The following is a 57,671-nucleotide window of genomic DNA, read 5'->3' on the forward strand; positions in this document are numbered from 1 at the left end:
AAATGATTTGCAAATTAATGGTAAAAAATTCTCAGGTAATGCGATGCGCCTACAACGCGGAAGGATGTTTTCTCATGGAACCTTGATGTACGATGTGAATTTAAACGTAATTGCAAAAGCATTGAATGTACGAAAGATAAAATAGCAGCCAAAGGAATTAAATCGGTTCACAGCCGAGTTACCAACCTTAAGCCGTTTTTTACTCCTAACTATCAGCAATTAACAATTGAAGAATTCCGTGATACATTGGCACAAAAGATTTTGGCGTAACTGATTTAAACCAAGCCAATGAGTATTTTCTGGATGATACTGCCAAACAAGCCGTCGCGGATATAAATCATAAGATTTCAGTGATTGGAATTGGATTTACGGAAACTCACCGCAGGCTTCTATTCAGCACCGACAACATTTTGACCAAGGAACAATCGATTTTCGCTTACAGATTAAGCATGGTTGTATCAGCTACCTGCAAGTTTATGGTGATTTTTTTGGGCAAACTGATGTTAAAAAATTTACTGAGAAATTGATTGGTGTTCGTTATGATCGAGATGCTATTACTGAGGTTTTAGATAAAGTAGACTTACAACCCTTATTTTGGTAAGATTGAGCGACAGTCGATTATTGATTTGCTGGTAAGACAAGAATAGCTCACAAGAAGAAATGTATAATAAAAGCTGAGAAAATTTGAGTACTAATTCGAAATTAGACGAAAATTTTTCCCAGCTTTTTACTGTCTTTTTGTTTTAAATGAGGCTGTGCCAAAAGTTAAATTTTGACCCAGCCTCGCTAATTATTTCGTATAAACGTGTTCCATCTGTAGCATACTATTCTTTAATTTCTTGCGGTAACTTAATTGCAAATTTTTCGGCAATTGCAGTAATCTCTTGGATTGTTTTCGGATCTATGACAACACCATGCTTCGAATTATGGTCATAGTTACGATATTCACGGTCGCCAGAATCATAATATGGGTTCCTGGTATATGATCTAAATTCCGAATACGCTCAAACATTTTTTCAGCATTAGCTTTCAAAGTTGCTAAATCACCAAAAAAGCAGGGTTAATAACCATAAAGAATTGACTAAAGTCGTGCTTGCCAGTGTTGGTATCCGCCGAAATTGATCCTTGAGCTAAGATCCCCGTCAACAATTCAACAACTAACGAATTACCAAAACCTTTGTAGTTTGAATTTTCCTCCCGATTACCACCAAGAGTCAATACCCCACCACCGGATTGATGTTCCGTAAAGGCAACTTCAGATAAAATTTCAGCAGCTTTTTTCGAATCATGAATAATATTTCGCTCACGATCAATGGCCCATTCTCCAAAATTGGCTTTTGGTTCTTAGCCAAAACCATAATTTACCGCTAGAAACACTTGATGTCGCCCCATCAAAAACAAAAGGATGTGGATCAGCTGGGAAAGTAAAAGCAAAAGCATTTGAACCCAAGAAAGCTTCGATTGCATTAGTCGGTACAACGAGCGGTCGTGTATTAGTAGTCGAAATCCCAATCAAGCCTGCTTCGGCCGCTAAGCGAGAATAATACCCAGCTGTGCCAAAATGATTTGAGTTGCGAATAACGGCCATAGCAATATTAGTAGTTTTGGCTTTTTTTATTAGACTCTTAATTGCCAAAGCAGATGCAATCTGTCCCATATTTCCGTTAGCATCAAGTAATAGACTGGTATCCGTTTCTTTTAAAGTTTTGACCTCATTTTGTGGTTTGATAGTGCCATCTTTAACCATTCGGATATACCAATCAAGTCGTTGAATTCCATGAGAAGAAATTCCTCTTAAATCCGCATCCACTAAAGTATCAGCTAATAATGTGCCATCAGTAGCAGAAAAGCCAGCTTTTTGGAAGACTTCTTCTAAAAATTCAGTTTCAGCTGTAGCAGTAATTCGCATAAAAACACTTTCTTCTTTAATTATTTTTAAACAACAAACAAAAAACCCGTTCGACACTATTCTCATAGTGCAAGACGGGTTGACCGTGGTACCACTTGCTCTTCATTTATCATTTGATAAATCTCAATGACATAAATTGTCAAAAAAGATAACGGATTTTACCGATTGAATAGCTTACACCATTCAACATTAATTTGAGCTCATTTTCATCAGTCGTTACCTACACCTTTTCAGCTCCCGGTGCTCTCTCTAAAATAACAAAACTGAATCTCTTCTCAAAAATTATTTACGTTCATTAAAGAACAAAACTTGATAGATGTCAATCATGAAAAAATTAACTTTCAATGATCATTAGCTGGCAAGGTGTGCTTGATCAATCAGATACAAAAATAAATTGAAATTCAAAATGATACAACATATACTAAAACTAATATTTTTTTAAGGAGTGAAACCATGTTTACATACAAAATTGATTCTGAAGTTAGTCTAGCGTTACCCAGACCCAAATCGACGCCGCACCTCTTTTTCAAATTATTAAAGAGAGTCACGAAGAATTACAGGTTTGGTTGCCTTGGGTTCCCTCACTGAAAAGTATTGAAGATGAAGAAACATTTCTTAGTGGTGTCTTAAAAAACTTTGGTAATGAACGCTCATTAAATACAGTTATTCTATACCGAGACACCCCTGTAGGAATGATTAGCTTCAACAAATTTAACACAACAAACCAATGTGCGGATATAGGTTATTGGCTAGGAACTAAACATGTAGGTAATGGAATTGTTCACCGCGCCGTTGCCGGAATGTGTACGATTGGATTTACAGACTATGATATTCATAAAATCGAAATTCATGCAGCAGTGGAAAACGTACGCAGTAATCAAGTTGCAAAAAAAGCTGGTTTCCATCTTGATGGCTTACTTCGAGCAAACGAGTTGCTAGCTGATGGATTCCATGATGAAAATGTTTGGTCATTGCTTAAAGAAGAATGGGAAAAGCACTAGTTTCATGTCTTCAATTCTTTTCATTTTTACGAACTAACTCAACATCCAAAACATAAGTTCATCTAAACATTAAATAATATTTTTAACTATGAGCACCAGAGATCTATCTCTGTTTGACTCTTAGCAGTAACAATATTATTTTTATGTTATTCTGAAATTAGTAATAATTTAAAATTCAAGTGATAATATGAAAGCACTATATTTTAATAATTTGGAGATAACTCTGTTTTGAAGTATGGAAATATTCAGTCACCCAAATAAATGCGGAGCAAATATTAGTTAAAACTCAATTTATTGGATTGAATTTTGCCGATATTTATCGTCGACGTGGCACATATCACATTGAAAAACACCATCCTTACATTAAATGGTTACGAGGCACTTGGCGAAGTTGTTGCAGTTGGTAGCCATATTAATGACTTCAAGTTAGGAGATACTGTCTTCTTTGTTGATGTGCCTTCGCTAATGCAGAATATGTCAGCGTTCCGTCTGAAAATGCAATTATAGTCCCTGAAAACCTAGATCCAAAAATAATTGCTTCTGTTGGCCTACAGGGATTAACTGCTGATTTTCTAGCACATGATCTCGGAAAAAACCTTCCCGGTAACAATGTATTCATTCACGGCATCAGTGGCGGTGTTGGCCAGATATTGTCACAAATGCTAACCAGTGATGGTATAAATGTTTATGGATCACCTCAACACTTGCAAAGCAAACATTGGCTCTTCAACAAGGAGCGGTCAAAATTTTCTTAAGAAATACTCCTTGGAATCAGAATTTGAACGGAAAATTTGATACTATTTATGACGGTGTAGGAAAAACACTTGAACAGAGTCTAGCTCTTGCAACTAACAAAGGAAAAGTCATTTTTTATGGTATGTCTGGAGGAAATCCTCCAAAATTGATCCCATTAAACTATTAAATCAATCAAAAAGCATCCTGACTGGAGACTTGTGGGATTATCTGAGTATGCAATCGAACGAAAGAAGCGCAGTCAAAGATTATTTTCTTATTTTCAAGAAAATAAGATAAAGATTAGTGAACCAACAATTTTTTCATTAGCTGATGGTCAAAAAGCCTATGAGTATTTAGAATCTGGAAAAAGTGCTGGTAAAATTTTATTAAAGCCTTGAAAAAAATTTTAAAATGAATTTCAATATAGCAAATAAGGTGAATTATGCAATTAACAAAAAACGACCTAGCAAAACACTATTTTTATAAGACTGAATTAATCCAATTATGCCGTGAACGTAGATTACCAACATATGGAACAAAGGCTGAATTAAACTATTATTTATCTTGCTACTTAGATGGCATACCTTCAAAAGAAATCCAACCTCTACGCACAAATAATCGAAAAGCTCTAACAAAAACTGATATAAACTTAGAAACGAAATTAATTGGAGAAGGCTTCACGTTTAATGAGCACGCTCGTCTCTTCTTTGCCAACTATTATCATGTTAAAAAATTCAGTTTTAAAAAAGAAATGGCAATTATCAAACGACGAGTTGAAACCCAAAATCAGACAGAATACACTGTCAGAGACCTAATAAAAGAACTTAAGAATTCTAAAAAAATAGTTAACACACCAGAGGAACAAACTTATCAAAGGAACTCTCATCAAAATATTCAGCCGAACAAGTTGCTTTCCAACAGACTGATGTATCTAATGCAATATCTGTTGCTGATTTGAAACTTAAAACAAGTCAGCTATTTGGATGAGTTGATAGTATTATTAATAACGCCGTTATTTTTACCAAAGGTGCTTTGCATGAAGTTACCAAAGATGCTTGGGATCGAATCATGGCAATTGATGTAAAATCAGTTTACTTGATGACAAAAGAATTTGTACCTGACATGATAGAACAAAAAGCAGGTACAATTGTTAATACTGCTTCTATCTCTGGATTAACCGGTGATTATAATATGGCCGCTTATGATGCTGCTAAAAGGAGCATTAGTAAATCTGGTTCGTGCAATGGCCCTTGATTACGGTAAATATGGATTAGGGTTAACAATGTTAATCCCGGTCCAACAATGACCCCCTATGTTTAAAGCCAATCCTCAATCAATAATTGATACCTTCAAACAGGCTAGCCCACTTGGAAAATTAGCGGAAGCAGATGATATTGCTCGTGTTATGTATTTCTTATCCTCTGATGAATCTAATCCAATTACTGGTGAAAATATTCCTGTTTCTGCTGGCTTTGAAGTTTATAGCGGCCAACCCGTTCAAAAATAAGATTTTTAATCCAGAAACTATGTAACCCCTAAAAAAGTGTTTCAGTAAATATTAGAAATTATTTTTAATATTTAAATGCCCTTCAAAAGTTAGATTCAAGGTTGTCCTGTAGAGAGTACTCTTCAAATAATCTCCGGCAAATGGAAAGCAGTAATTCTGTATCATCTCATTAAGAATAAAATCTGCCATTTTGGAGAACTACAACGTACTATGAAAGATTGTTCTCGCAGAATGCTGGCACTTCAGCTAAAAGAGCCAGAAATTGATGGCATAATTGAAAAACTATCTATCCTGTAATGCCTCCAAAAACAGATTACAAATTAACTTCTTTTTGGAAAACACTAATTCCTGTAATTAAATCAATGGAAAAATGGGGGAACTTGTATAATCAAAGTGTAGACCGTAAAAAGTGATGTTACACTCAGAGATTCCCTACTAATAAGGTGAACTTAATACTTTTAGTTCTAAAAACAAAAAAAGACTGTGCCAAAAGTTGAATTTTGACTCAGTCTCACTAATTATTCTGTGTAGGCGTGTTCCTTAAGCAAAAACTTTCCGTCTAACTTCGAATTACTAATAGTAAAGTACCCGCCATGTTCGTAATTTCGAGTTAATACTCAAATTTTCCCGACTTTGTACTGCCTTAAAAAAGTTGGACATGTTTGTTTTAATTGTTAGTTAGATACTGTTTACGATATTCAACTGGAGTTAATCCATGCCGCTTAAGTGAAATTCGCTGGGTATTATACCAAGCAACATAATGTTCCACTAACGTACTTAGTTCATTGAGAGAAGTAACCTTAATGCGCCTTAAACATTCACGTTTAAGCATACTGAAAAAGCTCTCAACTGGGGCATTGTCTAAACAATTTCCCTTACGAGACATGCTTTGAATGAAATGATGATGTCTTAGTTTAGCTTGATAATTGGTCATTTGATATTGCCACCCTTGATCAGAGTGTAGAATTGGTTTAGTGGTTGCGGGAATCTTTTTAATGACTGTCTCAAGGGTTTGATCGATTAAAACACGATTGGGTGTTGAACTAACTTTAGCGGCTAAAACTTCATTACTAGCCTCATCAATAACTGTCGAAATATAACCCCATTTTCCACACGTAAGTTTAAACTGACTGACGTCAGTATGCAAAACAGTATATGGTTTATGGGCCTTGAATTGTTGCTTGAGCAAGTTAGGTACCACCTGTCCAACATGACCATGATATGAGTTGTACCGCCCAGAATGTTTTGAAAAAAGAGTAACTTTCAGACCCATAGAAAACATAATTTTACGAACAGTTTCTAGACAAAGTTTAACATGATGCTGTTTTAAAACAAATCTCATGCGACGATAACCATAAGTTTGATGAGAGCGGGCAAATTCTTGCCGAATAATTTGTTTAACCTGACGATATTTATCAGGCCGGTTTAGACAAGCTAAATGATAGTAATACGTCGAACGCGCAAGTCCCGCAACTTTTAAGAGCGTAATAAAGGGATAATCACGCCGCAATTCGTTAATTGTTTTAACTTTTAGTGCTATTTTTTGTTTCGAATTACGGCATCCAATTTTTTTAGATAAACATTCTCAATTTTAGTATAGGAAAGTTCCTGTTCTAAATGTCTGATTTGTTTTTGTTGTCTCTCTATTAACTGTTGTTCGGTCTTTTTCTTGGATGTTTCTTTCTTTTTCTTAACCATCTTGGGTCGTCCTATCTTAGATGAAATTACGGCTTTAATTCCAAATTGCCGCATTAATTTAAGCCAATTATAAACGACTGTGTGGCTGATATCAAAGTGGATGGCTGTTTTTTGAATACTGGTAGAATGGTTCAAGTAATAGGTAATAACCGCTACCTTGAAATCATTAGAATAGTGCCGGCGTTTAAGCTGTTTAAGTCCGGTAGGACCAAAAGCTTTATAACGCGACACCCAAATTACTAATGGAGTATCACTCGGCATCTTATATTTCAGACACAGTGTGTGGAGTGAATTTTCACCATTTAAATATTCTTTAACTACTTTCAACTTAAAGCTGTAGGTATAATTACGTGTCAAAAAAGCACCTCCAAAACTTGATTTACATGTCCAAGTTTTGTAAGGCACTTCACTTATGTCACACTCACTACTCTTTATTCATAAATATAATCGCGTGTTCGTGGTAAGTTCTTTCCACTTGGTCCCTTAGAAATCAAGTACTGAATACAATCAATATTGCCTGACTCAAAAGAAGCAGCACAAGCTTGCAAGTATAGATCCCACATTCGAATGAACTTCTCATCCATTTTTTCTGAGATTTCATCTAAATGCTGCTTAAAGTTCTCATCCCAAATCTCAAGTGTGTGTTGGTAGTGGCGTCTGAGCGTTTCTATATCAAAAACCTGCATTCCTGCGTCAATAATATGTTTCAAATTCTCATTCAGACCCGGTACATATCCACCAGGGAAAATATATTGGTTAATCCAACCATTATATGCTCCACCTTGTTGTCTGGTTATTCCATGAATTAAAGCAACACCATCATTACTCAAATACTTGGAAATCGTTTTGAAATAAGTTTCAAGGTTTTCCTTACCTACATGTTCAAACATTCCAACACTAGTAATGTAATCAAAGGGTTCATGTTTTAACTCGCGGTAATCTTCAAGATATACTTCTGCTTGACCTTCCAATCCCTCATCTACAATCCGCTGTTTAACAAATTTATACTGTTCTTCACTCAGTGTAATCCCAGCAACTTTCAGACCAAATTCCTTAGCGGCAGTCAGCATTAAGGTTCCCCAACCACAACCGATATCTAGCAATGTCTTTCCCCGCTGTGGATCCAATTTCTTAATAATGTGATGCACTTTATTCATTTGAGCCTGTTCTAAACTATCATCTTTGTGTTCAAAATATGCACAAGAATAGGTCATTGTCGGATCAAGCCATAGCTTATAAAAATCATTTCCCAAATCATAATGACTCTGAACATCATATTTGCTGCTTTTCTCCGAGTGCGATTGCTTCGGTAAAAATTTCTTTAGCTTGCTATTATAAAAGAAACTTTCAGCTGAATCATAAGCTGCTTTGACTAATTTCTGAATAGAACCATCAATCTGAATCCTACCATCCATATATGCTTCCCCTAAAGCAATTGATGCATTACGCATTATTTCTTTAACTGGAACAGCTTCTTTAAAAGTAATATTCACTTCTGGTGTTCCTTCACCATAAACTTCACTTTTTCCATCCCAATAAGTAACACGAACTGGAATATTAAAAGACTTACTCAAAATTTGCTTATAAAAAACCTTATCAATCACGGTAAAATGTCATCTGCCTTCCACTCACTTTTTGTTATTAAATAATACAATTCTAACACTAATTTTATTTTATTTCTAAGTAATGCGTACAAAAAATTTTTTTACCCAATTATAACTTTTTCTGTTGCATATCTATAATTAAAATCTTGTTCTTTCTTAGAAACAAATAGCATTAACATATACAACATTCCGACTCTCCCAACAAACATCAAAACAATAATCACACATTTGCCAACTAAAGTAAGCGAGCTAGTTATTCCCAGAGATAGACCTGTAGTTCCAAAAGCTGATGCGACTTCAAAAATTATTGAAATAAATGTTGCTTTCTCAGTAAAAGATAAAATTAAAGTTGCAGCCGTACACAATATCAGCGATAAATTGACAACCACAACTGCCTTTTGAATATCATCTTGTCCGATCCTTCTTCCGAAAATATTGACATACCTTCTTCCACGGATAAAGGACACCATATATAATATCAAAATTCCGATTGTCGTAGTCCTGACACCTCCACCAACTGAACTTGGACTAGCACCAATAAACATTAATATCGAAAATAATAATAAAGTTGTGGTTCGAAATCCAGTAAGCGAATCTAACTGAAGGCCTGCATTTCGTGTTGTAGCACTATAAAATAACGACGTAATTACTTTCTCACCCCACGGCATATGGATAAAACTATGTCCAACCTCCGACATAAAAATCAATACCGCACCTACTACAAAAAAAATAATCGCAAAGAGAAAAGCTAGTTTGGAAAATAATGAGAACCTATACTTTCCCTTACCATGTGTTCTTATCTTTAGAGCCATCCACTCACGAAACTCTGTTAGGACTGGAAAACCAATTCCGCCTATCAAAATCAATAAAATTACTAGTAACAAAAAAATATAATCATGTCGAAATGGCATTAGTGATTTGCCTGTTATATCAAAACCGGCATTAGTAACGGCTGAAATTGCAATATAAAAACCTTCGAAAAGTGCACTTTTTAAATCATACAAACTGTCTGTTAAATACAAATATCCTGAAAATATTATTCCGGCTATGAACTGTAAGGCCATCATTAATCCAAACACAGAGTATACTAAGCGAACAGTTCCACTCAATCGCGGTTGGTTCATATCGACTTGAATTAATTGCCGATGATGTAATGAAATTCTTTGTCCTGTTATAATCATTCCAACTGTTGCTATCACAGTAACTCCAAAACCGCCTATCTGGAACAAAAACTCCAACAAAAATATTCCATAATTATTATAAACTTCGTGAAGAGAAACAGTGCTAAGACCCGTTACACTAATAGTTGACACAGCCATAAAAAAAGTATCTAGAAATGATACCTTTACTCCTGGGTATCTAAAGAATGGTAGACATAATAGAAAAAAGGTTATCACAATCAATCCAAAATACGATGAAACTAATAATTGAATCGGGGTAAATCTTCCTCTTATTTTGGACAAAAAAGTCGTAATACTAAACATTACCTCATCTTTCCTTTACGAAATTATTTTAGAAGTTTCATCTTTGAATAACTGATTACAACTTTTTGTTTTAAGTCAAGAGCTGTCTCTGATCCTTTATACTCATCATCAAAATCAATTATTGCAGAATTTTTCAACTGCTTCTCAACAATTCCCTTAAAATGCTGTCTGTTAAAGATAAATGAAACATGTGTACGTTTTCGAAAAGCCTCACCTAACTTACTAACTTCTATTATTTGCTTATTTTGATTGTTTCTTTTCTCATCACTCATCGTTATTCCTCCTAAAAAAACCAAGCCTCTTTATAAAAAAGTCAGCTACTCTTAATAATTCGTCGCTGACTAACAACCTTAATTATAACGCTAATTTATAATTCAGACTAATACAGAGTTCGGTATTCTACCGTAATCGTGCATTTTAATGAATACATAGCTTCACAACGAAATTTAAAAAGTTACTTTATCACCTAGCATTTAGAACTTTACATTTCACACAATATTTGCTAGACTTAATTTGTTTTTAAGAGATTAACAAACTGGGGTGCCTAATTGGCTGAGAATTACCCATTGACCTGATCTGGACAATGCCAGCGGAGGGAGCTTTGTATCAATTGATTGTTATATTAATCAAAGCAAACAACCTGCCGGCATACTCATCACTGAGAGTATGGTGGCTTTTTTTCGCAATTCATTTCTTTTTGTTGTCTCCAAAATTTTAAAAGGGGCGATTTATTATGCAAACTGTTAATCATACTAAAAAGGGATGGTCTGTCAAAGATGTCATTTTCTTGGCAATCATCGCCATTTTCTTCGGAATTATCTATCAGGTTTGGAGCTTTGCCTATTACGCAGTAGCTGCAACACCGCTCAAACCATATGCCAATGACCTAACACTTGGAGTATGGATTATGGCCGGCCCACTAGCTGGGGTACTATTAAAAAAGGCAGGAGCATCCGTTATAGGGGAGTTATTAGCTGCTGCTGTTGAAATGTTGTTGTTTTCTAGTTGGGGAGCTTCTACCTTAATCTCTGGTTTTATTCAAGGAATTGGAAACGAGCTGGGATTTGCCGTTACAGGTTACAAAAATTGGGGAAAGCTCGGTCTTTTATTGTCTACGATTGGCTCAACTATTGTTACTTTTATTTGGGACTGGTTCCAAAGCGGCTACAGTGAATACCAAGTAGGATTGTTAATCAGCCTCTTTGTAATTCGCTTTATTTCAATTGGTTTCTTCGCTGGAATATTGGTATACTGGATAAAAAAATTAACAGATAAGTCTGGATTGATTAAATGAACATGTCCTTAAAAATAGAAGATTTAACTTTCACTTACGCAGCTGATTCCTATCCAATATTTGAGAATCTTAATTTTGAGTTGCAGCTGAATTCTTTTAACTTATTGCTTGGCCCTTCAGGAAGTGGAAAGTCTACTATTTTTAAGCTAATGTCTGGTTTATATCCACAATATAGTGGTATTAAACAAAAGGGGCACATCTTACTCAATGAGCAAGAAATTACAGATATTGTTCCTTTTGAGCGAGCACGACATGTTGCCATGCTTTTTCAGAATCCTAGTAGACAATTCACGATGAAAACAGTCTTTGAACAACTAGTATTTGCTTTAGAAAATATTCAATATCCCACTCATTTAATTGAAAAAAGGACACTGAATATCCTCAAAGAATTAAATTTATTTCAGTTCAAGGATCGAATATTACAAACACTTTCTGGCGGTGAACAACAACGCGTGGCCTTAGCAACTATTCTCGCACTTGATAGTCCCATCATTTTTTTGGATGAACCTTTTGCTAATATAGATTCTACTTCACGAGTCGAAATCTTAAATGAATTGAAACGTCTGCAACTCACGCAAAACAAAACAATTTTTATTTCTGATCATGATATTTCAGACTATGATGGTCTTGTTGACCACTTGTATAAAATCAAAGTCTCTGCGAAAAATTTAATTGAGTTACCGTTAACTGAACTTTCGAACCTACCGTCTCAACCTAATGTAGAAAAAAAAGACTTACCCAATAACTCAATTTTTTCATGGCAAAACCTAAGTTTCTCCGTGGGTGAGCGTTTGTTACTATCACCCAATTCACTTAGTATTCCTAAGGGATATATTGGTCTTTTATCTGGTGATAACGGTATAGGTAAGTCGACTCTCTTTGCCGCACTTTCGCACCAAAAAAAATACAGTGGTCATGTACTATACAATAACAAATCTTCTGAAAAAATCAGATTGCGTAATTGGGCAAAAATTGTTGCGCAGATTTTTCAAAATAGCAGTGATCAATTCATCAAACTCCATGTCAATGAGGAACTTGCACTCTCACAAGCAAACTCCCTTCATTCAGAATATTGGACAACTGCACGAGTTCAAGAAGCAGTTGAAAAACTTAATCTCACTCATGTGCTAAGTCATGTTAATTATCAACTCTCTGGAGGGCAACAAAAGAAAGTCCAAGCATTAGTCATGTTAATTATGTCTCAGCCTGTAATGCTTTTTGATGAACCTTTTGCAGGACTCGATCTTAGCTCCCTTGATAATTTGTTAACTCTGATTAAGCAAACGACTAAGGATCTAGAAATTGCAACATTAATCATTTCACATCAGCGTAGAGGTGTTATTGAAAATATTGATTACGAGTTCTTAATGGCTGGGCAGACTATCAGGCGATTGGAGGAAGATTAATTGAGTAGTAAAAGAATCAATCCTACAATCTTAGTAATTATTATGCTTGGTGTTGGTCTTCAAATTACATTTGCACATAGTGTCTCCACGAATATTGGAGTTGTTATTATTACTCTTATGTACCTTTGCTATTGCAAGACATCTGGCAAATTATTATTCCTAGCTAGCCTCTATGCTTTTCCATTAGCACTAGGAAGTTGGTGGTCGTTTATCGCATTTGGAACAGGAGATGTTTGGCATACTGCCTGGATTTATGCCTCTCGTGTTTACGCTTATCTCTATCTAGGAGCAATTGTTACATTGACAATTCCTATCAAGAATATTTTGTTGAGTTTATCACTCCATCTAAAACTATCTACGACCTTTGTTTACGGACTATTAGCTTCCTTCAATCTTTTAGGACGAATAAAACGACAATACAAAATAATTCGTTATTCAGCAATGATGCGTGGTACAACCTATCATTTTTGGAATCCTAGCCTTTATTTGCGAATCATTATTGTAGCCTTAAATTGGTCACAAGATTTGGCTGAAGCGATGACCTCACAAGGATTTAGCGAAGGAGCGCTGCGGACACTTACTTACAAGGACGATTTACCTAAATGGCAATGGGTACTAGCTATTTTTTTAATACTAATTTATTTCTTTATTTCTTTTTTGGTACGTCCTTGGTAAATTGTCTAAAATAATCGTTCTAAAATTATTATTGCTGAAAGAGAATAAAAGCTTTTTAGATCACAGAAATGAGAATATGATATAAGTAAAGCATCTCTAAAACTTGGATGAATATTCCAAATCTTGGAGATGCTTTTTCGTATAATTATAGTTTCTTATTAAGTTATATGTCAGATAAATAATAATTAAAACCAGAGTTTGCTAACTGTCAAAACAAATATCCCCAAAATAATCGATGATATAAAGACTGCTGCAAATGCAGGAAGTCCTCTCTTTAGTATCACCTTAAAGTTAACACTCATACCTAGCGCAGACATGGCCATCCCTAAAAAAATATATGCAGCTTTGACCAGAATATTTAACATATTCGTTCCTAATGGAGCAAAGGTTCCTACAACACTTGCAAGAATGAAGCCTGCCATAAACCAAGGAATCGGTAATTTCGCAGTTCCCTCTTTCTCAGTATTATCTTGTTTACTCTTTTTTTGATACCAAAAACCTATTAATAATGCTGCTGGGGCCAACATTAGTACTCGAGAAAGCTTAGTAATTATTGCATTATCCAATCCGACTGGTCCTGCAGCACTTCCTGCGGCTACAGCGTGTGCAATTTCATGCAGTGAACCACCCACAAAAACACCAAATTGTGTAGGTGTTAAGTCAAGTAATGGTTTTAGTCCCAGATCAATAAAAGTAAACACAGTTCCCATAATCGCAACGATTGCGACTGCCAATACTTCATTTTCGTGTTGTCGTTCTAATTTTTCTGGTGCTACCTTAATTTGTGGAGATATTCCCATCACTGCGGCGGCTCCACAGATTCCGGTACCACTCGCCGCTAAAATTGCTAATTCAGGTTCCACACCAAACTTTCTTTCAATCAAGTATGTCAAAAAGATTGTACCCGTAACAATCACAATTGCTAATAAAATCGTTTTAATTCCAGCTTGTGCCAACTGAACCAGATTTAATTTGAAACCAAGTAAAATAATTCCTAAGCGTAAAAATTTATTTGAAATAAAAGCTATTCCACCGCTCGCTTGATTTACTAGTTTCTTAGAAGATTGAAAAAACATTCCTAAAATCAATGCGATAATCAGTGCTCCAAAAAGTGATAAATATGGTAATTGTGCCAAAAACGTTCCGATTACAGCACAAATTAATGTCATCACAACTGCAAGCCAAAACGAATAACTCCTTATAGTTCCTATCATTTCCAATCCCTCTTTCAACAATTTACAGATTAATCATACTAATTATTACCCATAAAATAAAATTATGATTTATTATATTAATATAAGTAATAGTTATGTAGGAGGTTCTAATGATTTCACAAGAATATCAGACGTTTTTAGTCCTTAGCCAAACACTCTCATACACAAAAACGGCCCAACAACTTTTCATCTCACAACCTGCTGTGACACAACAAATTCAGCGCCTAGAAAACAGCCTTAATTTAAAATTAGTTATTTATAAGCGACCAAATTTAACATTAACAACTGCAGGCAAGCAACTCGCAGCTTTTTTAACTCGTGCACACGCACAAGCCATTAAAGTATTAAGTAATCTGCAAAATGACAATCAAAAACGTGAAATCTCATTTGGTATTACACGTTCATTAGGTGAAGTTATTGGCAAAAAGATGATTTCAATTATGTTAGACAAAGCTGATTTCACTACAATAAAGTGCCTTGCTGGAAATACCGCAAGTATTTTATCGCAGATTGACAACGGAACAATCGACTTTGGTATTGTCGAAGGAAACTTCGAGAAGCACAATTTTTCATACCATATCATTAGAAACGAACCCTTTGTACCTATTGTCAGTGCTACTCATCCATTAGCACGAAAACAAAGAGTAACTTGGAACGAATTGTTATCATATCCCCTAATCATAAGGGAAGAAGGTTCTGGATCACGGGAAATCTTGACTTCTCTTGCTCAAAAGGAAAATATAAGTCTTACTGATTTTTCTCAACTATTGACAATCTCCGAACCAACATTACTACGCCTTCTCGTCAAAGACGGAGCAGGAGTTAGCTTCTTATACAGAATTTTAGTAGAAAATGATTTAAAAAAAGGAGTTCTTAAACAATTGCCATTGCAACGTGGAGTGGTCGAGCATGAACTTTACTTTGTTTATGCTAAAGAAAGTTTTTTTGCTTCCGATTATGAGAAATGGTTTCACTCACTTGAGCAACTAAATAATTAAGTATTTGTAAATATTCTAAAAATCAGATTATATTTTATATAAACCTATCATTATTTTCTCGTTCAATATGATATTCTGACTCAAAGGGATTTAATTCATTGTATAGTTAGGGGAAATTATGATGAAACGCAAATTATTATTTGCCATTATAATAATATTACTTGGATGTACTTCAAGTTGGGGTGTCGTTCATGGTGCCTCCACAAAAAAAGCAGGTTTCAAAAAAACTGATATACCTACTTTCTTCATCCATGGCTACGGTAGCAGTTACCGTGCCGAAAGATATATGGTAAATTCTGCAACTGAAAATGGGGTTACCAATACTGTTGTTCGCGCAAATGTACGACGCAACGGCTCAATCCGTATACTACATAGTTCTCGCTGGACAAATCAAAGTTACAACCCATTAATAGAAGTTAATTTTATCGCCAATCATAATCGCAACTATCCTCGTTATGCTTTTTGGTTTGGCAAAGTTTTAAAACAACTTCAATCCCAGCATCACTTTACAAAGTATAATGTTGTCGCTCATTCATTAGGTAATCTTGACTTAATGTATTATTTACTTGGTCACGAAAAAAAGACTGCCCAATTAGTACACCAAGTTGACATTGCGGGGCCATTTGACGGTTCAAATATTGATGGTTTTCGCTTTCCCGATAATAAGTTAGCTGCTGATAGTCGTCCACAAAAAATGAGTGATTTCTATCACTTCTTCTTGAATCGAAAAGAAAATTATCCAATTAATCAGGTTCATGTACTCAACATCTATGGAAACCTGGACAACGGATCAAACTCAGATGGTCGTGTTAGTACCACATCTGCTCGTTCACTTAAATATCTAATCGGTAACCGTGCAAAAAGCTATCACCAAGTGGAATTTAAAGGCTGGGATGCTCAACATCATATGCTCCGACAAAATCCCCAAGTGAGCCAAAAGATAATCAAGTTTGTTTGGGGAAGGGATAATGATAGAGCATCATAAATTTAGTTAGTTTAAAAAAACTAAACCATTGGTTTACCAAAATAGAGGAGAATAGTGAAAATTGTTTTTTAATTTTCACTATTCTCCTCTATTTGTTTATAAAAAAGATATAATGCTGTAAATTCTTTTTTGAGTATAGTTGTAAAATTTACTTTTGCTAAATCGAATAATATATCACTTTCTACTTATCAATAAAAATAAAATCCTTGAGCAGTTGGTAAAGCAACTCTATCTCATAATTTTGAACCTTAATATTGAATTTTTGTTCCACCGGTTGAAAGATTCCTTTAGATAAAGAAATAAAATCTTTCTTCCTAGGAGTTAACGATGCTTCTTGGAATGAATTCTCTGAAACTGTTGTACTTACAAGCATTCGTTCAATCATAAGTGATAAATGCATATATAGATTTAATTTCAGTCTTGGTTCAAATTTTACGTTATAAAAATTCTCATAATGAGATACAATGTCTTGACTTTCTTGGATCACAACATCTGGATTTAAAATTTGCAAACGCCCACGGATTCCTTCAATTGATAAAAAGCGTAATAAGCGTTCAATCAGTAAATTACTAGATTTTTGAGTTTCTCCCGTTTGAAGTAGAATTGTTTCTAATTTTAATGAAACTGATTTGTCAAAAATATTATAAATGTTAATAATATCAATCCCCATATCACCGCTAACATCTGTAGTAGTTAAGATCAACTGTGTATTTGAAAAAAATTGACGATCATTATTTTTTAACAACGCATGCAGGTGCTTGTAATCAATGGCAATTACCTCTAATGATAGGGAAAGTGTTTCCTCAATCAATTTTTTTAATTCTTCCGAAAGACCTACTCCTGACATACATGAAACAATAATGTTTTTTCGATTCGATAATCCCTCATAGTATTGTGTATCTGTAGTTGAACTATATTTTTGGCTAGCATCTGCGATTGATTGGAAAAGTTCATTGCGTTGAATTCGCAAACCAATATCAAGTGCCATTGAAGTTGTAACATTATTAACAACTAAAAGTTCCTGATCGGATACTTTTTTTATTTCCCTGAACATTTCCCTTAGAGAACCCATATCAAACAAAATAATATTGCCTTTCGGAGAAGAACCTTGATCAACTAAGTAATCACGCACGTATGCATTTATCCTATTAATGGAAACATCAATAGGCATATCAAAAGCCTCAAAAAAATAGTTACCACAAAGTGTGTTGACGACCTGTTGAATACTGGATGCTGTGTGTTCTCCATGCGTAAGTAAAATTGCATTGTAGTGTACTGATTCAATCTTCTCTGAACACTGAACCATCAATACGAAAAATGGTAGATAATAATATGCACTTTTTATATTTTGAGGGGCTATTTTGTTAAGTAGTTGTTTAAATAGATAATGACTGCGCGGATATCGTTTTTTTATCTCAACTTGAAGTTTAGGTACAGATTCTGTAATTGGTAGATTATCACCACATAGACTAGCGAAGACAAAAGCAAGTGCAACATAGCGCCAAAAGTTGTCATCATCTTGAAAAGTAACTCCATATTGATGTGTAATAGCTTCCTGCGAAGATTGGCGAATTGTTTGAGAAAGTGCTGTTAAGAGAGATTCGCTAACAGTAGTATCAACCTGATTAAGCACTTTAAGCACTAAGAAGTTTTGCTCAGTGATAGTTTCCCCTGCGAGGAGTGATTCTGAAAGTTCTTTAAGTAAGTTAGTTGCTGTTGGCCCAAGCTGTAATGCACTAGTCACTAATGAAGTGATTCTCGTTTCTAGTAATTCACGATTTGGTGTTATACAAATTGCATTTTCATCGGCCTTACTAATTACTAATTGCTTAATATTAGGTGCTTTTGCGTATGCCTCTGCACACAATAACTGTATTCGATTGTTAAGTTCACTGATACTACCAACATTGGTGAATTTAGCCAACTTAATCAGTAAACGCGGTGAAATTACAATATCCTTACCTATTTTGTTAGCTTGCCGCTGTAAAAATAATCCTACAAATGTAATTCTTTCATCGAGTGGACGTTCATTGAGCAAACTCAAGCGAATTTGTACTAAAGCACAATTAAAATCAATATAATTTGTATTATTTAGGTCTGTGATTGCTGAAAAAATAAAGCGAATATTTGTTTTTTCTTGTTGATTAGCAAGCATAAAGAGTTCGTGCTGTTTTTCAGAATGCAGTACTTGCAAATTTTTGATATATAAAAATCCCGCTTGTTCCTTTTTGCCAATGCTTTGTACTTCTCTTTGCAATAAGTTGAATTTATTTTTATATTTACCACAATCAATTATTTTAAAAACTGCTTCTTGGGTAAAAATACCACGTTGGATTGCTTCCTTGAAGATACCTTGGGCAAGCGACAGTTTTCCAGTACCATGAGCACCTATGATTAAAATAGGAAGTCCATGGCCTGGATAAACAATTGCTTCTATAGCATGATTTATATCCTCTCGTAAACTGCCACGAAACCCTATCAATTCATCAAAAGCAGATTCATCCCTCTTAATTTGCCAGTACACAGGACGGCTCCCTGTTTTTAAGAGCTTTCCTTGTTTTTCTAGCTTGGATAAGTAACTACTTGTCACGCCTCGTGTCAGACCAACAGTATCAGCAGCCTGTTTGGTTGTAATACGTTCATCAGGAAATTGTTGCGCAATTGCTGCGTAAAGTTTTTCTATAGCATTCAAAAAAATCCCTCCTTAAGCACTATCAATCATAATTAAGCACAACATTCAAGTGACTTTTCAATGGTATATGCTTAATATAATAAGTGTAAGCGGTATCTTAATTTAAGTCTAGACAAATCTAAGAAATAGTTTACAAATTCTCATAACGAAAGGAGGTGCTTCCTTCACGATGACTAGTATCAATTGCGTAAAAAATAATTACACACCATTGATAATCAATCATCGGTTTCTGTAAAGCTATATCGATTATGATTTTACGGAAGAGGAAGAGATTAAAATGAAATATTTATTATTGGTTAGTCATGGTGATTTTTCAAACGGATTGAAACAGACTTTGAGTATGTTCGCGGGAGAAACTATTAATTCAGTTATTGCCGTTGGGCTAAAGCCTGATGAAACTAGTACAACTTTAGAACATCACTTCGAGACAATTTTAGAAAAACTTCCAACTGATGCTCAATTTATCGTTCTAGCAGATATTATAGGTGGTAGCCCACTTACAACCGTTTGTAACACTTTGAACAAATATAACAAATTGCAAGATAGCTTCATAATTGGCGGTATGAACTTCTCCATGGCACTAACTGCCTTGATGTCAAAAGACACAATGGATGAGGAAGAATTAAAAGCAAAAATAATGTCAGAATCAAAAGGTGCAATTAAGTTTTTGGATATAGCTGTTGCATCTGAAACTTCTGATGATGATATTTAAAGGGGGATATTATAATGTCAATTTCTTTTGTGCGTATTGATGATCGAATGATTCATGGACTTATCACAGTCCGTTGGGGCAAAGAATATCCGTGTGACGGAATTATTGCCGTAAATGATAAAGCTGCCAATAACCCTGTTTTAGCAGGTGCCTACAAAGCTGCTTCTGACAAAAAAACATTTGTTTGGACACTTGAGCATTTTGAACAGGTCAAGGATAAAGTTTTGAATTCTAAAACCAAGTATTTCTTGATTACTAAAAATCCACAAGATATGAAGAAAATCTTAGTTGATTTCAACTTTCAACCAAGTGACATAAAAACTGTTATCGTGGGTCCTGGTAACGATCGAGACAATGCAATAAAGCTTGGAGATAACCAGTCCTTTACTCAAGAAGAAGGAACGGCTTTTGAAGCAATTGAGAAAAAAGGTTACAAGGTAGATTTTGCACTGTTACCTGATCAACGATTAGGTAGTTGGGATAAATTCAAGTCAAAATTTGGTTATTAGATTTAAAAAAGAGGGGGATTTAAAATGACAATTAGTTGGATTCAAGCAGCACTTTTAGGACTGTTTGCTTGCTTATGTTCTAACTCATGTATGGCTGGCCAAGCGGTCGGTAATTATACAATCGGTCGTCCATTAGTTGGTGGCCTTATCTGTGGTCTTATTTTAGGTGATCTTCAGTTAGGAATTGCCTGTGGTGTTGCTATGCAGTTAGTTTATATTGCACTCGTTACACCAGGTGGAACGGTTTCTGCTGATGTTCGTGCAATTTCTTATATTGGTATTCCATTAGCTATGGTTGCTATTGCTTCACAGGGGTTAAATCCACTTGGTGGTAGTGCAGCTAACCTTGCTAAATCAGTCGGAACATTAGTTGGAACTGTTGGTACAGTTCTCTATTATGCTGTTGCTACTATGAACTTGGTTTGGCAATCATTCGGATGGAAAGATGTTCATAATGGGAAACTTAATAAATTAACGGCTGTTAACTTCGGTTGGCCTTGGATTTCTCACGCTATATTCTCATTCTTACCAACAATGCTTCTTACCTACTATGGTGCTACTGCTGTAACAGCCCTAAGAAATGCTTTGCCTATGGATGGCGTTGCTATGAAAACATTATTCACAGTTGGTGGCATGCTACCATGTGTCGGAATCGCAATTTTACTTCGCCAAATTATAGGTCGGACAGCTGATTTTATTCCTTTCCTTGTAGGTTTTACATTAGCAGCTTCACTAGGTCTTAATTTAGTTTCAGTCACAGTCGTTTCATTGCTGTTTGCAGTTATCATGTATGAAGTTGAAATGTCTAAAGGTGACAAACAAAACAACAGTGTAGTTCCTGAAGGTCCAAATAATGATGACGACGAGGAGGATATTTGATTATGGAAAATACTAATAACACAAAAAAACTTGATAACAAAACCCTGACAAAATCTTTTCATCGCTGGTTTTGGGGCGCGTTAACATGTTTCTCACAAGAACATATGCAGACATTTGGTTATATGGCATCAATGTTGCCAATTCTCAAGAAACTGTATCCAAAACATGAAGATCAAGTTAAAGCAATTAAGGCATATACAGCATTTTTCAATACTAATCCAATGTTAGGAACCGTAATTGTCGGCATTACAGCAAGTATGGAACAAGCACGTGCCAATGGTAAAGAAATTGATGGTGAAACCATTAATGATATGCGTGCTGGACTCATGGGACCAATTGCCGGAATTGGTGATTCTTTGATTGATGGAACTCTTATTCCTATTCTCTTAGGTATTTCTCTAGGTATGTCAACCGGGGGTTCACCACTTGGTGCAATCTTCTACATCGTTGCATGGGTATTAATCGCCTACTTCGGACAACGTTTCCTATATTTCCGTGGTTATCGTTTTGGAGATCAAGCCGTTAGTTTCTTAGTTGGTAAACAAGGAGCTGCTATCCGCCGTGCAATCGGAATTGTTGGTAGTATGGTTGTTGGTGGTGTTCTAGCTTCATGGGTAAACGTTACAACTTCACTTAAATTACATGGAGCAAATGGCAAAGTTTTCCTTAATCTTCAGAACAAATTAGACAGTATCTATCCTGGATTGTTAACAGTTATCGTAACTCTATTCTGCTGGTGGTTAATGACAAAGAAACATGTATCTGCTATTTGGACAATGGTACTTCTCGTAGTAATTTCACTTATTGGTGTTCTACTTGGTTTCTTCAATCCTGGTCTCTCATACTAAAAATAGTCAATAATAAGGGGGAAAGTAAAAATGACAATTCAAGAAATGAAAAAAGGATATGAGGAAGAGGTTGCATATCAGAAGCATATGCTTAAAAATTTAGGTTACTGGTTTCAGCTTTGGACTACTATCAGTGGTCTTGGAATCGTCGTAATTTACTTTTTCCATCACCAAAATTTTTGGCTTAATATACTTGGAATCTCCTTGTTTGTAATGGGTGCTCTGGGAATGCTGATATTTGGGTATGCAGGATGGAAAGGTCAACAAAATATTCATGCACTTATCCATGATTTTGATCAAAAACTTGAGTATTTCTATAAGACACATAAAAATACTGTAAGTTCGAATAGAGAAAAGATTAAACATTCATAATGTTTTCTCGTTAACGAATCAATAATAAAAAAAGGGGCTGTGCCATAAGTCCTAAGTGAAAGAGCTTCACCAGAGAAAGTAATGATTTTTCTGGTGAAGCTCTTTTGGTATAATTAAAAATAAAAAAGCACCGGTTGCAGCCAGCACCTTTACAAACAATACCCCTATAGAAAGGATAATCAAAATGTACGATAATTATAACATAAATCTGACTGTACTTAGTATCAAAACTGACTGGGAACCAAAAGAAAATCATCCTGCACGGATGATTAATCAAATAGTTGAAGACCTTAAAATTAAAGATCCCTACATCTTTGGACGTCCGCGTAAGTATGATCTGCGTGTACTTTTAAAATTAATTTTGTTTGCGTACACAAAAGGTATCTTCAGTAGTCGTCGTATTAATACCTTGGCAGAAGAGAATTTGGCAGCCCGCTGGCTGACGCAAGAACAAGTTCCAGCCTACCGAACAATTTGTCGTTTTAGAATTTCAGATGAAGTTGAGAACTTGATCAATCAATGCATTCAAAAACTAACCAAATATCTAAAGCAAAATAACTTTATTGATGAGGTTACTTTTATTGATGGAACTAAAATTTTGGCTGATGCCAATAAGTATAGTTTTGTTTGGCGTAAGAATACTGTTCGTTTTGACAAGCTTAATCGCTCTGCGATTATATCCCTTCTGAAAGAATTAAATGAAGCTAAGTTTAAATGCCAGCTCCCAGTAGAGACAGATCTTACTTTAGAAATGCTTGATGAAATTATCTTGCGGTTAGAGAATAACTTGAAAGATCTGAATAAAAAGATTGAAAAGGAGCACACCTCTCCAAACCCAGACGTCGAGAACTGAAATCGTTAAAACGAAAACTTAAGTTACGCCAAACTAAGTTATTGGAATATAAAATACAAACTGGAATTTATGGTAAACGAAATAGTTATTCGAAAACAGACCATGATGCGACTTTTATGCGTGTTAAAGAAGATTCAATGTTCAACGGACAGCTAAAACCGGCTTATAATCTACAAATCGCCACGAGTAAACAATTTGTAACTGCCTTTGGCATTTTTCAAAATCCAGGAGATACCAAAACATTAATTCCCTTTTTACAGCAGCAACAAGCAGCTGGAACTTTAGGTAAGTATATTGTGGCCGATGCAGGATACGGTTCAGAATCAAATTATCGATACTTTGAAGATGAATTACCTGAACATACAGCGTTGATTCCGTATGGGACAATGTTGAAAGAAAATAGTCGCAAATGGCAAAGCGATGACCGTAAGGTCATGAATTGGACATATCACCCTAAAGATGATTATTTTATTGATCCGCAAGGAGTTAGATTTAGTTTTTATACTTACCGTAAGCGCAAAGACAAGTACGGGTTTGTACGTGAATTTAAAGAGTATAAGGCAAACAAATATGATAATGATTTTCAAATTGACCACCGAGCGTTCACTAAAAGCGGAAATCTTCGCAAAATAAGTATTAATGACGCTTGGGAGTACTTCAAAGCTAAGGAACGCAAGTTGCTTTCAAATCACCAAACTGGTTCAATTTATGGACGACGTAAAATAGATGTCGAATCAGTTTTTGGTGGATTGAAGGCTTGTTTGGGTTTTAAAAGATTTTCGGTTAGAGGTCTTGAGAAGGTAAAAAAGGAAGCTGGAATTGCCTTGATGGCAATGAACATTAGAAAATTGGTGGCAAAGGTTACCAACTATAACTGTTCTATAAACAAAAAGAAGAGATTAGCGAAAATCAAAGAACGATTTTCACTAATCTCTTCTATTTTGAAGGACTTATGGCACAGCCCCTTTTTTCTTTATTCTAAAAAGGAGGAATTTAAAATGACTTAAGCGACTATTACTCAAATAACAACGATTACTCGAATTTATAATTTTAGGAGGATACTTATAATGACTACTGCTACAAAAACAATCGTTAACTCACAGAGTCTAAGTCAAATAGATAATGCTCGAGATTCTGTTAAAACGGTAATCCTAGCTTCAATGATCGGTACAGCTATTGAATTCTTTGATTTCTATGCTTATGGAACTGCTGCTGCTACATACTTTCCAAAGGTTTTCTTTCCTGAGGTAACCACAACAATCGCTACACTACTAAGTCTGCTCACATTTGGCGTGGCTTTCGTTGCACGTCCTCTTGGATCATTTGTCTTCGGTCATTTTGGAGACAAGGTTGGCCGTAAAAAAACATTGGTTGTTTCGTTGCTACTCATGGGTGGATCAACTGTATTAATTGGATTGCTGCCTGCCTACAGCACTCTTGGATTACTCGCAATTATCTTACTTTGCATTTGTCGTTTCGTTCAAGGTATCGGTCTTGGAGGCGAATGGTCAGGCGCGACACTTGTTGCTACAGAAAATGCTCCTGAGGACAAACGTGCACTCTATGGTGCTTTTCCAGAATTAGGTGCTCCTCTTGGCTTCTTCTTAAGCAATGGTTTATTTTTTCTTCTTGAATCTTTCTTAACTCCTAATCAGATGCTCTCATTTGGTTGGCGTGTGCCTTTTCTAGCTTCTGCAGTCCTTGTTGTTGTTGGTTTTTGGGTCAGGACAAAGATGCAGGAAACACCACTATTCAGACAAGCACAAGCTAAACAACTGACTTCTAAATCTCCATTAACATTGGTCTTTAAGACTTCTTGGCGTCAGATTATCCAAGGTACTCTTATTGTTGCAGTAACCTATACATTATTCTACACATTGGCAACTTGGTCCTTAACTTATGCAATCACAAATTTAGGATTTTCTAATCGTGAATATTTATTTTTATTAATGGGTGCTATTATTGTTTTTGCTATTTTAATTGTATATGCTTCCAAACTTGCAGATATTTTTGGACGTCGCAGAGTTTTACTTGCTTCTTCAAGTGCTTTGATTGTCTTTTCACTGCTCTTTCCATACCTTTTACAAGGGCAGCGTAACTTTACAGGAGCTATTATCTTTTTAGTCGTTGGTTTTACATTAATGGGCGTTGCCTTTGGTCCAGTTGGTGCTTTGTTGCCAGAATTATTTAAGACGGAAGTGCGCTACTCTGGTGCCGGAATCTCTTATAATCTAGCCGCAATTGTCGGTGCAGCATTTACACCAATGATTGCAACTTGGTTAGCTAATAATTGGGGAATAAAATTTGTTGGCCTTTATCTTGGAATAATGGCTGTTGCTTGCTTAATTTCACTCTTAACAGTAGCGGAGACAAAAGATGTTGATTTCTCTGAGTAATTAAAAGTCTAAATAAATTGTAACGAATAATTTATTATATAGTCTATAATTCAAAATAATGATTGAATAATTGGTTAAATATAAATTTTGATCCACTTTTTTATTTCCTTCACATAGATTCTGACTAAATCAATTTTATCTTCTTTCAAAACATCCTCATTTATATTTAAATAGTCTTCACTTTCTAATAAGATTCTACAGTTACTAACAGATTAATTTATCTTTATTAGCACCACCAATTTATAAAATTCGAATACTATTATAACTTTTTTGATTCGTAAAACCCATTTTTTTGAAATCAAAGAGCCAGACCAAATTTAATTTTTGGCCTGGCTTCTTATTTTTCAAACATATATAACTCTCTTTTTTATTCACGCTAAAAGAAGAAAATATTTTTCTATATTTAAATTTACTGTAACCTTATTTCTTTAATTTTCCTACAAAGATCCTTATTATCAACACTATCCATGTTAAACAACTAATAAATAAACTGAAATAAAATAATTTGCTTGGTTGATAAGTTACAGTAATTTTATTATTCTTTTGTGCTGATTTAACTTCAACTGTTCCACGAAAGCTTTTAGTATGAGTTACACGTTTATTATTTAATTTAACTTGTGTTCGATTATAATCGATAATTGGTAAATTTATATTCTCTTCTTTACCACTTTTATGGACTTGATAGATAATAGTGTTTGGTACAGTCTTGGGGACCAATTTAATCTCCCTTTTTCCTATAATAACATAATTGTTATATATTGATTGATTGTATGAACCAGTATCTTTATCAGCATATTTTGGATAATAGTCAGTTTCACCGTTTAAAACTAGATACGAAAAAATATTATTATAATTAGATTTATCAACTAAAGCATTAATCGGTAATGGTATAGGATCACCTTTACTTTCTAGTAAATAATTCTGATTAGCTGCTAAAATACGATCAAAAATTGATTGCATTGATCCATAATATCCAACAATACTTAAAAAAACAAAACTTATGATGGCTATTTTTTTAAGATAGTTCGTCTTAAACTGCTCAAGTAATTGACTTAATACCAACGAAGCCGTAATTGACAAGAAGAAGCTTGAGTAAGTATTAAATCTATAAGGAAATTGAATTTCACCCAAAATATTTAATGCTGTATGGCTATGATCAAGTAATCCCCATGGAACAAGAGTAGTAGACAAACACAAAAAGATAATTCCAATAATATAAATATTCTTTTCTACAATACTTCTTTTTACAAAATACCAGCCAAGAAGAGCAGTTATCAACATAATAATACCTATTGAATGATTAATTGAAATAGTATTCGAGACCGATGCAACTATCATTTCATTAAATGACATTAAAAAATCGAATCCTTTTTTAGGAGAGGCAAGATTTTGACCTATAAAATCTGTAACAAAAGGTACTATAATAAAAGAACTCAACAATAATGTCAAACCTATACTTTTACATAATGCAAGTATCCGTTCAGATTCAAAACGTCTTTGAATAATAATTTTAGAAATTACCAATCCCGTTAGAATCATACTTATTAGATAAACACTTAATAGATGGCTATATAACAACAAACTCATCCCTATTGCAAGTTGTGGCCATTTTTTTAAATTTTTCCAAAAAACATTATAAGCACCTAAGAAAATTAGAGGTACAAATGTATACGCAATAAATTCCCCTAAAACATAATTGTAAAGACCTAAATGTAAATGATATGGCGCAATCGTATAAATAAGTGCAAATATTAAACTCCGACCCCTATTTTTAGAAAAACTATACATAGAATAGTAAGCAATAGTTAGGGTGCTAAATAAAAAAAAGCCATACCAAATAAAAAAAGCGCTGATTGGATTAAAATAAAATCTTAAAAAAGCCCACGGATACAAAAAAACGGTAGGATAAAATAGAAAATTACCTACACCAGTATGATTAAAAGTATAACTAGCAATAAAAGTAAGTAGATGATGTCCCCTTAAATTATGATATATTTCTTCAACTCTTGAAAAATGAAAACTACTGTCAGATGTTAAAGCAAGTTGATTGGATCCAAACAATATAGATGTATATAAAAAAGTAATAGCAGCTAAAAATAATATAATAATAAAATTTTTGTTAATTTTTAACAACGTTTTTCCCCCACAATAATATAAATTATAACCCCTGTTAGATATGATATCATAAGACATTTACTATGTGCGTCTAATTATAGTCCTACGAAAAAATAATTCAGTATTTCCTCATAATTTTTATTTAATATCATTTAAAAAAAGTTGTAACTTTTAATGATCTCAATGTAGTAAAAATGAGAAATGTAATTACCAATCCCAATATATAACATAAAATTTCGAGTACTAATTCAAAGCTAGATTGGAAAATCTTAATTTGTAGAACACAGTTCTTTACAAGTAAAAAAAGATCTCCATAGAGACCTTTTCAAGGTTATCAACTTATTAAATTTGCTTACTTTTCTTCTGTTGCTGGTTCTGCATAACTAACTGAACCATTCTTTCTCTTTGTAACCATTGTTGCCCATAGTAATAATAACGAAGCAATCATAAAGATAAGCATTATTCCAACTGAGAATAGAACCTGATTTGACCCTAATCCAGAAGTCAATGCCTCACGGAATCCAAGAATTGAATATGTCATTGGTAGGAAAGGATTAATTGCTTGGAAGAATCCATTCATACCATTTGTAATATCAATTGGGAATGATCCACCTGAACCACCTAGTTGAATAACTAAGAGAATCATTGCAGCAAATCGACCTGGATTTCCACCAGCAACTGAGAGGAACATTATCAAGTACATCGCAGTAAAGGAGAATATTAGCGCATTAAGAATCATTTGGAAAGGATGATCTGGTATCAATCCTACTGCCATCATTAACAATGTTTCAATTACTGCCGTACCAGTTGCTACAACTGCACCAACTGCAATCTTGCTTAAGAACCATTCTGTTCCTGTACCATCTGGTGTAGATAGACGACGTATTGGATATACTAGGTTAAAGACTAAAGCACCAACATATAATGCAACTGAAAGCATATATGGTGCAAGTGCATACCCATAATTAGGAACAGTACTGTAATTCTTATGAGTCAGTTTAGATGGTGTAGCAAACATATTTGCTGTCTTGTTAGACGTCTTAACTGCATTTACCTTCTTCGCTCCCTTGCCTAAAGCTTTTGCAAGAGCCTTGTTTCCATCAGCTAACTTCGCTGAACCTTGTGTCAATTCTGAAGAATTAGCATTAAGCTGACTTGTCCCGCTTGCTAACTGGTTAACGCCGGATGAGAGTGTTGGCACCTTACTATTAAGTTGAGTTAACCCACTCGCAAGTTGTGCCGTTCCGCTATTCAAAGCAGCACTATTACTATTTAATTCGCTTGTCCCAGAAGCAAGTTGACTTACGCCCGAAACAAGAGTTGGCACATTGCTGTTAAGTGTTCCTAAACCAGTTGCAAGTTGTGAGGCTCCACTTAATAATTGGTTAGAATTATTATTTAATTCTGTTGTCCCATTTGCCAACTTAGAGATTGCTCCGGTCAAAGTCGGAAGAGCACTTAATAGTTTATTTGAACCTACACTGGCACTATTAACACCACTTGTATATTTAGTAACACCTGCTACTAGAGTATTGAGTTGTGTTCCAGTTGCATTTTCTTGCGCAATCTCTTTTAAAGTTTTTTCATTTACAGCAGATTCATTAAATGAGCTATTATTTCCTATTGAGTTGTTAAGACCGGAAGCTGCCTTTTGAGCAGCCGCAGTTAATTCACTTAATTGTGTAATCTTACCAGCTATACTATCTGCTGAAACATTAGACAAATCAATTTGTGAAATTGAGTTTGCTTTCTGAATTAATTCATTAAAGTTTTTAACAGCTTCCTCTAGTTGACTACTATTAATACTTGTTAAACTAGTATTTATAGAATTTGTAATATTCGTAGTATTTGTGTTAGCTGCTTTTATTTTTTCAAGTTCTGCCTTGTCACTAGTAGATAACGTTGCTGAGGTTTCTAGTGTATTAACTGCATCAGAAATAGTCTGATTATTAGCTTGAATCTGCTTTACCCCAGTTGTCATACTAGATAAATTATCTACTAACGGACTAAGTTGTGTTAATGTACTTCCATAATTTTTATAAAAGCTTTGTAAACTTTGTAAAAAAGTAATCATATCATTTAAGTTATTTAATTCACCATTAGAATTTAAACTTTGAACACTATTGTTAATCATTGTAGTTGTTATATTTAAAACAGAAACAGGGTAAGGTAAATCATTTGCTAATTTTTGTACATTAGAATTTATCTGCTTGGAGTTTCCCTTCAATGTGTTTAATCCTGTATTCAAATCTGTTAATCCACTTGTTAGTGAAGAAGTTTTACTATTCAAAGTACCCAAACCTGAATTAACCTGGCTGACTCCACTCGTATATGTTCCCAATCCACTCGACAGTGAATTCGAACCCGTAGCCAACTTGCTAACTCCACTCGCAAGTGTTCCTGTACTATTATTCAGCTTTTGTGTCCCTGTATTGACTTTAGCAACACCAGCTGTATATTCTGATACACCACTTTGAAGTGCAGTTGCCCCAGTCGTCAACTTAATTACACCTTGACTCAAAGGTACCACACCTGTTTGTAATTCAATAACACCATCATTAACCTTCTTAACTCCTGCAGTATATGTGTTAAGTCCATCTGATAATGTTGTCGAGCCTTCTTTCAACTTATTAGCACCTTTAGAAGCTGTTGTGAACCCTGTTCCAACCTGTTTAATTGTTGCGAACATTGTTTTTGCATAGGCTTTAGTCACAGTTGCATTAATTTTGGTGTTAAGTTGCTTGGCACCTTCTTCACTAATAACTTTACCAATATAGTTGAGAGAATCGTTCGTCTTATAAGTTAATCTCATTTTTTTCGGATTCTTATTCAAGACAGTGGTAGCATTCTTCGAAAAATTCTTTGGAATAGTAATGATCGTATAATATTTTTTATGCTTCATTCCATCCAAAGCTTTCTTTGCAGAAACGAAGTGCCATTGCAAAGAATCATTTTTTTTCAATTCTTTAACTAATTTGTCCCCAACTTGCATTTTCTTTCCATTGTATGAAACTGCTTTGTCTTCATTGACCACAGCAACCGGTAATGACCCAGCATTCCCGTAAGGATCCCATACCGATTTTAAGAAGAATACTGAGTACAAAAAAGGTATGAACATAATTGCCAAAATTGTAGCAATCAGCAACTTATGATTCAAAATATTCTTGAACTCCTCTTTAATCATATTCAATTTTCTTTCTCCTCCGTTTTTTTAATCATCTACTTCAACAATCTATAATATACACTCAATATCCATGAAAAACAAGAAAGTTATGTCCTTGCCCATTTCATTAATTAACCTTATGAATTTCTTAATAACTTAATTATTATCACTTGTGCTGTTTTTTTCATCCCACACCATTTTTAAATGCTTTCCCACCATTTTAACTGGGGTTATGCTGCTAGTACAGGTCGTCCAAGTAAAAAAATGGAGTAAAGATTGAATGTTTAAAATCATTTCCAATTAACTAGCTTATTATCAGCTTACATAAATACTTTGTCACAAAAAAAATCAGTTCAAAAATGAACTGATTTTTTATATTTTGCTACCAATTATTAAACAATCAATTATCCAGATATATTTCAAAAAATTAATTTTGCTTTAGAATAAATTACTGAAGAAATTCTTAATCGCACGACCCATAATAACAAAAACATTTGCCTTCTCAATTTTTTGTGTATTCACAGCTGCTAGTTTCAACTTACTTGAACCATTCAAGAAGCTTAACTGCTGTCCCTTTACACTAAGTGATAATGTACCAACATTCTTCCCCTTTGCCAGAGGTGCTTCCAAGCCACCATTCTTGTATAGCTTCTTGTTTGCAGTTAATTTTGCTGAGATGTTCTTAGATGACACACCATTTTTAAGCCAAATATTAGTAGCTTTTTGATTAACAACCTTCGTAGTTAACTTTTTACCATGGAATGTTGGTAAAGAGTTTGCCTTCTTAAATGTCTGATTAGCGGCAATCTTTGTATACGTAAAGTTATTGTATACATATGACATCAATTTTTGTGTCTGTGTGAATCTCGACATATCCGTATCACCAGTATGCTGCGCACCCATCACAACAGTGATTATTCGATGTCCGTCCTTATGAACCGTTCCAGTGAAATCAGCTCCAGCACTATCTGATGTCCCTGTCTTCAATCCATCGACTGGTAGTTCAGTATATGCACTCGCTAATCCCTTCAACATCCAGTTCCAGTTTTCCATCTCAGTTTCACTAGTACCATTGTTGAATTTCATCTTTGTAACACTCGTGGTTTTCAAAATGTCTGGATAATATTTCAAAATCTTTTCTGCAACAATCGCCATATCTTTTGCAGATAACTTATTAACTGCATCTGATGAAGCTCCTGGATACTTAGCATCACCTACTTGGTTGTCATCAAGTCCCGACGAAGTGTATAATTCTGCATCCTTGATTCCCCAACTCTTAACCAAAGCTCTCATTTTATCAACGAATGTCTTTTGTGAACCAGATACCGCATTAGCAAGTGTCATGACTGCACCGTTAGCAGAATAAATTAAACTTGCTTGATAAAGTTGTTTAACTGTATATGTATGATCCTTTAGCAGTGGAACGTTTGAAAGTGTGGTGTCCTGACTCACTTCATAAGAGTCACTATCAACTGAAACCTTCTGATTCCATGATAATTTTCCTTCTTTAATTGCTTGTAACACCAAATAAATCGAAATCAATTTACTCATCGAAGCAATCGGTAAAGCCTGATCCTCATTCTTCGCATACAGGACTTGACCTGTGTTCGCATCAACAGCAATTGCAGATTTAACGTCCAAACTCAAATCTTGTGCATTGGTACTATCAGCGCTAACTTGTCCAGCATTAAATATTCCTGCGCTTGCAGTAAAAGCTGTAGTTGCAACTACTAAGCTTAAAAACAATTTCTTTGTTCTTTTAAATAACATTTCTTCCTGTCCCTTCAAATTTTTAGCCCATTCTAGAATACCTAAAAAAGACTACTATGACAATGACTATTAGTTCTTTTCTTCAACTTTTTCTCTCTGGAGCTCAACTTCTTGGTTAATTGGAAAATGCATAATAAAATTCGTTAACTTATCATCCGATTCAGCATAAATATACCCATGATGCAACTCAACAATACTCAAAGAAATTGCAAGACCTAATCCGCTTCCACCTGTCTCCTTTGAGCGTGAGCTTTCAACTCTATAAAAGCGATCAAAAAGCTGTGCTAAGGACTTCTTAGGAATTGCCTTACCATCATTAGCTATACTGACTACAATCTCTTTTTCAGATACTTTTTTAGCACTAATCCAAATTGTTTTGGCACCTGCACCATACTTTAAAGCATTTGTAATCAAGTTATTGAATACTCGCACTAACTTTTCTGCATCTGCATCCATCAATAACTTACTTTCAATCTTTCCAGTCTGAATAACCACATTCTTTTTCTTGGCTTCTAATTCAAATGATATCGCTAACTGTTCAAGCAACTGACCTAAATCAATCTGACTTAGATTAAGCGGTGTAGATGGCTGTCTTACCTTTGTATATTCAAACAAGTCTTCTACTAATAATTTCATTTGTTTAGCCTTAAGATATGCTGTGTGTGTATACTTCAAGATATCCTTTTCAGACTGATATTGCTTTTCTTCAATCAGACCTAGATAACCAATTATTGAAGTGAGCGGTGTCCGAATATCATGACTGACATTCGTTACAAGTTCATCCTTAGAACGCTCAATCTTACGTTCCTCTTCCATTGCTCGCAGTGAACTATCCACGAGTGCGTTAATACTTGAGATCACTCGTTGCATATCACCTTGTAATTGGAAAGGAATTCGATGATCTAAGTGTCCATCAGCAATATAATGCAACTCAAATATAATATGCTGTAATTGCATTTGCCGATATCTTCTCAGAAGTCGCCAATAAATAATAAAAACATCTATTATTAACATCGCAGTTAAAAAAACCCAACCCCAGCTCCAAAATTGGATATGGTTTGGACCAAATGCTAATGACATTTTTATTTGGAAAATTCCATTAGCAAGTCCTGGATTAGATTCTATCAATTGATCCAGTAACACATATATCGATAAGTTAAGCAGTAAGAGCAAAATAATAGTTACAATTCCTTCACCGAACAATTCACTCTTTTCACGTGCGGTGAGTTTCACTTAACCAGCCCCATTCTAATGTGTTTCAACTTTGTATCCGACACCCCAAACAGTTTGGACAACTTTCTCTCCATTTGTGGCTTCTTCAATTTTATCACGCAAATGACTAACGTGAACCATTACAGTCTTAGCTGAAACAACAGATTCTTGTTGCCAAACACGTTCAAAGATATCATCAGCTGAGAAAACGCGATTTGGATGACTAGCTAGTAGATGTAAAATCCCAAACTCCAATGCCGTAAGCTGGATTAATGTTCCATCAGTCGTCTCAACTTCATGAGAGTCTTTCTTAATTACTAGTGGACCAACCTTCAAAATATCAGGTGTTTCATTCTTGACTGCATGTTCTGCACGTCGTAACAATGACTTAACACGTGCCATAACTTCCAGCGGGTTAAAAGGTTTTGTTACATAGTCATCAGCACCTTGAATCAAGCCTTGGATTTTATCCATATCACTAGCTTTAGCTGAGAGCATTAAAACTGGAATTTGTGAGTCCTTACGTACTTCCTTAATGACTTCACTTCCACTCATTTGTGGCATCATGATATCTAAAATCATCAGGCCGATTTCTGGGTTAGTATTTAACTTTGTAATTGCTTCTTTGCCATTATATGCCTTTTCAACTTCATAACCTTCATTTTCAATATAAATACTCAAAAGTTCTACAATATCTTTATCATCATCAACAACTAATATTTTCATAATATTTACCTCTCAGATATAAGATTAGATTCCCATGCTTTGTTCTTATTATATATCTTTACAAAGCACCATATGGTAAAAGCACCATACTTCATACATTAATTGTAGCAAACTATAAGCCTATCGTATCTAAAGAATTCTTTAAAATCAAGATTTATTATACAGCTGTCTTGTACTTTCTTAATGTATTCACAAAAAATTCATAGATTATATCTTGTGCACAAAATAATCTTTTTTAAAATATCTATGTTATTATTTTAATATTGAGATGTCTTTGACATTTAGCTTATTATTACACTTTTATAAGGAGATTATTGCTTATTATGAAAAATTCAAAAATACTTTATCAACATGGAACACTAGCACTACTTGTTCCTGGACTTCTTACCGGAACAACAACTATGGGTGATCTACTTGCTCATGGTGACACCGGTATTGGAACTGGTGAAGGACTTGATGGCGAGCTCATTATCTTAGATGGTGTTCCCTATCAGATAGACAGTTATGGAAATGCAAATGTTCTTAAAGATGACTTTATCATGCCCTTTGCTAACAGTCATTTTGCTGACTACACAGAAATTGGAACAATTAGTAATGCAAACCCTGCTGATTTTGAAAAAGTTGCACTTGAAGGCAAACCAAACTCAAACACCTTTTTTTCTGTCCTAGTCAAAGGAACTTTTAGTTACATGAAGACCAGAGCCGTTGTGAAATCCACAAGGCCCTTTGCAACACTTGCTGAGACTGCAAAGAATCAAAGCATCTTTGAAAAAGAAAATGTCAAAGGAACAATGCTAAGTTACTATTCGCCTGCTCTATTCCATGGTGCAGCCGTAGCAGGATTCCATAATCATTTTTTGGCAGATGATCATTTATTTGGTGGACATACCCTAGACTTCAAGATTACAGAAGGAACTGTTTCCATCCAACAATTCGACACACTCGAACAGCACTTGCCTGTTGATGACAAAGAATTCATGGGTCATGACTTTTCAAAAGATGATATAGCTAAAGTAATTTCAGAAGCAGAATAAGTAATAAAAAGCCTTAGATTAATAATAACCATAAGGACTTAAGTAACACGTTTACCTGGAACAAATAGAGAGGCAGGATCAAAATTTAACTTTTGGTCCTGTCTCTCTATTTGTTATGCATAAGCATCCTTCATAAGTCAAAATTCTGATTAAAAGCTCATTCAATAATTTCAAATTATCCTTCAGGTGAAACTAAAATTTTAACTTGATTTTTTTCAGTAGCTAAAGTTTTAATTCCTTGTTCAACAACTTGACTTAATGGAATTTTTTTAGTTACTAATTTACCGAAAAGTTCACGATGATTGTTCAACATTCCCAAAACTTCTGGATATGAGTTGTTATAGCAAAGAGTAGTGATAATATCAATTCCTTGCATGATAACATCATTCGTCATATCTACCTTAAGGGGTTTCCCAAAAAGGGCAACGATTTGCAATGTTCCAGTTCTTTTGGTTAGTTTCAAAGCATTTTCAAATGTAGCTTGTACTCCCGCTGCTTCAAAAGAAACATCAACTCCATTAGGACATTCTTTTCTAACTTCCTTCAAAACGTCAACCTTGGTAGGATTCAAAATTCTCTTAAGTCCTAATTCTTTTGCTTTGTTCAACCGATCTTGCGAAACATCAATTACAAAGACACGATTTGCACCTGCAAGTTTTGCTAAAATTGCTGTTAACAATCCAATCGGTCCGGCACCTTCAACGATAACATCTTCTCCAGCACGCAAACCACTTTTCTTGATTGCTTCAAAAACTACGGCTGTTGGTTCAGCCAATGCCCCTAATTCATAAGGCATTCCTTCTGGCATTTTATGTGCAAAGAAGGCATCTATATTAGCATACTCTGCAAAACCACCATCGTCTGAAAATCCCAAAAAATTACCCGCGCCATCTTTTGCAACGGCGTTATTACAGAAGTTATAAAATCCTTTGCGACAATTTTCACACTTACCACATGCAATCAATGGTTCTACAGCAACTGCATCACCAACTTTTAAATCGTCAACATTAGCGCCAACCTTAACTACCTCACCTGCAAACTCATGTCCTAGTGTCATTGGAACTACTTTTCCGGTTAATGGATGAGCAACTGTTGGAAGCCCCCACCCCTCAAGATATGCATGTAAATCACTACCACAAATTCCACAATACTTTACTTTAATTTGAACTTGATTTTTCCTAGGTTCAGCAATATCAACATCTTCCAACCGAACATCTTTTTCCTCATAAATTCTTGCAGCTTTCATAATCAACGACTTTCCATCTTTAAAATTTTAAGCAAGTGCAGTTCATTTGTAAGCGCTACCCTCAAAGAAAGTATAGTCGTAAAATAATTATTTTTCAATATGTTTTTCTATAAAATCTAAGATAATTTAAAAAAGTACAGCTACTAAATTTACTCTGGCATCACAGCCTTAATTTCTACTATAGACGAAGAAAAGTTTAATTATGTGTGTCATTTGCAAAACATGATTATACGAAATCATTAATGAAAACACATTAAAAATATTTTATGCTCACATCCTTATTTTTCACTTCTAGAACTGATCTTAAAATAAGATTCCTCCGCACTACTATCATCGTCTACTAAAGTTGACAGAATATGCCAAAACGGCAAGAATCTTAGCAACTTCATGTCCAGTTCCAGCTCCACCTCCACCAACTTTAGGAATCAATGTATGATTAACATCCACTGCACTACCAGAAGTACTAAAGAATTGATTGAGTAGTCCGTTATGATTCTCGCTAGTACTGTCACGAAAACTAAAATCATCTCTGCCCTGCTTGTTTTCTATTGATAACTTCGCATTTTTTTGAAACTTTTCTTTCTTCGCAACGTATACATTAACATTCTTCTGGGTTCCCTTTGAATTACTGTAAATTCCATTCCAATTATTTTGTAACTGGTACCCATATTTTTCCATTGTTGCGGCCACAACTTTAATTGGATAAAAACCATTTTGTTTTGGCAATACATCAGTTTTTACAATTTTATTTGTATCTTGATCAATAAAATGAACATAACTTACTGCTTCGTCAACAACTTTTTGCTTTGTTTCAACCAACTCTATAATTTGTTTGACCTCATCTTCTAGATTGTCCATCTTCACTGCAGTTGCTTTTGGATATGCATTCTGTTGTAATTTTGTATTCTTATTTGTATCTAAATCTGAACCTGTTTTTGTGCTTGTATTTGAACCAGGATTAGAAGGTGACTCTGGAATTATTTCAATTGGTAATAAATTAACTGTATAGATTAAGGTTTGTCCATCTTGATTAAAGACAACTCCATTTTCTGGTAAATTGCTAGATTTAACAAAGTAATCTTGATTTTCAATCAATGCTATTTCATCTGCCAATTTATAGCTTGAAGTTGTACCAAACTTACCACTAAGTTGCTTTTCAAAAATTACATTACCTGTTAAGTTATCAATAAATCTTACTACAGCCTTTTCATCTCTTGGTGAATACTTAACAATATAGTCTGCATTACTGCTATCTTGGTTTATACCTGTAGTCTCTGGAACAGTCGTTTGAGCTGCATCATAACCTTCAACTTTAGGTGATTCAACTTTGCTGAACACTGTTCCGTCTTCCGGTGTCCATGAATTGGTTGTTTCTCCTGTCACTTCATCTCTCACAATCTGATTAATAAATGTCAGTTTCTGGATGTTATCAGCAGCTGCCTTGCTTCCATCATCATATTCATAACTAATCTTTTGTTGAATGGTTTTCTCATTTGTGATTGTTGTTGTTTTATGCTTTAAATACACCGAAAAGATCTGATTCTTTGTATCATCAATATCAAAACGGGAAGAATCCGTCAAATCTGTTTTCGCTGTATCAACCTCATACCCTTCATTCTCATAATCTTCTATCTTTACATCTGGATACTTAATTAGGGAATTAGAGTTCCCACTCATATTACTTGATCCCAATGTTTCACCCGTATTTTCATCTATATAATTAATTGTCGCATTCTGTGAAGCAACATATTTCATATAATCAAATCTGAATGTCTGTTCAGCCGATAGTGCACCCGTTGAGGCCGCTATTGAGAATGAATATTGCGGGTTTTGAGAATTTATTTTGCTAGCTAAACTTTCACTGAAAGTCGTATTATCCAGTACAACACTAAGTATTTTTGTTGCTGCATCATACTTTATATCTAAATCATGCAATTGACCGTCTTCAAAAGAAGATCCCATTTCCTGCACAGATTGCTTATCAATTGTTCCCCTTCCGGTTGCATCAGTTGATACAAATGCTCCATATGGTGTTGATAATCCTTCATCTGAATCACCATCTATACCGCCATAATTCGAATAAGTATCAAGTTTCCAGCCGAAAACGCCGGGAACTCCATATATTCCGACATTTCCACCATATATATTGTTACTGCTACTATATTGACTTCTGTCACCTTGATAAAAAGCAAAGCCTATGCCATCAGCAACTTTTGCTGTAGATGTACTCTCCCCGACATTAATTGCGCCTTTTATCTCAAAAGAATTGTTTAAATTAATTAATCCCTTAAAAGTAATATTTCCCGCTTGATTGGTGGTTGTAGTAAATAGTTGCACGCCAGTTGAATTATCATAATTATTAACAGCATTACCATTTTGTGTGAAATAGTTCAAAAAATCATCTTTTGAAATTGTCGTATAGGTATTCTCGTCAGACTGATTTGTTGCCGCATCAGTGTCTTCTGCATTGACTGAAGGCACAACAGTATAAATATTAGAAATTATCGTGCAGACAGTAAGGTACTTGTAACCAAACCTGTCAAAACCCATGTTTTTTTTTTATTTTTCCCAGTCTCATTCTTCATACGATCATCTCCCACATTGACACAGTTTTTCTTATTTTGTCTTGCCTGATTGATACTTACGTTGTTTTATTTCTACTATTTTTTCACCCAACTCTGCCCAATCAAGCGGAGTTGGTGGCTTCAACCAAATAACTTGATTAATTAGCTGATACTCAATATATTGATCACTTAAATACAAATCTGTTTCACTAGTCAATACATTTGAGACATCTACATTGATATTCACATAGTTTTTAAAAAGACTTAGAATATAGGAATTAACATATGGTCCGCCTGAAAAATCTATACATAAGATTACACGATCTTTCAGTGAAAACGGAATTTCTGAAGTTAGCATCGAAGTTATGATGTTAAAGTATGCTCTTTTTTTATCTGGAATCATCCAGTGCTGCTCTAACTCATCAACTATCCTACTTACCCTATTATTTAAAAATGGATAAACGTCCGCAAAATACTGAATATTCAAACTAAATTGATCGGTCTGAATAAAACAAATTCTATCTAAAATCACTTGTGAACTAATTTCATTACAGAGTTTTGTAATCTCATCTTGATAATTATTTTTCTCCCTAAGTAACTCTTCTATCCCATTCAAAAAAGTCTGCGTGATTTCACTAAAATTCTCGCGTTCTTCTTTTTTAAAAGCAGCCGCCGTTAGCTCTCCTACGTTCATTATTCCTGCATAATAGTAAAACTGAATAACAAACAGCGTTTCTCTTTGCAACTTTTTCTTCGTTATCGGTAAGAATGTTAATAAAGAAGAATCAGCAAGTTCATTAGAAATAACCAGACTCTCCTCAGAAATGATTTTCTTGCTCAGTACTCTTTTTTCTACGATCCAGAGCATCAATTCAGCCTTAAACTTTTGCGTATTTGAAATACTCTGCAAATTTTTATTATTTCTCATATTTAAATGCTCAAGTTTTGCTGGAAAGGCACCAAAAAAAGCAAAAGAATTATAGATGAAATAACGCAAATCAGATTCTTCATCTACTTGCCGGACATTCGAAAACTCTTCATATAGCTTGTCATATTTATTTTTTTGCTGGTAGAAAAAAGTTTTGGGCCATGAATACTTTACTTCTATCTTCTGAAAGCTTGGAAAATTGCCTTCATCCAGAACTTCTATCATAAGTACTCGCATCGGAGATAATTCAAAATAATACTTCTTCATCATACTTAATGTATGACGCGAAAAATTCTTGGCAGGAATAACTGTGTGTGCATTAATAATCATCCCTGAATATTCCGTCAACAACTTAATATCATAGTTTAGACTCTCCAACAAATTTGCAACTTTATAGCGAGACATACTCATACTTTCTTGTAAATTTCTGAGTTCTATTTCCCTGTTAGGATTATCTAAAATTCTTGTAAACAAGTTAATTTTGTCACGTTCAAAATCATTCAAGACATTCAAAAATTCCATATGTGTACACCTTTACTCTTAAATTAAAAATTTGATACCTTTTTACTAAATTATATCAAATTCGTTTCAAAAGTTATACAAAAATTATTAAGTTAGTATCGATATGATTGATTGTAAAAGCATCCTATTAGTTGTCTATCATTTATTTTCATACTAAACATGCTTTGCCAGTCAAAATTTTGATGTCTTACTGTTATAGCTCTTTGAACATGATGTAATTATATAGTACTTACAGGTTTTCATAGTTTCTTTTTTTTTACTTTTTTTCAACAATTACAAACTCTCCTCTTTTGTTCTTAATTATTTGCTTTATACATTATTTTGCTAATAAAAACATATTTATTCATAAAATTAACAAATATTTGGTTTTTTATTAAAAAACTATTGAATTTTAAAAATTTATAGCTTATAGTTATCTTCATCGAAATGAATTGTTATTCACAATAAATGAATTTAAAGGAGTGATTCCATGCACATCGCAATTTTGGGAGCAACTGGATATAGTGGAAATGTTCTCTATAATTTGTTATCACAACATCCCAATGTTGAAACAATAAATCTATATGGACATGAAGGGGGCAAGAGTTCCCGCTTCCTCGATGATGAAGTTCCTGCTTTTTTTTCTGCTCATCTTTCTATCTTGCCTTTCAAACCAAAAGAAATCATGGAAAATAATGACTTACTTTTTTGTGCGACCCCTGCTGGAGTTACAAAGGATCTGATGGAACCCTTTATATCAGCTGATTTTCCCGTAATTGATTTATCAGGTGACTTTCGCTTAAGCAATCCTGCCATATACGAGAAGTGGTATCACAAGGAGGCTGCTCCCGCAAATTTGTTAGAAAAAGCTACGTACGGATTGGCAGAATTCCCTGAAAAAAAACCTAGTAAATACCTTGCAAACCCTGGGTGTTATGCAACTGCTACATTACTTGGGTTAGCTCCATTAGTTATCAACCACATGATTCAACCCGATTCGATTATTGTGGATGCAAAATCGGGTGTTTCAGGTTCAGGGAAAAAATTAAGTCCAAGTAGTCAATACAATTTTATAAATGAAAATGCATGGCTATACAAAATTAATAAGCATCAGCACATTCCAGAAATTATGCAAAAATTGAATGATTGGGATTCTCATATCCCAGCTATTCAATTTTCAACAACCTTGATTCCAGTTACTAGAGGAATTATGGCAACTATTTATCTTAAGCCACTTAAAGAATATACAAACGAGCAATTATTTAAATGTTTCCATCAGTTCTATGACGATGCACCTTTTGTCCGTTTCAGAGAAAATGAACTTCCAACTATCAAGGATGTTACTGGTTCAAACTTTTGCGATATTGGAATCAACTATAATCCAATTACTAATACGATTGCGATTGTTTCTGTAATTGACAACTTGATGAAAGGAGCTGCAGGGCAAGCCATTCAAAACTTCAACCTTCTTTGTAACTTTGAAGCTACCAGCGGCTTACCATTATTACCAATTTTTCCTTAGCATATAAATTCAAAGGGAGTTTAGAAAATGATAACTACTAAAAAATTTGTTGAAACAGAATTCGACTGGCCAAAAGGATTTTACAGCGATGCAAAACATATTGGTCTCAAGCATAAAAAATTGGATTTTGGCTGGTTATATTCTAAAGTACCGGCTACAGCGGCTGGCGTTTACACAACTAACAAGTTTTGTGCAGCCCCAACAGCAAAAACAAAAGAAATAGTTAGTCAAAACCACAAATTACAAGCAATTATTGCTAATAGTGCTATTGCTAATTCTTGTACAGGACTTCAAGGAGAAAAAGATGTCCTCACAGAACAAAAGTTGGTTGCTCAAAAATTAGAAATCAATCCTGACCTTGTTGGCGTTGCCTCAACTGGGTTAATTGGTACATGCTTACCCATGGATAAGATAGAACAAGGAGTTACGGAACTAAATTTAACTTCGAATACTGATCTTACAAAGGCTATCTTAACTACTGATACGAAACAAAAAATCGTAAGTGTTGATTTCAAAATTCAAGGCGTCAATTGTAAAATATCTGGTTTTGCTAAAGGATCAGGGATGATTCATCCTAAAATGGCAACCATGCTTGCTTTTATTACAACTGATGTTGCGATAGCAGATGATACCTTACAAGCTTTGCTTAGTGAACTAACAGATGTTACGTTTAATCAAATCACAGTTGATGGCGATACTTCGACAAATGATATGGTTTTAACCTTAGCAAATGGGATGGCCGGCAACGAGGAACTTACTAAAGAAAATTCGGATTATCAAACTTTCAAAGACGTTCTTCATTTTGTTTTACAAAAATTAGCACAAAAAATTGCTGCTGATGGTGAAGGCGCAACTAAATTAGTTGAGGCAAATGTCTTAGCAGCACAAAACAAGCCAGATGCACAAGCGATTGCTAAAGCAATTGTTGGTTCAAATCTTGTTAAAGCAGCTCTTTTTGGAGCAGATCCTAACTGGGGAAGAATTATCAGCACTATTGGAGCAACTCCAGCGACGTACAACCCGCAAACAATTGATATTAAAATCAATGAATTCTTGGTTGTTAAGCAGAGTCTAGCTGTTGATTTTGACAAAGAAGAAGTTAGCAATAGTCTTAAGCAAGATGTAATTACACTAACAATTGACCTTCATGACGGACAGTACGACGGTCAAGCATGGGGCTGTGACTTAACCTATGAATACGTAAAAATCAACGCAACCTATAGTAGTTAATATTTAAAGAAAGGAGCCTACAAGATGGAGAATTTAATTGTAATTAAAATTGGTGGAAATTCGATTGAAACACTGACACAGACCTTTTTCTCACAAATTCGCCAATGGATGCTAGCGGACAAACAGATTTTGATAATCCATGGTGGTGGGAGTAAAATTTCTGAATTATCTGATAAGCTCAAAATTCCGGTAAAAAAAATTGATGGCATGCGTGTCACAGATGCAGCAACTCTCGAGCTAACACGTATGGTCTTACTAGGACAAACACAGCCACAACTATTAATGAAATTAACAAAAGCGAATATCCCCGCAATTGGTTTGAATGCAGCTGATGAATCTATCTTAGATGGCTCCTTTCTTGATAAAGAAAAATATGGGCTCGTTGGTAAAATTAATAAGGTTAACGATAAATTGCTCGATGAAGTTTTGGAAAAGCATGTCGCAGTTCTAGCACCAATGGCATTAACAGCAAAACAACAATGGTTGAATGTTAATGCAGATACTGCTGCTTCAAAAATAGCTGGCCTCTTAAAAGCAAAGAAATTATACCTTATGACAGATGTTCCAGGTGTTCTTCATGAAGGAGCGATTGTCCGAAATCTTTCACCTAGCACTGCTGCTAAATTGCAGGAACAAAAAATTATTACTAAAGGAATGCAGCCAAAGATTAAGGCAGCATTCAGTGCATTGAATCTTGGTGTCCCAAGTGTCCAAATTACTAATCAACTTTCTACTTTAGGAACAACCATTATCCAGGAAGGAGCGAATGAAAATGCAATCTATCTTTAAAACATACAACAGATTTCCCTTCGAAATAGTTAAAGGTGAGGGTGTCACTTTATTTGATGAAACAGGAAAGAAATACCTTGATCTGACCAGTGGAATTGGGGTTTGCAACTTAGGATACAGTTCAAAGAAAGTTAAAAACGCCGTAAGTGCCCAACTAGATAAAATTTGGCATACTTCCAATCTCTATGAGAGTCAATTGCAAGAAGATGTCGCCGAATTATTGATTAAAGGTGCTGACAAGAAAGTATATTTCTGTAACTCTGGTACGGAAGCTAATGAAGCAGCGTTGAAGCTAGCTCGTAAGGCAACTGGAAAAAGTAAAATGATGGCATTTGATCACTCTTTCCATGGTAGAAGCTATGGTTCACTCTCATTAACTGGTAACGAGAGTCTCAAAGAAGGCTTCGGACCATTCTTATCTGATATTGAATTTGAAAAATACAATGATTTTGATTCTATTGAAAAAATTGATAATTCATTTGCGGCCGTTATCTTAGAAGTAATTCAAGGAGAAGGCGGTATTGTTGTTGGAGACTCCGAATGGTTACACGCTATTGCAGCTAAATGCAAGGAGAGTAATGTATTACTGATTATTGATGAAGTTCAAACAGGTATGGGGAGAACTGGAAAGTTATTTGCTTACGAAAATTATGACTTGGATCCTGATATTGTAACTGCAGCAAAAGGCCTTGCCAACGGTATCCCGGTTGGTGCGACGATTGGGAAAGCCGAACTGGCAGATGCTTTTGGACCTGGTTCTCATGGTTCAACTTTTGGTGGCAATCCACTCGCAATGAGCGCTGCAACTGCTGTATTAAAAACGCTAGATTATGATTTTTTAAATAATGTTCAGCAAAAGGCTAGTTTCTTATGGTATTTTCTTGAAAAAGAAATTACTTCATTAGATGTTGTTGACTCAATCTCTGGCAAGGGCCTAATGATTGGCATCCACATTAATCCTTCAGTCCCAGTTAATCAGGTAATAACTGAGCTACACAAACTAGGTGTATTGACGCTTTCGTCGAGAAGCAACACACTTCGTCTTCTTCCACCACTAACCATCATGAGTTCTGAATTATTGGAAGGTGTTAAAAAGATAAAAGAAGTTCTACAAAATGTAACGGTGAGCTTATAAGGAGGTATAATATGAATCATTTTTTTGGTAAATCTTTCCTTAAAGAAAACGATTTTTCTGCTAAGGAACTTAACTTTTTAATTGACTTTGCACTTCATCTAAAGAAATTAAAAGAACAAAATATTTCCCATCAATATCTTGCTGGTAAAAACATCGCCCTCTTATTCGAGAAAGCATCCACTAGAACACGTTCAGCATTTACGGTTGCGTCAACAGATCTAGGAGCGCATCCTGAATTTTTAGGCAAAAATGATATTCAATTTGGAAACAAAGAATCAGTTGCTGATACTGCAGTTGTGCTGGGTAGTATGTTCGATGGGATTGAATTTCGTGGCTTTTCCCAAGAAACGGTAACCGAGCTAGCTGCAAAAAGTGGGGTCCCTGTTTGGAATGGTCTAACTGATGATTGGCATCCAACTCAAATGATAGCTGATTTTATGACCCTCAAAGAATACTTTAATAAGCTCAAAGGTCTGACTCTCACTTATGTCGGTGATGGCCGTAATAATATGGCCAACAGTCTTTTGATGACCGGAGCAATTCTTGGTGTAAACATCCATATTGGTTCCCCCGTATCTCTGCAACCATCCAAAAAAGTTCAGAATTTAGCTTTCGAGCAAGCAAAGAAAAGCGGGGCAACTCTTCTGATAACTGATGATGTTCAAAAAGCTGTAGAAAATGCGGATGCGCTCTATACCGATGTCTGGGTTTCAATGGGTGAAGATGTTGACTACGATGAAAGAATCAAACTACTCCTTCCTTATCAAATAAATAGTGAATTATTAAAGAAAACTGGTAAAGAAGATACTATCATATTGCATTGTTTACCTGCATTCCATGATAAGAAAACAACGATTGGAAAAAAACTAGCAGAGCAATATGAATTGGAAGCACTCGAAATAACAGATGAGGTTTTCAAGAGCAATAACTCAGTTGTTTTCCAAGAAGCTGCTAATCGAATGCATGCAATTAAATCAATTATGGCAGCAACATTGGGACATCCCTTTGTTCCTGAAGAATATTTTGACTAAAAAAAGTTGGAAGTCATAAGTCGATAAAATTCGAGTTAGACGGAGAACTTTGACTTATGAATCACGTTTATTCACGATAAATAGAGGGACTGAATCAAAATTTACTTTGATTCAGTCCCTCATTATTTGTTTTAAATAAGCATACTTCATAGGTTGAGACTTTTTATCTGGTTTGGACTTTCGTTATTTAAATTTTGCGTCCCGGATTTAGAATATTATTAGGGTCAAATGCTTCTTTAACCTTACGTTGTAAATCAACAACTTCTTGGCCTAACTGCGAAACAATCCAACCATATTTTAAATCCCCGATTCCGTGTTCAGCCGAAATCGTTCCTCCAAGTGACTGCGCAAAAGCAAAAATTTTTTCAATTGCACTTTTGACATCTTCTGGAATTACATCTAAGTCTCTAGAAATTGCAATGTTGGGATGAAAATTACCGTCACCCGCATGACCACCTAAAAATGCCTTGACTGGTGAAGTAAAACTAAGATTATCTACAAATTCTGCAAGCTCTGGTAATTTCGATAATGGTACCGCCACATCTTCAACCACTAATCTGCCATAAGCCGCCTCTGCTTTGTAATAGTCTTGCCTTATTTTAACGATTTCTTTTGCGTACTCAGGATCATCCGTCACCGAAACATGCAATGCATTATTTTTTTCTAAAATCTCCTTGAGAGCTTCTATTGCCCCTATTGGTGTAACATCCAATTGAAAAATCAATAAAGCTTCAGCACCTTCTTTACCCATATCGGAGCCTTCAAGGGCATCAAGAGCTTCTATTGAGGTCTTATTTAGTGCTTCCAACATTGATGGATTCAATCCACTAGCTGATATTTTTTCCACAGCAATACTTAGTGCTTTCATATCTGCAAATGTTGCTAGTCCTGTTGTTGCATTTCCAAAAGGGATAGGTAGAATTCTAAGCGTTGCCTCTACAATAACCCCCAGAGTGCCTTCAGAGCCCACAAACAAATCAGTTAAATCATAACCTGCATTATTTTTAAAACATTTTCCACCTGTTTCAACAACAGTTCCATCGGCTAATACAACTTTCAGCCCCAAAACAGATTGTTTTGTCGTTCCATACTTTAGAGAGCTCATACCTCCTGCATTAGTTGCAATGTTTCCACCAATTGTACTGATTGGTTTTGACCCTGGATCTGGTGCAAAAAAGTAACCTTGCTTGCGAACTTCTTCATCTAGGACCCCGTTTAAGACTCCAGCTTCAACAATAGCTGTTTGATCTGCTGTATTAATTTCAATAATCTTATTTAGATCTGTCAGATTTAAAACAATTCCACCATTTTCGCCAGCTGACCCATTAACAATGGAAGTTCCTCCCCCAAAGACTGTGACTGCAATATTTTCTCGATTAGCAAACCGAACAACTTCTTGTACATCTGCAATGCTCTTAACATTGACCAACACGGCTGGCTTACTTCCTGTAATTATTTCTTGCGTAAATTTATTTTGACCATAACCTTCTAGTACTTTTTCATCAGTCACTACCTCTCCAGTAGGTAATTGCAATTTACTTAAATCTAGTGTCATATTCTTTCTTCCTTTCTATAAAAAAAGTCGTCCTTCATTAGAAGGACGACTTTTGCCGCGGTACCACCTTGATAAAACTAAGTTATTAACTAAGTTCACTCTCATGCAATAACGGGCATTTCCGTAATCAGTTTACCTGTGCTTACCAATTCATCATCTTATCCAAAGACCATCTTCAATTAATCTCTCAACTATTTTTCAGCAATACAATAGTTCTCTTAATTCAAAACTAATCTACTCATCTTTTGATTTTAATGTAATTATGGGTTTTTAAATTTTGAAAGTCAAGAGTCTTTTTATAAAAGATTGCGTCTTTCAAAATTATAAAAAAACTTCATCTTTATTCTTAAGAACATACTACAACAGTAATCATAATAATTAACTTATACTCGCCCATATTTCTAATTGATTCTACTCATTACATTTCCTATCACAATAAGTAAAACAACTACTCCTTTGAATTTTGTACAAGTGGTGCTTCTTTTAATCGCAACATAAAGAATCCACCTAAAAGAAAAAATAGTGCCAGACTAGCAATTCCTAACTGTGAATGCCCAGTCAACTGAGTAGTTATCGAAAATAAAATTGGCCCTAAAACTGTCGAAAATTTGCCAAAAATATTATAGAATCCGAAAAATTCATTGGCCTGTTTCTTAGGAATAATTCGTGCGAAGTAGGCCCGGCTAAGTGCCTGAATGCCACCTTGGGAAGATCCCACTAAGAGTCCCAGAATCCAAAAGTCAAGCACCGTTTTCATAAAGAGTGCATAAATACAGATACAAAAATAAATACTAATAGCTGTCAGCAACATTATTTTCGTTCCATATTTCTGAGCAAGCCAACCGTAAATCAATGTACAGGGGAAAGCCACAATATTTAGAACTAGCAAAACAAGTAATAACGTACTGGTTTTCACTCCCATATCCACTCCAAATGCGGTTGCCATAGTCACAATTGTATCAACACCGTCTATAAAGAAAAAGTAAGCAATCATAAAGCCTATTACTTGCTTGTAATTACGAATTTCCTTCAAGGTTTTTATCATTCTATGATAACTTTCCTTCAGCGGTGAACGCGGTTTAACTAGTCCATACTGCTGTTTGACATTACGCAACATAGGAATAGAAAATACTAGCCACCAGAGTGTTGTCATCATAAACACTAGTCTAATTGTTTGCGTAGAAGAAACTAAACCAAATGTAGAGGTATTGATTAGCACCATAACAACCACAAATAGCAGTGCACTTCCAATGTATCCAATTCCAAAACCATATGACGACACTAAATTATTTCGTTCATTTTCAGTCACATCTGTAATAAATGCATCATAAAACAAATTTGCTGCTTGATACCCGATGTGTGAGAAGGTATATACAATAAGTAATAACTGCCATTGATTTGTCGGAACAAAAAATAATGCACCCGTCATGATGACACCCATAAATAGTGAGTACCGGAAAAAACGTTCTTTATTCCCAAGATAATCACCTAACGTACCTAAAAAAGGAGCTAATATCGAAATGATTAATGTAGAAAATGAACTCACATACCCCCAATATGCTGTAGTATCACTTGCTGATACATCAGCATTACCTGCAACAAATTTGAAATAAACCGGTAAAATTGCAGTTACAATAATCAATGAATAGGCAGAATTAGCACAATCATATAAAATCCAACTTTTTTCTTCCGTCGTAAATTTCAAAGAACTTCCCCTTTCTCAATATCTAACTAGATTTTACATAAAAAAAGGACATTAAATATTTTGTTCTTGTAAAAAATACGTCAAGCTTATGTAAAAAAATTAGTACCGCATTCATTTTTAGTGAAAAACAAAAAGTTCTGATACTAACTGATTTTCACCAATTAATACCAGAACTGATCTTGAATCTTTTATTCCGGATAAACGTGTTTCATAAGTCAAAATTCTCCGTTTAACTTCAAATTACTCATAGCAAAACACTCGCTATATTCGTAATTTCGAGTTAGTACTCAAATTTTCCCGACTTATGCCACACTCTTTCGACCTATCACGAATAAACGTGTTTCATCTTCTTAATTATTATTTTCCATGAATCTTATCTTGTAACTTATCTCCCAAATCGTCAATTTTCTTAGAAGCAAAAATAGTGCCTCCGACTAAAACACCGCCAACCACCAAACCAACTGCGAGCACGAACTTGAATAACCCCTTAATTAAATTCATTATTTTTGCCTCCTATCATTAACTTTTTGACCTTTTGCTGTTTGAATTTCCTTATAAATTGCCATCAACAACTGGGCTAGAGTCAAAATAAGTGATAGTTTTGACCAAAAGCCTATTCCAGAACCTAATTTTTTCACACCCTCACCCCCATACACAGAAAAAGCGTAACCCTTATGTATATTATAGAGTAAAATAGTGCTCAAAATCTATTGATAAGGCTTGCCCCGTATTATATGAATTCCCTTTTATCAGCCGAATCTGAAACAATCACAGTATCTTGATTTAAAACCAAACCTTTCAGCACTTTGGTAAAGGCAAAATCATCATTAAGTGCCGGAACCATTTTAAATTCCGTCCCGCCGCTTTCCATAAAATATTCTTTATTTTCAATTTCAAGTTCATGGAGTGTTTCAAGACAATCTGAAACAAAACTTGGAGCAACCACTAAAACACGCTTAATTCCCTCTTTAGGAAATGCTCGTAAAGTATCATCTGTCGCGGGTGTTAACCACTTATCTGGTCCAAATCTAGACTGGAATGTTTCAGTATAAGGTACATCCCCTAATCTTTTTATTATCAACCTTGTCGTTGCTTTGCACCTTTTAGCATAAGGATCTCCTTTCTCAACATAACTTACAGGAATTCCATGATAAGAAAATAGTAATCTATCTGGATGAAATTCATCAATTGCCGTTCTTATTTTATCTGCTAGTGCATCAATGTAAGGAGCAAAGTCACAAAAATCCGTAACTATTTTTAAATTAGGAATCTTTACTCTTCCTATGTAAAAGCGATTAATATCATCTACAACCTAACCAACAGTCGTCGTTGAATACTGTAGATACAATGGAATAATTGTTAAATTATCAATTTCATTTTGCTCCATTTCAAGCAGTCCATCTGCAATCCCAGGTTCACTATAGCTCATAGCATAACGGACTACATAGTCTGGTAATTCTTCTTGCAGCATCTTTGTTTGTTGTTGTGTGTAATAAAGTAATGGTGATCCATGTTCTTTTGACCATATTTCCTGATATAGCTTAGCCGATTTTTCAGGCCGGTGTGGCAAAATTGCTAAGTTTAAGATTGGATTCCACTTCCAAGCGGGCATATCAATCACCCGTGGATCACTCAAAAATTTTTTTAGATAAACTCGTACATCAGCTGGTGTAGGAGTCTTGGGAGTTCCTAAATTAATTAATAAAACACCTTTTTTCATTTTTTCCCCATCCTTTTCAAATTATCTTTCGATAAAGGCAAAAAACTTTTTAATTGATAATCATTCTCAATTTTTTTAATTCTAGCATATCTGCTAACTAATTCAAAGTAAGAATTTATGATTATTTATTATCAATTTACATTTTCCAAAATGTATACTATAATAATTACTAGTTTAGAAACATTCTAAATTATTTGGAGGGATTACTAATGAAGAAGAAGAAAAGTCTCGCGCAAAAGGTTAATATTATGCGTGCAGCTGTCATGGGGGCGAATGATGGTATTTTGTCTGTTGCTGGTATTGTTATTGGTGTGGCCGGAGCAACTAACAACAATTATGCTATTTTTTTGGCTGGTATCGCCGGTATGTTGGCCGGTACCGTATCAATGGCAATGGGAGAATATGTATCTGTAAATGCACAAAAGGATGCACAGAGAAAAGCAATTATTCAACAAAAATCAGCACTTTCATTAAACTATGGCGATGAAGTATCTTATGTCAAAAATAAATATGTATCAAAAGGTATTCAACCTGAACTTGCTGCTAAAGCGGCTTCCGAAATGATGGAAAAAGATGCATTGTTAACTTCTGTGCGCGAACGTTTTGGGTTTGATATCAATGAATTTACAAGTCCTTATGCAGCAGCATTGTCATCAATGATATCTTTCCCTTTAGGTTCAATTCTACCGTTGCTGGCAATTACATTGTTACCCGAATCAGTGAAAGTTTTTGCAACATTTTGTTCTGTTGTCGTTGCACTTGCAATTACTGGATTTATTGCAGCAGTACTTGGAAACTCAGACCGTAAAAATAGTGTTATGCGTAATACAGTTTCTGGCATATTAACAATGCTGGTTACATATGGTATTGGTATTTTAATTGGAAGGTGATTTTAAATGAATCCAGATATTTTGAAAAAGGATAAGAAAAATAGTAATAATATTAACAAAAATAATCAGGTAAAAACTAGTAAATCAAAGATGACCATTGATGAGAAACTAAATACTCTTCGCGCAGGCGTCTTGGGATCAAACGATGGTATTTTAACTGTTGTCGGTGTCTTGTTTAGTGTCGCAGTTGCAACAACGAACCAATTCACTATTTTCATTGCTGGACTCGCTGATCTAATTGCTTGTGCCTTCTCAATGGCAGCCGGTGAATATGCCTCTGTAAGTACACAAAAAGATACTGAAAAATCAGTGGTAGCAGAAGAAAAACGCCTACTACACGATAATTTAGATACAGAGAAAAAACGAATTGCTATATTCTACGAAGAAAAAGGAGTTACATCTACAACTGCAGCTGAAATTGCTGAAGATTTAATAAATAAAAAGCCCCTTGAAACATTAGTTGATATTAAATATAACTTAAAGCTTGATCATTATATGAATCCTTGGGCAGCCGCTTTTTCGTCATTATTCTCGGCAACAGCAGGTGGAATTTTCCCATTAGCTGCAATGACCCTATCTCCAGTTAGTTACCAATGGCCTGCAACTATCCTTGCTGTTTGTGTCTCAGTCTCTCTAACCGGATATCTAAGTGCTAAGTTAGGAAACGGGCTGGTTAAAATTGCTATTATACGTAATCTTCTCGTTGGTATTTTGACAATGATCATCCATTATAGCATCGGGATTTTACTATAAGATTCTATTAATATCATTTTAATTATTATGATTGTTTAAAAAATCTAAATTGACATTATCACAAATCAGACAAATAACTGCTTTAAGAATATTTTGTCGAAAATTTGTAAATGTGAATTTAGGTTTTTTCTAGTTATGAATCAGGAAAACAAAAATAAAACTGAAACTGAAAAAGAAACACCCCCTAATAATTAGATTTTTCGAGGCCTAATTATTATGGGGTGCTTCTTAATTATTCAATTAAAGGTTGGCTAATCATTTTTTTTAGAATTAGACATATTATAATAAATTTTTCTTTGTACTAAATATTGATCTTTTTCTCTTATAATAAATAGTGGTGAACTTTCTTCGACAACATTACTAAATTCAAGACCATACCATAAAATTGGAGAAGCTGTAATTCTTTGAAGATAAAGTCTCCCACTAATCAAATGCCGATCAAGATAGCTAATTTGATTGTTTAACATTAGGTCAGAAGGCTGTTCATTAATAATAACGAATTTAAAATCCCCGACTTTACGATTTTTTTGGGTAGAGTATTTAGGAACTTGCGGTTCTAGGATTCCTTGATTAACTAGGTGATCAACAATTTGATGAAGATAAACACTTATTGTTTGCGCTTTTCTAAAGCCTAAAAACATCTGAACGTTCACTATATTTTTTGTTTCCGCCATATCAATCGTGTAATTACTCTCATAAGGATTACTAGTTTCATTAACAGTTACAAACCAGTAAACTTTAGCTCTCTTAGGCTCTTGATCCAAGATTGAATACATCGTACTTCTTTTGATTTCATAATTATCTTTTATTTTTGTCATATAAACCAAATTAGTTGTAAAGAATGGAACAGTTTCATCTTTACTTAACTTTTGAAGTTGCTCACGATAATCTAAAAGAGAAACATACTCACTTTCATGTTCATAATGTTCACGTCGCTTATTTCCAAAATACCAGATCCACATTATATACGAAATAGCTGCCATAATTATTAATGTAACGTATCCACCATGAATTACTTTGACAAGACTGGCAATAAAAAATATTATTTCGATAGTACCAAAAAATAGTGAAACTACACTTGCAATACCTTGACTTAATTTGTCTTTCAAGAATTGATATAACAAGATAGTTGTCATTAACATTGTAATTGTAATGGCTAGTCCGTATGCAGCTTCCATTTTTTGTGATTGTCCAAAATGCCAAACAATTCCTAGGGTCACTATACATAATAACCAGTTGACACTTGAAATATAAATTTGATTTTTTATATTACTTGGATGTCTTACTATTAGTCTAGGTAAGAATTTAAGCCCAATTGCTTCATTAACCAAAGTATATGATCCTGTAATCAGTGCTTGCGAAGCAATAATTGCAGCAAATGTTGCAATTACAATACCAAACAGTCGCCACTGTCCAGGAAGTATCTCATAAAAGGGATTAATATTTGACAGGTTTCGGTATGCAGTATCATTGGCATGAATAATCATCCATGACCCCTGACCTAAATAATTTAAAAACAATGATAGATAAACTACTGGCCACGTAGCATAGATATTCTTTTTCCCAACATGCCCCATATCAGAATATAGGGCTTCTGCACCAGTAGTTGCCAAAAAAATACTACCCAGAATAAAAATGCCCACCTTATTTGCAGGACTAAACAAAATTTTTATTGCATAATAAGGAGATAAAGCCTTTAAAATTAGTGGATATTGCAATAAATTAATAACACCCCAAATAGCTAAAAAGACAAACCATAATGCCATTATAGGACCAAACAGTTTCCCAATTATTCCAGTCCCAAAGCGCTGAATTACGAAAAGTCCTATTAAAACAAGGGATGTAATAATTAAAACATCATATTGGTTATTACTGAACAAAATTGGCCCAATTCGTTGATTCTTTAAGCCCTCAATAGCAGAAGTTACGGTTACTGCCGGTGTCAGAGTTCCATCAGCCAAGATTGCGGCTCCGCCAATTAACGCAGGATAAATCAACCATTTTGCTTTTTTTCTAACTAATGCATAAAGTGAAAATATTCCACCCTCATGATTATTGTCAGCTTTCATTGCAACAATAATGTACTTAAAAGTTGTTACAATCATTAATGTCCAAAAGATTAGTGAAACTGAACCAATCACGTAATCTGGTGAAATATTCTTCATTTTTCCAGCATCACTTATTAATGCATTCATTACATATAATGGTGAGGTCCCAATATCTCCGTACACGATTCCTAAAGTCACTAGCATTCCCATAAATGAAGCTTTTTCAAGTTGTTTATTCATCCCCAACCTCCTCTAGCATAGAAACTTAATGTGCAATATAATGTTCTAGGCTAGCCACCATTCTAGCATAAAATTCCACACAATGTAATGTGTTTAAAACGATAATAATCACTGCTATAATTTCAATATTCTTCACTATTTCATATGGGAAAATAAAAGGCAGGTCCGAAAAATCAAAACACGATTTTTTGGACCTACCTTTCTTGCAATGTTTATGCACCTTCGATATTCTCTCTAACACATTAAACATAGAAGTTGTGCAAAAGTTAAAATATCATTTATTTCTATCTTACAACCAAAACTGATATTGGGGCATTCCTAGCCATGTATGCTGCTTGGCTACCAAAACGTCCCTTAATACCCTTCTTTGATTCTGAACCAATTATCAATAGATCGGGATTTGCCTTAGGAATAACCTTCTTCACGATTGACTCGCCTGCGTCGCCTTCTGCGATAATCGTTCTAACATTCTTAACACCCTTAGCAAGTGCCTTATCACGATATTCCAGAATATGTTCTTCCAACTCTGATCTCTCACCATGAATAAAATCTTTATCCATTGCTTGGAAAACACTTAACTCATCACTTTCGAGAACCGACGTAATTATGAGCTCTGCGTCTTCTGCAACAGCTCTTTCAATTGCATAATCAAAAGCCAGTAAGGCATCAGCAGAGTCATCAACACCAACCAATATTCTTTCTACTTTTTTCATTTCTATTCCTACCTTTCACAGCAACCATCAAACAATTTTTATACTTCTTCAAGTTCTCTTTTAGCAGCAAAGGCTTTGTTTCCCTTGTAAAGATCAAAAATTGTCCATGCTAGCAATGCTAATATTCCAGCAATTATTGCATACGCGATATAACTTGCAATTACTAATTCAGTTGCGGAAGCATTGTCTCCAAAGAAATTTTTTATTTGATCAGGTAATCCAATAATATTAAGAACCGTCAACCCTAACACCGAAATCCATCCCAGTGTCTTAATCAAAAATGTATTCTTAAATTTTTCACCCATTTCAGCATTACTATTCGTCAACATTAATAGCGGTAACATTGAGAAAGGTAAGGCAAAGGCCAAGAAAACCTGTGAATTATTCATTAATGTATTCAAAGCTTCATGTTCAGCAATTTCGCTTTTACCGCTTGTCAAAACAACACAAATCAGAACAGGAATAACAGAAATTAAACGTGTAACCAATCTACGTAACCATAGTGGCATTCTTAAATGAACGAAACCTTCCATGATAACTTGTCCAGTCAATGTCCCTGTAATAGTTGAATTCTGACCTGAAGCCAATAAAGCAACTGCAAACAAAATTGATAAAATTCCTGATCGAGCCACCTCAGCCAATAACCCATTACTTAGAGTGGATGTATCTGAAAGTGCTTGAAAAAGCCCAAAGAAGGAAGGATCCTTCACAGCACCTGTCTTAAAAACGGCAACACCCATGATAAGAAGAAGTGAATTAACAACAAAAGCAAGTGACAATTGGATGTTTGAATCCCATGCAGAGAATTTAACAGCTTGCGCAATTTCTTCTTTATTATCGTGATCAATCTTTCTTGTTTGGGAAACAGCTGAATGTAGATACAAATTATGTGGCATAACAGTTGCACCAATAATTCCAAGAGCACCTGTTAAAGGTGTCTGCCCACCAATACTAGGAGAATTAGAAAAAGTTTTAATTGATGGTACAAAACCTTTCAATATATCGCCCCATGATGGATTTGAAAGTACTACCTGATAAACAAAAACAAATAAAATAACAAAAATCAAACATACAACAATTGCTTCAATCTTTCTAAAACCAATCTTAGTTAAAAGCAATAATAATAAGACATCAAAAACAGTGATAAACACGGCTATAACTAACGGTATATGGAATAAGAGATACAACGCAATCGCAGCACCGATAACCTCAGCTATATCAGTTGCCATAATAGCCAATTCTGTTAAAATCCATAAAACAATCCCTAACGACTTACTCGTACGTACACGAATTGCCTGTGCCAAATCCAT

Annotated in this window: 46 protein-coding genes, 6 pseudogenes and 1 riboswitch (1 of these 53 running past the window's edge); of the genes and pseudogenes, 28 read left to right on the top strand and 24 right to left on the bottom strand. The window is 34.8% G+C overall.

Annotation, left to right across the window (positions count from 1 at the left end; genetic code table 11):
- Positions 1-43: 43 nt before the first annotated feature.
- Positions 44-145: a hypothetical protein gene (locus G6O70_RS12410; RefSeq protein ID WP_373566426.1), complete on the top strand. Its 102-nt coding sequence runs from the start codon at positions 44-46 to the stop codon at positions 143-145.
- Positions 146-424: 279 nt separating this feature from the next.
- Positions 425-601, top strand: coding sequence for a lipoate protein ligase C-terminal domain-containing protein (locus tag G6O70_RS12095; RefSeq protein WP_258236172.1), 177 nt, complete (start codon positions 425-427; stop codon positions 599-601).
- 223 nt (positions 602-824) lie between these two features.
- Here the strand turns inward: G6O70_RS12095 and G6O70_RS01270 are convergent.
- Positions 825-1,909 (bottom strand): annotated as a pseudogene (locus G6O70_RS01270) (Ldh family oxidoreductase).
- 453 nt (positions 1,910-2,362) lie between these two features.
- On the opposite strand from G6O70_RS01270, the pseudogene G6O70_RS01275 reads away from it, so the two are divergent.
- The 6 genes and pseudogenes from G6O70_RS01275 to G6O70_RS01295 all read left to right on the top strand — a co-directional run bounded on the left by G6O70_RS01275 (position 2,363) and on the right by G6O70_RS01295 (position 5,565).
- A pseudogene (locus tag G6O70_RS01275) lies at positions 2,363-2,910 on the top strand (GNAT family N-acetyltransferase).
- A 187-nt stretch (positions 2,911-3,097) separates the two neighbouring features.
- Positions 3,098-4,043 (top strand): annotated as a pseudogene (locus G6O70_RS01280) (zinc-binding dehydrogenase).
- Positions 4,044-4,087: 44 nt separating this feature from the next.
- Positions 4,088-4,603: an SAP domain-containing protein gene (locus G6O70_RS01285; protein WP_187327480.1), complete on the top strand. Its 516-nt coding sequence runs from the start codon at positions 4,088-4,090 to the stop codon at positions 4,601-4,603.
- Between the two features lie 74 nt (positions 4,604-4,677).
- Positions 4,678-4,899, top strand: coding sequence for an SDR family NAD(P)-dependent oxidoreductase (locus G6O70_RS12100; RefSeq protein WP_258236143.1), 222 nt, complete (start codon positions 4,678-4,680; stop codon positions 4,897-4,899).
- A 58-nt stretch (positions 4,900-4,957) separates the two neighbouring features.
- Positions 4,958-5,152: an SDR family oxidoreductase gene (locus G6O70_RS12105; RefSeq protein ID WP_233419171.1), complete on the top strand. Its 195-nt coding sequence runs from the start codon at positions 4,958-4,960 to the stop codon at positions 5,150-5,152.
- A 93-nt stretch (positions 5,153-5,245) separates the two neighbouring features.
- Positions 5,246-5,565: pseudogene (locus tag G6O70_RS01295) on the top strand (winged helix-turn-helix transcriptional regulator).
- Between the two features lie 254 nt (positions 5,566-5,819).
- On the opposite strand, the gene G6O70_RS01300 reads toward G6O70_RS01295, so the two are convergent.
- The 5 genes from G6O70_RS01300 to G6O70_RS01320 form a co-directional block, all read right to left on the bottom strand.
- On the bottom strand, positions 5,820-6,662 hold the full coding sequence (locus tag G6O70_RS01300) for an IS3 family transposase (RefSeq protein ID WP_219934264.1): 843 nt from the start codon (positions 6,660-6,662) through the stop codon (positions 5,820-5,822).
- Between the two features lie 26 nt (positions 6,663-6,688).
- Positions 6,689-7,207 (bottom strand): helix-turn-helix domain-containing protein, encoded by a 519-nt coding sequence (locus tag G6O70_RS01305; RefSeq protein WP_219934263.1) that lies wholly within the window; start codon positions 7,205-7,207, stop codon positions 6,689-6,691.
- 74 nt (positions 7,208-7,281) lie between these two features.
- Positions 7,282-8,454 (bottom strand): SAM-dependent methyltransferase, encoded by a 1,173-nt coding sequence (locus G6O70_RS01310; protein WP_057870161.1) that lies wholly within the window; start codon positions 8,452-8,454, stop codon positions 7,282-7,284.
- Between the two features lie 101 nt (positions 8,455-8,555).
- A complete protein-coding gene (locus G6O70_RS01315; RefSeq protein WP_083481942.1) occupies positions 8,556-9,938 on the bottom strand; it encodes a TrkH family potassium uptake protein in 1,383 nt (460 codons plus the stop codon).
- A gap of 23 nt (positions 9,939-9,961) precedes the next feature.
- On the bottom strand, positions 9,962-10,210 hold the full coding sequence (locus tag G6O70_RS01320; protein WP_057870159.1) for a hypothetical protein: 249 nt from the start codon (positions 10,208-10,210) through the stop codon (positions 9,962-9,964).
- 254 nt (positions 10,211-10,464) lie between these two features.
- Positions 10,465-10,554, top strand: a riboswitch (TPP riboswitch).
- Positions 10,555-10,671: 117 nt separating this feature from the next.
- On the opposite strand from G6O70_RS01320, the gene G6O70_RS01325 reads away from it, so the two are divergent.
- The 3 genes from G6O70_RS01325 to G6O70_RS01335 are packed head-to-tail and all read left to right on the top strand — an operon-like array spanning position 10,672 to position 13,313.
- Positions 10,672-11,232 (top strand): ECF transporter S component, encoded by a 561-nt coding sequence (locus tag G6O70_RS01325; RefSeq protein WP_057870158.1) that lies wholly within the window; start codon positions 10,672-10,674, stop codon positions 11,230-11,232.
- A 2-nt stretch (positions 11,233-11,234) separates the two neighbouring features.
- Positions 11,235-12,638, top strand: a complete 1,404-nt coding sequence (locus G6O70_RS01330) for an ABC transporter ATP-binding protein (RefSeq protein WP_233419183.1) — start codon at positions 11,235-11,237, stop codon at positions 12,636-12,638.
- Positions 12,639-13,313 (top strand): energy-coupling factor transporter transmembrane component T family protein, encoded by a 675-nt coding sequence (locus G6O70_RS01335; RefSeq protein ID WP_057870156.1) that lies wholly within the window; start codon positions 12,639-12,641, stop codon positions 13,311-13,313. It abuts the gene before it with no gap.
- 185 nt (positions 13,314-13,498) lie between these two features.
- Here G6O70_RS01335 and G6O70_RS01340 read toward each other — a convergent pair whose 3' ends face one another.
- Complete coding sequence (locus tag G6O70_RS01340; RefSeq protein ID WP_057870155.1) at positions 13,499-14,527, bottom strand: YeiH family protein; 1,029 nt, start codon at positions 14,525-14,527, stop codon at positions 13,499-13,501.
- A 110-nt stretch (positions 14,528-14,637) separates the two neighbouring features.
- Between G6O70_RS01340 and G6O70_RS01345 the strand changes: the two genes are divergently transcribed.
- A complete protein-coding gene (locus tag G6O70_RS01345) occupies positions 14,638-15,525 on the top strand; it encodes a LysR family transcriptional regulator (protein WP_057870154.1) in 888 nt (295 codons plus the stop codon).
- Between the two features lie 118 nt (positions 15,526-15,643).
- Positions 15,644-16,510, top strand: a complete 867-nt coding sequence (locus G6O70_RS01350) for an alpha/beta hydrolase (RefSeq protein ID WP_258236144.1) — start codon at positions 15,644-15,646, stop codon at positions 16,508-16,510.
- Positions 16,511-16,691: 181 nt separating this feature from the next.
- Here G6O70_RS01350 and G6O70_RS01355 read toward each other — a convergent pair whose 3' ends face one another.
- The gene (locus tag G6O70_RS01355; protein ID WP_057870152.1) at positions 16,692-19,202 is read right to left on the bottom strand and encodes a PRD domain-containing protein; all 2,511 of its coding nucleotides are present in this window, start codon (positions 19,200-19,202) and stop codon (positions 16,692-16,694) included.
- Between the two features lie 277 nt (positions 19,203-19,479).
- On the opposite strand from G6O70_RS01355, the gene G6O70_RS01360 reads away from it, so the two are divergent.
- From G6O70_RS01360 to G6O70_RS01390, 7 genes and pseudogenes are all read left to right on the top strand, one after another.
- Positions 19,480-19,914 (top strand): PTS sugar transporter subunit IIA, encoded by a 435-nt coding sequence (locus G6O70_RS01360; protein ID WP_057870151.1) that lies wholly within the window; start codon positions 19,480-19,482, stop codon positions 19,912-19,914.
- 14 nt (positions 19,915-19,928) lie between these two features.
- Entirely contained in the window at positions 19,929-20,423 is a 495-nt protein-coding gene (locus G6O70_RS01365) for a PTS sugar transporter subunit IIB (protein WP_057870150.1), read from the top strand.
- Between the two features lie 24 nt (positions 20,424-20,447).
- Positions 20,448-21,302, top strand: coding sequence for a PTS mannose/fructose/sorbose/N-acetylgalactosamine transporter subunit IIC (locus G6O70_RS01370; protein WP_057870149.1), 855 nt, complete (start codon positions 20,448-20,450; stop codon positions 21,300-21,302).
- A 2-nt stretch (positions 21,303-21,304) separates the two neighbouring features.
- Entirely contained in the window at positions 21,305-22,150 is an 846-nt protein-coding gene (locus tag G6O70_RS01375) for a PTS system mannose/fructose/sorbose family transporter subunit IID (RefSeq protein WP_057870148.1), read from the top strand.
- A gap of 30 nt (positions 22,151-22,180) precedes the next feature.
- Positions 22,181-22,522: a hypothetical protein gene (locus tag G6O70_RS01380; RefSeq protein ID WP_057870147.1), complete on the top strand. Its 342-nt coding sequence runs from the start codon at positions 22,181-22,183 to the stop codon at positions 22,520-22,522.
- 184 nt (positions 22,523-22,706) lie between these two features.
- A pseudogene (locus G6O70_RS01385) lies at positions 22,707-24,382 on the top strand (IS1182 family transposase).
- Between the two features lie 60 nt (positions 24,383-24,442).
- A complete protein-coding gene (locus tag G6O70_RS01390; protein WP_057869249.1) occupies positions 24,443-25,771 on the top strand; it encodes an MFS transporter in 1,329 nt (442 codons plus the stop codon).
- Between the two features lie 420 nt (positions 25,772-26,191).
- On the opposite strand, the gene G6O70_RS01395 is transcribed toward G6O70_RS01390, so the two are convergent.
- From G6O70_RS01395 to croR, 5 genes are all read right to left on the bottom strand, one after another.
- Complete coding sequence (locus tag G6O70_RS01395) at positions 26,192-27,904, bottom strand: glycosyltransferase family protein (protein ID WP_057869250.1); 1,713 nt, start codon at positions 27,902-27,904, stop codon at positions 26,192-26,194.
- Positions 27,905-28,238: 334 nt separating this feature from the next.
- On the bottom strand, positions 28,239-31,070 hold the full coding sequence (locus G6O70_RS01400; protein WP_057869285.1) for a YhgE/Pip domain-containing protein: 2,832 nt from the start codon (positions 31,068-31,070) through the stop codon (positions 28,239-28,241).
- 417 nt (positions 31,071-31,487) lie between these two features.
- Entirely contained in the window at positions 31,488-32,819 is a 1,332-nt protein-coding gene (locus G6O70_RS01405) for a serine hydrolase (protein WP_057869251.1), read from the bottom strand.
- A gap of 69 nt (positions 32,820-32,888) precedes the next feature.
- On the bottom strand, positions 32,889-34,052 hold the full coding sequence (locus tag G6O70_RS01410; protein WP_057869252.1) for a sensor histidine kinase: 1,164 nt from the start codon (positions 34,050-34,052) through the stop codon (positions 32,889-32,891).
- Positions 34,053-34,067: 15 nt separating this feature from the next.
- Entirely contained in the window at positions 34,068-34,757 is a 690-nt protein-coding gene (gene croR, locus G6O70_RS01415; protein ID WP_057869253.1) for a response regulator transcription factor CroR, read from the bottom strand.
- A gap of 323 nt (positions 34,758-35,080) precedes the next feature.
- Between croR and budA the strand changes: the two genes are divergently transcribed.
- Entirely contained in the window at positions 35,081-35,791 is a 711-nt protein-coding gene (budA, locus tag G6O70_RS01420) for an acetolactate decarboxylase (RefSeq protein ID WP_057869254.1), read from the top strand.
- Between the two features lie 175 nt (positions 35,792-35,966).
- On the opposite strand, the gene G6O70_RS01425 is transcribed toward budA, so the two are convergent.
- From G6O70_RS01425 to G6O70_RS01435, 3 genes are all read right to left on the bottom strand, one after another.
- Positions 35,967-37,037, bottom strand: a complete 1,071-nt coding sequence (locus G6O70_RS01425) for a 2,3-butanediol dehydrogenase (protein ID WP_057869255.1) — start codon at positions 37,035-37,037, stop codon at positions 35,967-35,969.
- 330 nt (positions 37,038-37,367) lie between these two features.
- Entirely contained in the window at positions 37,368-39,587 is a 2,220-nt protein-coding gene (locus G6O70_RS01430; RefSeq protein WP_258236148.1) for a lectin-like domain-containing protein, read from the bottom strand.
- A gap of 66 nt (positions 39,588-39,653) precedes the next feature.
- Positions 39,654-41,051 (bottom strand): hypothetical protein, encoded by a 1,398-nt coding sequence (locus G6O70_RS01435; protein WP_057869256.1) that lies wholly within the window; start codon positions 41,049-41,051, stop codon positions 39,654-39,656.
- Between the two features lie 469 nt (positions 41,052-41,520).
- Between G6O70_RS01435 and argC the strand changes: the two genes are divergently transcribed.
- Genes argC through argF form a run of 5 tightly spaced genes read left to right on the top strand, consistent with a single transcriptional unit; the run spans position 41,521 to position 46,737 of the window.
- Complete coding sequence (gene argC, locus G6O70_RS01440) at positions 41,521-42,552, top strand: N-acetyl-gamma-glutamyl-phosphate reductase (protein WP_057869257.1); 1,032 nt, start codon at positions 41,521-41,523, stop codon at positions 42,550-42,552.
- A gap of 27 nt (positions 42,553-42,579) precedes the next feature.
- Complete coding sequence (gene argJ, locus G6O70_RS01445; protein ID WP_057869258.1) at positions 42,580-43,782, top strand: bifunctional glutamate N-acetyltransferase/amino-acid acetyltransferase ArgJ; 1,203 nt, start codon at positions 42,580-42,582, stop codon at positions 43,780-43,782.
- A gap of 24 nt (positions 43,783-43,806) precedes the next feature.
- Positions 43,807-44,571, top strand: a complete 765-nt coding sequence (gene argB / locus G6O70_RS01450) for an acetylglutamate kinase (protein ID WP_057869259.1) — start codon at positions 43,807-43,809, stop codon at positions 44,569-44,571.
- Positions 44,555-45,706 carry an acetylornithine transaminase gene (locus G6O70_RS01455; RefSeq protein WP_057869286.1) on the top strand — a complete coding sequence of 384 codons (1,152 nt, stop codon included), beginning with the start codon at positions 44,555-44,557 and terminating at the stop codon, positions 45,704-45,706. Before argB ends, G6O70_RS01455 begins: the two co-directional genes overlap by 17 nt.
- Before the next feature lie 11 nt (positions 45,707-45,717).
- Entirely contained in the window at positions 45,718-46,737 is a 1,020-nt protein-coding gene (argF, locus tag G6O70_RS01460; RefSeq protein ID WP_057869260.1) for an ornithine carbamoyltransferase, read from the top strand.
- Between the two features lie 187 nt (positions 46,738-46,924).
- Here the strand turns inward: argF and G6O70_RS01465 are convergent, their stop codons facing one another.
- The 5 genes and pseudogenes from G6O70_RS01465 to hemH all read right to left on the bottom strand — a co-directional run bounded on the left by G6O70_RS01465 (position 46,925) and on the right by hemH (position 51,717).
- A complete protein-coding gene (locus tag G6O70_RS01465; RefSeq protein ID WP_057869261.1) occupies positions 46,925-48,292 on the bottom strand; it encodes an FAD-binding oxidoreductase in 1,368 nt (455 codons plus the stop codon).
- A 448-nt stretch (positions 48,293-48,740) separates the two neighbouring features.
- Positions 48,741-49,997, bottom strand: coding sequence for an MFS transporter (locus G6O70_RS01470; RefSeq protein WP_057869262.1), 1,257 nt, complete (start codon positions 49,995-49,997; stop codon positions 48,741-48,743).
- Between the two features lie 357 nt (positions 49,998-50,354).
- Complete coding sequence (locus tag G6O70_RS01475; RefSeq protein WP_164478088.1) at positions 50,355-50,498, bottom strand: hypothetical protein; 144 nt, start codon at positions 50,496-50,498, stop codon at positions 50,355-50,357.
- Positions 50,498-50,635, bottom strand: coding sequence for a hypothetical protein (locus G6O70_RS01480; protein ID WP_157047949.1), 138 nt, complete (start codon positions 50,633-50,635; stop codon positions 50,498-50,500). Before G6O70_RS01480 ends, G6O70_RS01475 begins: the two co-directional genes overlap by 1 nt.
- A 92-nt stretch (positions 50,636-50,727) precedes the next feature.
- Positions 50,728-51,717, bottom strand: a pseudogene (hemH, locus tag G6O70_RS01485) (ferrochelatase).
- A 209-nt stretch (positions 51,718-51,926) separates the two neighbouring features.
- Between hemH and G6O70_RS01490 the strand changes: the two are divergent.
- The gene (locus tag G6O70_RS01490) at positions 51,927-52,607 is read left to right on the top strand and encodes a VIT1/CCC1 transporter family protein (RefSeq protein WP_057869263.1); all 681 of its coding nucleotides are present in this window, start codon (positions 51,927-51,929) and stop codon (positions 52,605-52,607) included.
- A gap of 90 nt (positions 52,608-52,697) precedes the next feature.
- Entirely contained in the window at positions 52,698-53,360 is a 663-nt protein-coding gene (locus G6O70_RS01495; RefSeq protein ID WP_057869287.1) for a VIT1/CCC1 transporter family protein, read from the top strand.
- 251 nt (positions 53,361-53,611) lie between these two features.
- On the opposite strand, the gene G6O70_RS01500 is transcribed toward G6O70_RS01495, so the two are convergent.
- From G6O70_RS01500 to G6O70_RS01510, 3 genes are all read right to left on the bottom strand, one after another.
- Positions 53,612-55,648: a KUP/HAK/KT family potassium transporter gene (locus G6O70_RS01500; protein WP_057869264.1), complete on the bottom strand. Its 2,037-nt coding sequence runs from the start codon at positions 55,646-55,648 to the stop codon at positions 53,612-53,614.
- A gap of 284 nt (positions 55,649-55,932) precedes the next feature.
- Positions 55,933-56,361 (bottom strand): universal stress protein, encoded by a 429-nt coding sequence (locus tag G6O70_RS01505; RefSeq protein ID WP_057869265.1) that lies wholly within the window; start codon positions 56,359-56,361, stop codon positions 55,933-55,935.
- Between the two features lie 38 nt (positions 56,362-56,399).
- Positions 56,400-57,671, bottom strand: partial view of an Nramp family divalent metal transporter gene (locus G6O70_RS01510; RefSeq protein ID WP_057869266.1) — the 3' portion only. The gene runs 303 nt beyond the window's last position; the window shows 1,272 of its 1,575 coding nt (coding positions 304-1,575); its start codon lies beyond the right edge, outside the window; the stop codon is at positions 56,400-56,402.

The sequence above is a fragment of the Liquorilactobacillus hordei DSM 19519 genome (assembly GCF_019443985.1).
Lineage (GTDB): Bacteria > Bacillota > Bacilli > Lactobacillales > Lactobacillaceae > Liquorilactobacillus > Liquorilactobacillus hordei.

What these genes read in the sequence shown, in the direction of transcription:
- argB (WP_057869259.1), top strand. Translation starts at nt 43,807, where the DNA reads ATGGAGAATTTAATTGTAATTAAAATTGGTGGAAATTCGATTGAAACA.
- G6O70_RS01370 (WP_057870149.1), top strand. Translation starts at nt 20,448, where the DNA reads ATGACAATTAGTTGGATTCAAGCAGCACTTTTAGGACTGTTTGCTTGC.
- G6O70_RS01330 (WP_233419183.1), top strand. Translation starts at nt 11,235, where the DNA reads ATGTCCTTAAAAATAGAAGATTTAACTTTCACTTACGCAGCTGATTCC.
- G6O70_RS01425 (WP_057869255.1), bottom strand. Translation starts at nt 37,037, where the DNA reads ATGAAAGCTGCAAGAATTTATGAGGAAAAAGATGTTCGGTTGGAAGAT.
- budA (WP_057869254.1), top strand. Translation starts at nt 35,081, where the DNA reads ATGAAAAATTCAAAAATACTTTATCAACATGGAACACTAGCACTACTT.
- G6O70_RS01375 (WP_057870148.1), top strand. Translation starts at nt 21,305, where the DNA reads ATGGAAAATACTAATAACACAAAAAAACTTGATAACAAAACCCTGACA.
- G6O70_RS01390 (WP_057869249.1), top strand. Translation starts at nt 24,443, where the DNA reads ATGACTACTGCTACAAAAACAATCGTTAACTCACAGAGTCTAAGTCAA.
- G6O70_RS01400 (WP_057869285.1), bottom strand. Translation starts at nt 31,070, where the DNA reads ATGATTAAAGAGGAGTTCAAGAATATTTTGAATCATAAGTTGCTGATT.
- G6O70_RS01405 (WP_057869251.1), bottom strand. Translation starts at nt 32,819, where the DNA reads ATGTTATTTAAAAGAACAAAGAAATTGTTTTTAAGCTTAGTAGTTGCA.
- G6O70_RS01325 (WP_057870158.1), top strand. Translation starts at nt 10,672, where the DNA reads ATGCAAACTGTTAATCATACTAAAAAGGGATGGTCTGTCAAAGATGTC.
- G6O70_RS01455 (WP_057869286.1), top strand. Translation starts at nt 44,555, where the DNA reads ATGCAATCTATCTTTAAAACATACAACAGATTTCCCTTCGAAATAGTT.
- G6O70_RS01320 (WP_057870159.1), bottom strand. Translation starts at nt 10,210, where the DNA reads ATGAGTGATGAGAAAAGAAACAATCAAAATAAGCAAATAATAGAAGTT.
- G6O70_RS01380 (WP_057870147.1), top strand. Translation starts at nt 22,181, where the DNA reads ATGACAATTCAAGAAATGAAAAAAGGATATGAGGAAGAGGTTGCATAT.
- G6O70_RS01360 (WP_057870151.1), top strand. Translation starts at nt 19,480, where the DNA reads ATGAAATATTTATTATTGGTTAGTCATGGTGATTTTTCAAACGGATTG.
- G6O70_RS01340 (WP_057870155.1), bottom strand. Translation starts at nt 14,527, where the DNA reads ATGATAGGAACTATAAGGAGTTATTCGTTTTGGCTTGCAGTTGTGATG.
- G6O70_RS12410 (WP_373566426.1), top strand. Translation starts at nt 44, where the DNA reads ATGCGCCTACAACGCGGAAGGATGTTTTCTCATGGAACCTTGATGTAC.
- G6O70_RS01430 (WP_258236148.1), bottom strand. Translation starts at nt 39,587, where the DNA reads ATGGGTTTTGACAGGTTTGGTTACAAGTACCTTACTGTCTGCACGATA.
- croR (WP_057869253.1), bottom strand. Translation starts at nt 34,757, where the DNA reads ATGAAAATATTAGTTGTTGATGATGATAAAGATATTGTAGAACTTTTG.
- G6O70_RS01285 (WP_187327480.1), top strand. Translation starts at nt 4,088, where the DNA reads ATGCAATTAACAAAAAACGACCTAGCAAAACACTATTTTTATAAGACT.
- G6O70_RS01345 (WP_057870154.1), top strand. Translation starts at nt 14,638, where the DNA reads ATGATTTCACAAGAATATCAGACGTTTTTAGTCCTTAGCCAAACACTC.
- G6O70_RS01350 (WP_258236144.1), top strand. Translation starts at nt 15,644, where the DNA reads ATGATGAAACGCAAATTATTATTTGCCATTATAATAATATTACTTGGA.
- G6O70_RS01505 (WP_057869265.1), bottom strand. Translation starts at nt 56,361, where the DNA reads ATGAAAAAAGTAGAAAGAATATTGGTTGGTGTTGATGACTCTGCTGAT.
- G6O70_RS01500 (WP_057869264.1), bottom strand. Translation starts at nt 55,648, where the DNA reads ATGAATAAACAACTTGAAAAAGCTTCATTTATGGGAATGCTAGTGACT.
- argC (WP_057869257.1), top strand. Translation starts at nt 41,521, where the DNA reads ATGCACATCGCAATTTTGGGAGCAACTGGATATAGTGGAAATGTTCTC.
- G6O70_RS01475 (WP_164478088.1), bottom strand. Translation starts at nt 50,498, where the DNA reads ATGAATTTAATTAAGGGGTTATTCAAGTTCGTGCTCGCAGTTGGTTTG.
- G6O70_RS01465 (WP_057869261.1), bottom strand. Translation starts at nt 48,292, where the DNA reads ATGACACTAGATTTAAGTAAATTGCAATTACCTACTGGAGAGGTAGTG.
- G6O70_RS12105 (WP_233419171.1), top strand. Translation starts at nt 4,958, where the DNA reads ATGTTTAAAGCCAATCCTCAATCAATAATTGATACCTTCAAACAGGCT.
- G6O70_RS01490 (WP_057869263.1), top strand. Translation starts at nt 51,927, where the DNA reads ATGAAGAAGAAGAAAAGTCTCGCGCAAAAGGTTAATATTATGCGTGCA.
- G6O70_RS01495 (WP_057869287.1), top strand. Translation starts at nt 52,698, where the DNA reads ATGACCATTGATGAGAAACTAAATACTCTTCGCGCAGGCGTCTTGGGA.
- G6O70_RS01435 (WP_057869256.1), bottom strand. Translation starts at nt 41,051, where the DNA reads ATGGAATTTTTGAATGTCTTGAATGATTTTGAACGTGACAAAATTAAC.
- argJ (WP_057869258.1), top strand. Translation starts at nt 42,580, where the DNA reads ATGATAACTACTAAAAAATTTGTTGAAACAGAATTCGACTGGCCAAAA.
- G6O70_RS01315 (WP_083481942.1), bottom strand. Translation starts at nt 9,938, where the DNA reads ATGTTTAGTATTACGACTTTTTTGTCCAAAATAAGAGGAAGATTTACC.
- G6O70_RS01365 (WP_057870150.1), top strand. Translation starts at nt 19,929, where the DNA reads ATGTCAATTTCTTTTGTGCGTATTGATGATCGAATGATTCATGGACTT.
- argF (WP_057869260.1), top strand. Translation starts at nt 45,718, where the DNA reads ATGAATCATTTTTTTGGTAAATCTTTCCTTAAAGAAAACGATTTTTCT.